The organism is Streptomyces sp. NPDC018019 (genome assembly GCF_044327805.1).
Classification (GTDB): domain Bacteria; phylum Actinomycetota; class Actinomycetes; order Streptomycetales; family Streptomycetaceae; genus Streptomyces.
In genome coordinates this window covers 1-57671 of record NZ_JBIRGD010000017.1, presented here as the reverse complement: position 1 = coordinate 57671, position 57671 = coordinate 1, and the positions used below count along the sequence as shown (strand labels likewise).

47 protein-coding genes (1 of these 47 running past the window's edge) are annotated in these 57671 nt (G+C 72.1%); 33 read left to right on the top strand and 14 right to left on the bottom strand.

What is annotated here, in order from left to right:
• Positions 1-1041, top strand: partial view of a cysteine--1-D-myo-inosityl 2-amino-2-deoxy-alpha-D-glucopyranoside ligase gene (mshC, locus tag ACH4FX_RS26295; RefSeq protein ID WP_398482896.1) — the 3' portion only. It extends 189 nt beyond the left edge of the window; only the last 1041 of its 1230 coding nucleotides appear in the window; the start codon falls outside the window, past its left edge; the stop codon is at positions 1039-1041.
• Positions 1042-1270: 229 nt separating this feature from the next.
• Here the strand turns inward: mshC and ACH4FX_RS26290 are convergent, their stop codons facing one another.
• Positions 1271-2452 carry a serine hydrolase domain-containing protein gene (locus ACH4FX_RS26290; RefSeq protein ID WP_398482894.1) on the bottom strand — a complete coding sequence of 394 codons (1182 nt, stop codon included), beginning with the start codon at positions 2450-2452 and terminating at the stop codon, positions 1271-1273.
• A gap of 218 nt (positions 2453-2670) precedes the next feature.
• Positions 2671-3861, bottom strand: coding sequence for a PAC2 family protein (locus tag ACH4FX_RS26285; RefSeq protein WP_398482892.1), 1191 nt, complete (start codon positions 3859-3861; stop codon positions 2671-2673).
• 328 nt (positions 3862-4189) lie between these two features.
• Here ACH4FX_RS26285 and ACH4FX_RS26280 point away from each other — a divergent pair, with 328 nt between their 5' ends.
• The 8 genes from ACH4FX_RS26280 to ACH4FX_RS26245 all read left to right on the top strand — a co-directional run bounded on the left by ACH4FX_RS26280 (position 4190) and on the right by ACH4FX_RS26245 (position 13104).
• On the top strand, positions 4190-5542 hold the full coding sequence (locus tag ACH4FX_RS26280) for an enolase C-terminal domain-like protein (protein WP_398482890.1): 1353 nt from the start codon (positions 4190-4192) through the stop codon (positions 5540-5542).
• Positions 5539-6324 carry an SDR family NAD(P)-dependent oxidoreductase gene (locus tag ACH4FX_RS26275; RefSeq protein WP_398482888.1) on the top strand — a complete coding sequence of 262 codons (786 nt, stop codon included), beginning with the start codon at positions 5539-5541 and terminating at the stop codon, positions 6322-6324. Before ACH4FX_RS26280 ends, ACH4FX_RS26275 begins: the two co-directional genes overlap by 4 nt.
• 72 nt (positions 6325-6396) lie before the next feature.
• Positions 6397-7419, top strand: coding sequence for a sugar ABC transporter substrate-binding protein (locus tag ACH4FX_RS26270; RefSeq protein ID WP_398482886.1), 1023 nt, complete (start codon positions 6397-6399; stop codon positions 7417-7419).
• Positions 7420-7429: 10 nt separating this feature from the next.
• Positions 7430-9094 (top strand): sugar ABC transporter ATP-binding protein, encoded by a 1665-nt coding sequence (locus ACH4FX_RS26265; RefSeq protein ID WP_398482884.1) that lies wholly within the window; start codon positions 7430-7432, stop codon positions 9092-9094.
• Positions 9091-10122: an ABC transporter permease gene (locus tag ACH4FX_RS26260; RefSeq protein WP_398482882.1), complete on the top strand. Its 1032-nt coding sequence runs from the start codon at positions 9091-9093 to the stop codon at positions 10120-10122. The genes ACH4FX_RS26265 and ACH4FX_RS26260 overlap by 4 nt, the downstream gene beginning before the upstream one ends.
• A 13-nt stretch (positions 10123-10135) precedes the next feature.
• On the top strand, positions 10136-11152 hold the full coding sequence (locus ACH4FX_RS26255) for an aldo/keto reductase (protein WP_398482880.1): 1017 nt from the start codon (positions 10136-10138) through the stop codon (positions 11150-11152).
• Between the two features lie 128 nt (positions 11153-11280).
• Entirely contained in the window at positions 11281-12147 is an 867-nt protein-coding gene (locus ACH4FX_RS26250) for an amidohydrolase family protein (protein ID WP_398482878.1), read from the top strand.
• Between the two features lie 210 nt (positions 12148-12357).
• A complete protein-coding gene (locus ACH4FX_RS26245) occupies positions 12358-13104 on the top strand; it encodes an SDR family NAD(P)-dependent oxidoreductase (protein ID WP_398482876.1) in 747 nt (248 codons plus the stop codon).
• A 115-nt stretch (positions 13105-13219) separates the two neighbouring features.
• Here the strand turns inward: ACH4FX_RS26245 and ACH4FX_RS26240 are convergent, their stop codons facing one another.
• From ACH4FX_RS26240 to ACH4FX_RS26230, 3 genes are all read right to left on the bottom strand, one after another.
• A complete protein-coding gene (locus ACH4FX_RS26240; protein ID WP_398482874.1) occupies positions 13220-13891 on the bottom strand; it encodes a FadR/GntR family transcriptional regulator in 672 nt (223 codons plus the stop codon).
• Between the two features lie 182 nt (positions 13892-14073).
• Complete coding sequence (locus tag ACH4FX_RS26235) at positions 14074-15414, bottom strand: amidohydrolase (protein ID WP_398482872.1); 1341 nt, start codon at positions 15412-15414, stop codon at positions 14074-14076.
• Entirely contained in the window at positions 15411-16166 is a 756-nt protein-coding gene (locus ACH4FX_RS26230; RefSeq protein ID WP_398482871.1) for a nucleoside phosphorylase, read from the bottom strand. The genes ACH4FX_RS26235 and ACH4FX_RS26230 overlap by 4 nt, the downstream gene beginning before the upstream one ends.
• A 320-nt stretch (positions 16167-16486) precedes the next feature.
• On the opposite strand from ACH4FX_RS26230, the gene ACH4FX_RS26225 reads away from it, so the two are divergent.
• Complete coding sequence (locus ACH4FX_RS26225; protein ID WP_398482869.1) at positions 16487-17980, top strand: GMC family oxidoreductase; 1494 nt, start codon at positions 16487-16489, stop codon at positions 17978-17980.
• Between the two features lie 75 nt (positions 17981-18055).
• On the opposite strand, the gene ACH4FX_RS26220 is transcribed toward ACH4FX_RS26225, so the two are convergent.
• The 4 genes from ACH4FX_RS26220 to ACH4FX_RS26205 all read right to left on the bottom strand — a co-directional run bounded on the left by ACH4FX_RS26220 (position 18056) and on the right by ACH4FX_RS26205 (position 23052).
• The gene (locus tag ACH4FX_RS26220; RefSeq protein WP_398482867.1) at positions 18056-19666 is read right to left on the bottom strand and encodes an FAD-dependent oxidoreductase; all 1611 of its coding nucleotides are present in this window, start codon (positions 19664-19666) and stop codon (positions 18056-18058) included.
• 12 nt (positions 19667-19678) lie between these two features.
• Positions 19679-21220 (bottom strand): glycerol kinase GlpK, encoded by a 1542-nt coding sequence (gene glpK, locus ACH4FX_RS26215; protein ID WP_398482865.1) that lies wholly within the window; start codon positions 21218-21220, stop codon positions 19679-19681.
• Between the two features lie 42 nt (positions 21221-21262).
• Entirely contained in the window at positions 21263-22051 is a 789-nt protein-coding gene (locus ACH4FX_RS26210; protein ID WP_398482863.1) for an MIP/aquaporin family protein, read from the bottom strand.
• Between the two features lie 227 nt (positions 22052-22278).
• Entirely contained in the window at positions 22279-23052 is a 774-nt protein-coding gene (locus tag ACH4FX_RS26205; RefSeq protein WP_398482861.1) for an IclR family transcriptional regulator, read from the bottom strand.
• Between the two features lie 353 nt (positions 23053-23405).
• Between ACH4FX_RS26205 and metH the strand changes: the two genes are divergently transcribed.
• The 4 genes from metH (at position 23406) to ACH4FX_RS26185 (ending at position 31511) form a co-directional block, all read left to right on the top strand.
• Positions 23406-26915 carry a methionine synthase gene (gene metH, locus ACH4FX_RS26200; protein WP_398482859.1) on the top strand — a complete coding sequence of 1170 codons (3510 nt, stop codon included), beginning with the start codon at positions 23406-23408 and terminating at the stop codon, positions 26913-26915.
• A 160-nt stretch (positions 26916-27075) separates the two neighbouring features.
• Positions 27076-27777 (top strand): HAD family hydrolase, encoded by a 702-nt coding sequence (locus tag ACH4FX_RS26195; protein ID WP_398482857.1) that lies wholly within the window; start codon positions 27076-27078, stop codon positions 27775-27777.
• A 375-nt stretch (positions 27778-28152) separates the two neighbouring features.
• Positions 28153-29763 carry an ABC transporter substrate-binding protein gene (locus tag ACH4FX_RS26190; RefSeq protein WP_398482855.1) on the top strand — a complete coding sequence of 537 codons (1611 nt, stop codon included), beginning with the start codon at positions 28153-28155 and terminating at the stop codon, positions 29761-29763.
• Positions 29764-29924: 161 nt separating this feature from the next.
• Positions 29925-31511, top strand: a complete 1587-nt coding sequence (locus tag ACH4FX_RS26185; RefSeq protein ID WP_398482853.1) for an ABC transporter substrate-binding protein — start codon at positions 29925-29927, stop codon at positions 31509-31511.
• 124 nt (positions 31512-31635) lie between these two features.
• Here the strand turns inward: ACH4FX_RS26185 and ACH4FX_RS26180 are convergent, their stop codons facing one another.
• Both ACH4FX_RS26180 and ACH4FX_RS26175 read right to left on the bottom strand, forming a co-directional pair.
• Entirely contained in the window at positions 31636-32307 is a 672-nt protein-coding gene (locus ACH4FX_RS26180; protein WP_003981597.1) for a response regulator transcription factor, read from the bottom strand.
• 13 nt (positions 32308-32320) lie between these two features.
• The gene (locus ACH4FX_RS26175; RefSeq protein ID WP_398483126.1) at positions 32321-33433 is read right to left on the bottom strand and encodes a RecB family exonuclease; all 1113 of its coding nucleotides are present in this window, start codon (positions 33431-33433) and stop codon (positions 32321-32323) included.
• Between the two features lie 368 nt (positions 33434-33801).
• Between ACH4FX_RS26175 and ACH4FX_RS26170 the strand changes: the two genes are divergently transcribed.
• The 3 genes from ACH4FX_RS26170 to ACH4FX_RS26160 all read left to right on the top strand — a co-directional run bounded on the left by ACH4FX_RS26170 (position 33802) and on the right by ACH4FX_RS26160 (position 37286).
• Entirely contained in the window at positions 33802-35112 is a 1311-nt protein-coding gene (locus ACH4FX_RS26170; protein ID WP_398482851.1) for a site-2 protease family protein, read from the top strand.
• Positions 35113-35545: 433 nt separating this feature from the next.
• Positions 35546-36454, top strand: coding sequence for a tRNA (adenine-N1)-methyltransferase (locus ACH4FX_RS26165; protein ID WP_398347413.1), 909 nt, complete (start codon positions 35546-35548; stop codon positions 36452-36454).
• A gap of 253 nt (positions 36455-36707) precedes the next feature.
• Positions 36708-37286: a hypothetical protein gene (locus ACH4FX_RS26160; RefSeq protein WP_398482849.1), complete on the top strand. Its 579-nt coding sequence runs from the start codon at positions 36708-36710 to the stop codon at positions 37284-37286.
• A 15-nt stretch (positions 37287-37301) separates the two neighbouring features.
• On the opposite strand, the gene ACH4FX_RS26155 is transcribed toward ACH4FX_RS26160, so the two are convergent.
• Complete coding sequence (locus ACH4FX_RS26155; RefSeq protein ID WP_398482847.1) at positions 37302-37589, bottom strand: ferredoxin; 288 nt, start codon at positions 37587-37589, stop codon at positions 37302-37304.
• Between the two features lie 241 nt (positions 37590-37830).
• Here ACH4FX_RS26155 and arc point away from each other — a divergent pair, with 241 nt between their 5' ends.
• The 5 genes from arc (at position 37831) to prcA (ending at position 43897) form a co-directional block, all read left to right on the top strand.
• Positions 37831-39597, top strand: coding sequence for a proteasome ATPase (arc, locus tag ACH4FX_RS26150; RefSeq protein WP_398482845.1), 1767 nt, complete (start codon positions 37831-37833; stop codon positions 39595-39597).
• Between the two features lie 277 nt (positions 39598-39874).
• The gene (gene dop / locus ACH4FX_RS26145; RefSeq protein ID WP_398482843.1) at positions 39875-41386 is read left to right on the top strand and encodes a depupylase/deamidase Dop; all 1512 of its coding nucleotides are present in this window, start codon (positions 39875-39877) and stop codon (positions 41384-41386) included.
• Between the two features lie 177 nt (positions 41387-41563).
• Complete coding sequence (locus tag ACH4FX_RS26140; protein ID WP_003981605.1) at positions 41564-41782, top strand: ubiquitin-like protein Pup; 219 nt, start codon at positions 41564-41566, stop codon at positions 41780-41782.
• A gap of 395 nt (positions 41783-42177) precedes the next feature.
• Positions 42178-43023 (top strand): proteasome subunit beta, encoded by an 846-nt coding sequence (gene prcB, locus ACH4FX_RS26135; protein ID WP_398482841.1) that lies wholly within the window; start codon positions 42178-42180, stop codon positions 43021-43023.
• A 64-nt stretch (positions 43024-43087) separates the two neighbouring features.
• Complete coding sequence (gene prcA, locus ACH4FX_RS26130) at positions 43088-43897, top strand: proteasome subunit alpha (protein ID WP_398482839.1); 810 nt, start codon at positions 43088-43090, stop codon at positions 43895-43897.
• 252 nt (positions 43898-44149) lie between these two features.
• Here the strand turns inward: prcA and ACH4FX_RS26125 are convergent, their stop codons facing one another.
• Complete coding sequence (locus ACH4FX_RS26125; RefSeq protein ID WP_398482838.1) at positions 44150-45196, bottom strand: LacI family DNA-binding transcriptional regulator; 1047 nt, start codon at positions 45194-45196, stop codon at positions 44150-44152.
• 126 nt (positions 45197-45322) lie between these two features.
• Here ACH4FX_RS26125 and ACH4FX_RS26120 point away from each other — a divergent pair, with 126 nt between their 5' ends.
• The 10 genes from ACH4FX_RS26120 (at position 45323) to tatC (ending at position 53819) form a co-directional block, all read left to right on the top strand.
• On the top strand, positions 45323-46591 hold the full coding sequence (locus ACH4FX_RS26120; RefSeq protein ID WP_398482836.1) for an MFS transporter: 1269 nt from the start codon (positions 45323-45325) through the stop codon (positions 46589-46591).
• Between the two features lie 9 nt (positions 46592-46600).
• A complete protein-coding gene (pafA, locus tag ACH4FX_RS26115) occupies positions 46601-47962 on the top strand; it encodes a Pup--protein ligase (protein WP_398482834.1) in 1362 nt (453 codons plus the stop codon).
• 172 nt (positions 47963-48134) lie between these two features.
• On the top strand, positions 48135-49127 hold the full coding sequence (locus tag ACH4FX_RS26110) for an FKBP-type peptidyl-prolyl cis-trans isomerase (protein ID WP_398482832.1): 993 nt from the start codon (positions 48135-48137) through the stop codon (positions 49125-49127).
• A 57-nt stretch (positions 49128-49184) separates the two neighbouring features.
• On the top strand, positions 49185-49559 hold the full coding sequence (locus ACH4FX_RS26105) for an FKBP-type peptidyl-prolyl cis-trans isomerase (protein ID WP_398482830.1): 375 nt from the start codon (positions 49185-49187) through the stop codon (positions 49557-49559).
• A 184-nt stretch (positions 49560-49743) separates the two neighbouring features.
• On the top strand, positions 49744-50733 hold the full coding sequence (locus ACH4FX_RS26100; RefSeq protein ID WP_398482828.1) for a helix-turn-helix transcriptional regulator: 990 nt from the start codon (positions 49744-49746) through the stop codon (positions 50731-50733).
• A 21-nt stretch (positions 50734-50754) separates the two neighbouring features.
• Positions 50755-51705, top strand: a complete 951-nt coding sequence (locus tag ACH4FX_RS26095) for a helix-turn-helix transcriptional regulator (protein ID WP_398482827.1) — start codon at positions 50755-50757, stop codon at positions 51703-51705.
• A gap of 25 nt (positions 51706-51730) precedes the next feature.
• Positions 51731-51991 carry a hypothetical protein gene (locus ACH4FX_RS26090; protein ID WP_398482825.1) on the top strand — a complete coding sequence of 87 codons (261 nt, stop codon included), beginning with the start codon at positions 51731-51733 and terminating at the stop codon, positions 51989-51991.
• Positions 51992-52084: 93 nt separating this feature from the next.
• Positions 52085-52288: a hypothetical protein gene (locus ACH4FX_RS26085; RefSeq protein ID WP_398482823.1), complete on the top strand. Its 204-nt coding sequence runs from the start codon at positions 52085-52087 to the stop codon at positions 52286-52288.
• A 207-nt stretch (positions 52289-52495) separates the two neighbouring features.
• On the top strand, positions 52496-52783 hold the full coding sequence (gene tatA, locus ACH4FX_RS26080; RefSeq protein ID WP_398482821.1) for a Sec-independent protein translocase subunit TatA: 288 nt from the start codon (positions 52496-52498) through the stop codon (positions 52781-52783).
• 112 nt (positions 52784-52895) lie between these two features.
• Positions 52896-53819, top strand: coding sequence for a twin-arginine translocase subunit TatC (gene tatC / locus ACH4FX_RS26075; RefSeq protein WP_398482819.1), 924 nt, complete (start codon positions 52896-52898; stop codon positions 53817-53819).
• A 110-nt stretch (positions 53820-53929) separates the two neighbouring features.
• On the opposite strand, the gene ACH4FX_RS26070 is transcribed toward tatC, so the two are convergent.
• Entirely contained in the window at positions 53930-54256 is a 327-nt protein-coding gene (locus ACH4FX_RS26070; RefSeq protein WP_398482817.1) for a hypothetical protein, read from the bottom strand.
• A gap of 319 nt (positions 54257-54575) precedes the next feature.
• Between ACH4FX_RS26070 and ACH4FX_RS26065 the strand changes: the two genes are divergently transcribed.
• Positions 54576-57395 (top strand): DEAD/DEAH box helicase, encoded by a 2820-nt coding sequence (locus ACH4FX_RS26065; RefSeq protein ID WP_398482815.1) that lies wholly within the window; start codon positions 54576-54578, stop codon positions 57393-57395.
• The last annotated feature ends 276 nt before the right edge of the window (positions 57396-57671 follow it).

Here is a 57671-nt window from a genome sequence, read left to right as displayed (position 1 = left end):
CTGGTCCAGCGCGTGTGGCTCGACACGAAGCGCCAGGTGCACTACGTGCAGAACGTCACCGACGTCGACGACCCCCTCCTGGAGCGGGCCCAGGCCACCGGCGACGACTGGACCGCCCTCGCCGAGCGCGAGACCGCCCTCTTCCGCGAGGACATGACGGCCCTGCGGATGCTCCCGCCGCGCGAGTACGTCGGCGCCGTCGAGGCCATACCGTGGATCGTTCCGATGGTCGAGCGGCTGCGCGACAACGGCGCGGCCTACGAGCTCGAAGGCGACGTCTACTTCTCCGTCGAGGCCGACCGGCACTTCGGCGAGGTCTCCCGGCTGGACGCCGAGGCGATGCGGGTGCTGTCCGCCGAGCGCGGCGGCGACCCGGAGCGCCCCGGCAAGAAGAACCCGCTCGACCCGATGCTGTGGATGGCCGCCCGCGACGGCGAGCCCAGCTGGGACGGCGGCTCGCTCGGCCGCGGCCGGCCGGGCTGGCACATCGAGTGCGTCGCCATCGCCCTGCAGTACCTGGGCATGGGCTTCGACGTCCAGGGCGGCGGCTCCGACCTCGCCTTCCCGCACCACGAGATGGGCGCCTCGCACGCCCAGGCCCTGACCGGCGAGCACCCCTTCGCCAAGGCGTACGTGCACGCCGGCATGGTCGGCCTGAACGGCGAGAAGATGTCCAAGTCCAAGGGCAATCTCGTCTTCGTCTCCAAGGTGCGCCGCGACGGCACGGACCCGGCGGCCATCCGCCTGGCCCTGCTCGCGCACCACTACCGCGCCGACTGGGAGTGGACCGACGCGGTCCTGGAGGAGGCCGTCCAGCGGCTGGCGCGCTGGCGTGCCGCGGTCTCCCGCCCGGACGGCCCGCCCGCCGAGGCGCTGCTGGAGGAGATCCGTACGGCGCTGGCCGACGACCTGGACTCGCCCGCCGCGCTTGCCGCGGTCGACCGCTGGGCCGCCGTGCAGGAGGCCGACGGCGGCAGCGACGAGGGCGCACCCGGCCTCGTCTCGCGCGCGGTGGACGCGCTGCTCGGCGTGGCGCTGTAGCCGGTAGAGCGAATAACCGGCAGCGCTGTAGCCAGTGGTGCTCCAACAGGCAGCGCTGTAACCAGTACTGCCGTCATCGCATGGCGGGCCCGCGTCCGCGGCTGCCCACTCACCCCGGGGCGTTCCCTCTCGCGAGGGAGCGCCCCGCCCGTACGGCCACGGCAGCACGAACGTCGGCCGCCGCACCGCCCCGGACCTCGAAATCCCGGGCAGACCGGTAGTGGCCCCTTCAGCGGTTGCCCGGCGCGAAGGCGGCCCGTACGAGGCGCTCGGCGACCGGATTCATCGTCTCGCCCTTCGCGTCGACCGCGTTGACGGAGTACACCAGGGTCCGCGACAGGTCCGGGGTGGCCGCGATGAACGTGTTGTAGCCGGGCCGGCCGCCGCTCTTGCCCCAGACGACGCGTCCGTCGCCGGCGTCGTAACGCTGGAGCCCCGCGCTCAGCTTGGCGCCCTTGACGGCCGGCACGGTGAGCATCTCCTTCTCCAGCAGCGGGCGCGGCACGAGTTCGCCCCGGAACAGCGCGAAGAGGAACTTCTCCAGATCGGCGGTGGTGGAGATCATGTTTCCCGCCGCCCACCGGTCGGACATGTTCCACTCGGTCGCGTCCACCACCTCGCCGCTCGCCAGCCGCTGGTACCCCCGGTGGTGCGGGCCGTGGATCCGCGGGTCGGCCCCGCGGGGGAACGAGGTGTGCGTCATGCCGGCCGGCCGGAAGATCCGGACCGCCGCCTGGTGCTCGTACGTGTCGCCGGTGACCTTCTCGATCAGCATGCCGAGCACGGTGTAGTCGATGTTGCTGTAGCGCTGCTTCTTGCCCGGCCCCTCACCGTCCCCGCGATAGGGCCCCTTGGCGACGGACGCCGCGACGACGGCCTGCGGGGTGAGGGTGCGGAAACGATTCGCGTACCCCTCGGCGTTCTCCGGCCCGAGGGACGCGCCCGGTTGCAGGCCGCTGGTGAAAGTGAGCAACTGCCGTACGGTGACGGGCTTGTCGAAGGACTTCGGCAGCAGGCCGGGCAGGTAGTGCTGGACCGTGCCGTCCAGGTCGATCTCCTTCTCGGCGGCGAGCTGGAGCACGATGGCCGCGGTGACCGTCTTGGTGGTCGAACCCGCGCGGAACCGCGCGTTCTCCAGGGGCCCGCGCCTGCTGCACAGGTCGCGTACCCCGGCGCTGCCGTGCCAACTGCCCCGTCCGCCCACACGCACCAGCGCGGCGGTGGTGTCCCGGTCGGGCAGCCCGCGGAGCGCCTGCCGGAGCGCCGCGGTGTCGGGGCCGTCCTGCTGTCGGGACGCCGCCGGGTACGCGGCGGACGCCCCGGCCGGTGCGGAGGCCGCGGCCACCGGTCCCACGGCGGTCCCGGTGACGAGGGCGGCGATCAGGGCGGCGGTACACAGGCGTGTGCGCAAGGGCGCTCCCAAGGAAGTGCGAGCCGGGGCTCGTCCGTACGAGGACGAAGATCAGCTTTCCGCACGCGGGCACGCCGGAGATCGCCGACGAGGAGGAACCGGCGCCTGCCCCGCCACTAGGGGACGACCCGGGGACGGCTCGGGGACGGCCCGATGACAGCCCAGGGATGGCCAGGGGCCGGCCAGGGGACGTCCCGGAGACCGCCCCCTGGCAGCGGTCAGTTCTCGGAGTCGTCCGCCGGGCCGTCCTCCGGCTCCGTGACGTCCGGCTTCGCGGAGTCCGTGCCCTTGGCTTGCCTGCCCTGCGGCCCCGGGCCCCCGGCCTCCGGGTTCCCGGACTGCGAGTCCCCGTCCTCCGGATTCTTCGACTCGGAGCCCTTGGCCTCCGGGCTCCGGGACTCCGCCGGACCGCCGGGCTCACGTTCCCGGTTCGGCTCCTTGGGCTCCTTGGAGGCCGGCTTCGGCGGGCGGGTGCGGCCGCTCGTCGTGTCGCGCAGGTACGAGCCGTCGCGGCCGTCGGCCACCCCGCCCTCGGTGGCCAGCCCCGGCCCGGCCTGCGGGTCCCGGCGGCGCAGATAGCGCTCGAACTCGCGGGCGATGGCCTCGCCCGACGCCTCCGGCAGATCGGCGGTGTCCCGCGCCTCCTCCAGCGACTGGACGTACTCGGCGACCTCGCTGTCCTCGGCCGCCAGCTGGTCCACGCCCAGCTGCCAGGCGCGCGCGTCCTCGCTCAGCTCGCCCAGCGGGATGCGCAGGCCGAGCAGGTCCTCCAGGCGGTTCAGGAGCGCCAGGGTGGCCTTCGGGTTCGGCGGCTGCGAGACGTAGTGCGGCACCGCCGCCCACAGGCTCACGGCCGGGACGCCCGCGTGGGTGCACGCCTCCTGGAGGATGCCGACGATCCCGGTCGGGCCCTCGTACCGGGTCTCCTCCAGGTCCAGCGTCCGCGCCAGGTCCGGGTCGGAGGTGACGCCGCTGACCGGCACCGGCCGGGTGTGCGGGGTGTCGCCGAGCAGCGCGCCCAGCACCACCAGCATCTCCACGCCCAACTCGTGCGCGAAGCCCAGGATCTCGTTGCAGAACGAGCGCCAGCGCATGCTGGGCTCGATGCCCCGCACCAGCACCAGGTCGCGCGGCTTGCCCTTGCCGTCGGCATCGGCGATCCGCACGACGGACAGCCGGGTCGTGGGCCACGTGATCTTGCGGACGCCGCCGTCCAGCCAGACGGTCGGACGGTTGACCTGGAAGTCGTAGTAGTCCTCCGCGTCCAGCGCGGCGAACACCTCGCCCTTCCATTCCCGGTCCAGATGCGCGACCGCGGCGGAGGCGGCGTCACCGGCGTCGTTCCAGCCCTCGAACGCGGCCACCATGACCGGGTCGATCAGCTCGGGAACTCCGTCGAGCTCGATCACCCAGCGCCTCCTTCCGACCGGCGCCGCCTCCTCTGGGCGGCCACCGGCAGCAGTTCCATTGCGTGCGCCCCCAGCCTACGGCGTCCGTGGGACCCCGACGCAGCCCCTGTGCACGAACGAGTGTGCATACATCCGACGTGTTCGGATTCCGTCCGCCCCGGCTCCCGGACCGCGCCCCCGGCCGGCCCCGCCCGGTCCGGCGTCCGGCTTTCGCCATCGCGGCGCAACTCCCGTGCGCCCCCTGGACGCTGGCGCGGCAGCGGCGCTATACATCGAAGGTCCGGGAAAGGTCCGATGTCCGTCCGCACCCGTCCCTGGAGGCGTACGCATGGCCGTCACCGACACCGTCACGGACGTCGAGGTCCACGACGTCCGCTTCCCCACCTCGCGGCAGCTCACCGGCTCGGACGCGATGAACCCGGACCCCGACTACTCCGCCGCCTACGTCGTGCTGCGCACCGCGGCCGGTGCCCGGGGCCACGGCCTGTGCTTCACCATCGGCCGCGGCAACGACGTCACGGCCGCCGCGATCCGCGCCCTCGCCCGGCACATGACCGGCCGCCCGGCCCCCGCAACCGCCGCCGACCTGGCCGCCCTGCACCGCGACCTGACCCACGACTCGCAGCTGCGCTGGCTCGGCCCCGAGAAGGGCGTGACGCACATGGCGGCCGGGGCGCTGGTCAACGCCGCCTGGGACCTGGCCGCCCGGCGCGCCGGCCTGCCGGTCTGGGCGTTCCTGTCCGCCATGTCCCCCGAGGAGCTGGTCTCCCTCGTCGACTTCCGCTACCTGTCCGACGCGCTGACCCCGGACGCGGCCCTGGCGATCCTGCGGGCCGCGGAGCCCGGCCGCGCCGAGCGCGCCGCCCGGCTGAAGGCCGAGGGGTACCCGGCGTACACCACCTCGCCCGGCTGGCTCGGCCACGACGACGCCACTCTGGTCCGGCTGGCCGGACAGGCGGTGGCCGACGGCTTCGGGCAGATCAAGCTCAAGGTGGGCGCGGACCTCGACGACGACCTGCGGCGGCTGCGGCTGGTGCGGGCCGCCGTGGGCCCCGCGGTACGCATCGCGGTCGACGCCAACCAGCGCTGGGACGTGGCCGAGGCGGTCCGCTGGATGACCGCGCTCGCGCCGTACCGGCCGTACTGGATCGAGGAGCCGACCAGCCCCGACGACGTGCTCGGGCACGCCGCCGTGCGCGCCGGCCAGCCGGTCAAGGTCGCCACCGGCGAACACGCCGCCAACCGCGTGGTGTTCAAGCAGCTGCTGCAGGCCGGCGCGGTGGACTTCGTGCAGATCGACGCGGCCCGGGTGGCGGGCGTGAACGAGAATGTGGCGATCCTGCTGCTCGCCGCCAAGTACGGGGTGCCGGTCTGCCCGCACGCGGGCGGTGTCGGGCTGTGCGAGCTGGTCCAGCACCTGGCGATGTTCGACTACGTGGCGGTGTCCGGGAGCCGGCAGGACCGGGTGATCGAGTACGTCGATCACCTCCACGAGCACTTCACCGACCCGGCCGTCGTCACGGGCGGCCGCTACCGCGCGCCCGCCGCACCGGGCTTCTCCGCCCGCATGGAACCCGCTTCCGTCGCCGCGTACCGCTTCCCGGACGGGCCGGTGTGGCGGGCGGGGCCCGGCGGCGGCGCGGCCCCGGACCCGACGGCCGGTCAGGAGGCCACGGCATGAGCACCGCCCCAGAGGGACGCGACTTCGCGGGGATGGCGGCGATCGTCACCGGCGGCGCCTCCGGCATCGGCGCCGCCACCGCCGCCCTGCTGCTGCGCCGCGGCGCCCGGGTCGCCGTACTGGACCGCGACCCGGCCGGCGCGCCGCCCGGCACCGTACCGGTCACGGCCGACGTGACCGACGCGGACGCCGTGCGGACGGCGGTCGCCACGGCCGTGGACGCGCTGGGCGGGCTGGACGCCCTCGTCGGCAACGCGGGCATCGGCGCCGTCGGTACGGTCGAGGACAACGACGACGCGGAGTGGCGGCACGTCCTGGACGTCAACGTCCTGGGCCTGGCGCGCACCGCGCGGGCCGCCCTGCCGCACCTGCGGCGCAGCGCCGCGGACCGCCCCGGCCGTGCCTCGATCACCCACACCTGCTCCATCGCCGCCACCGCCGGACTGCCGCAGCGCGCCCTCTACAGCGCCAGCAAGGGCGCCGTGCTCTCCCTCACCCTCGCCATGGCCGCCGACCACGTCCGCGAGGGCATCCGCGTCAACTGCGTCAGTCCCGGCACGGCCGACACCCCGTGGATCGGGCGGCTGCTGGACCGGGCGCCGGACCCGGCGGCCGAGCGCGCCGCGCTCGACGCCCGGCAGCCGATGGGCCGGATGGTCACCGCCGACGAGGTCGCCGCCGCCATCGCGCACCTGGCCTCCCCGGCCGCCTCCGGCATCACCGGCACCGCGCTCGCGGTCGACGGCGGCATGCAGGGCCTGCGGCTGCGCCCCGCCACCTGAAGTCCGGGGGCCGGGAGCCGTACGGGACGGGCCGCGCAGCACAGCCGTAGACCTCGACCTAGGGACGGGACCATGAGACTGCGTACGACCGGTGCGGCGCTCTGTGCCGTGCTGCTCGCCGCCGCGCTCGCCGCCTGCAACCGCGGCAGCGATGCCCGGGGGAAGATCGGCATCGACCTGCCGCGCGCGGACACCGACTTCTGGAGCTCCTACCAGGACCACCTGGAAAAGGAGCTGGCCGACGGCCGCACCCGGGCGCTGCCGCTGTCCAACTCGCAGAACGACGTGGCCAAGGTCGTCTCCAACGTGGAGGCGCTCACCGCCCAGGGCGCCGGGGCGGTGGTGATCGCCCCGCAGGACACCGGCGCGATCACCGCGGAGCTGCACCGGCTCGCGGACCGGAAGATCCCTGTGGTGAGCGTGGACACCCGGCCCGACGCGGGCCCGGTCTACATGGTCGTACGGGCCGACAACCGCGCGTTCGGGGCGAAGTCCTGCGACTACCTGGGCCGGAAACTGGGCGGCCGGGGCCGCGTCGCGGAACTCCAGGGCGACCTCAGCTCCGTCAACGGCCGGGACCGCTCCGAGGCGTTCGCCGCCTGTATGCGCGCGAAGTACCCGGGGATCACCGTGCACGAGCTGCCCACCGACTGGAAGGGCGAGGTCGCCTCCGCCAAGCTCCAGAGCCTGCTGGCCCAGCACCCGGACACCGACGGCATCTACCTGCAGGCGGGCGGCGCGTTCCTGCGGCCCGTACTGGCCCTCCTCGAACAGCGCGGCCTGCTCAAGCCGGCCGGCACCGCCGGGCACATCACGGTCGTCTCCAACGACGGCATCCCCGAGGAACTCGCCGCCATCCGCGCCGGGACGATCGACGCCACGCTCTCCCAGCCCGCCGACCTGTACGCGAAGTACGCGCTGTACTACGCCCGCGCGGCTCTGGCGGGCCGGACGTTCCGGCCCGGCCCCACCGGCCACGGCTCGAAGATCGTCACGATCCCGAACGGTCTGGAGGACCAGCTGCCGGCCCCGCTCGTCACCCGGGCCAACGTGGACGACTCGACACTGTGGGCCAACCGGCTCGCGGGGAAGTAGGGCGGCGGCCATGCCGAACGGGACCGGTGACGTCCAGGGACACGACACGGCGGAACCACCCGCCATAGAGGCCGAGGGCATCGTCAAGCGCTACGGGCCGACCGTCGCCCTCGACGGCGCCGACCTGACCGTGCGGCGCGGCGAGGCGCACGCCCTCGTCGGCCGCAACGGCGCCGGGAAGTCCACCCTGGTGTCCGTGCTCACCGGCCTGACCCGGCCGGACGCCGGACGGGTCGCCTTCGACGGCGTACCGGCGCCCCGCTGGGGCGACACCGCCGCCTGGCGGCGCACGGCCGCCTGCGTCCACCAGAAGCCGATGACGGTCCCCGGACTGACCGTCGCGGAGAACCTCCACCTCAACCGGTTCCCGGACGGGCGGGTGATCCGGTGGCGGGCGCTGCGCGCGCGGACCGCCGCGCTGCTGGCCGAGTACGGCGTGGACATCGACCCCACGGCCCGGGTCGGGGACCTCGGCGTCGAGCAGCGGCAGTTCGTCGAGATCGCCCGCGCGCTGTCCTGCGGCGCCCGGCTGATCATCCTGGACGAGCCCACCGCCCGGCTCGACGCGGGCGGCATCGCCCGCCTGTTCGCCAAACTGCGGGCCCTGCGCGCGACCGGCGCCGCGTTCCTGTACATCTCCCACCACCTGCACGAGGTGTACGACCTGTGCGACACCGTCACCGTCCTGCGCGACGCCCGTCCGGTGCTCACCGCGCCGGTGGCCGGGCTGGGCGAGCACGACCTGGTGGCGGCGATGACGGGGGAGCGGGCGGCGCGGTCCGGCCCGGCACGCCCCGCCCGGCGGCCGGCCGGCGACGTGGTACTGCGCACCGAAGGCCTGGCGCTGCGCGGGGTGTTCGCGCCGCTGGACCTGACCGTACGGGCGGGCGAGGTGGTGGGGCTGGCCGGGGCGGCGGCGAGCGGCGGCACCGCCATCGGCGAGACGCTGGCCGGGGTGCGGGCGCCGGACGGCGGGCGCGTCGAGGTGCGGGGACGGGCGGTACGGACCGGCAGCGTGCGGCACGCGATCGAGGCGGGCATCGGCTACGTACCGGAGGACCGGCACCGGGACGGGCTGGTCCCGGGCCGCAGCGTCGCCGACAACGCGACGCTGGCCGTCACCGACCGGCTCGGTCCGCTGGGCACCGTGCTGCCCTCCCGTACCCGCGCGTTCGCCCGGCGCATGATCGGTGCCCTGGACATCCGGACCACCGGGCCCGGCCAGCCGGTGTCCGGCCTCTCCGGCGGCAACCAGCAGAAGGTCGTCGTCGCCCGGGCCCTGGCCCGCGAGCCCGCCGTACTGGTCGCCGTCCGGCCCACCAACGGGGTGGACGTGAAGTCCAAGGACGCGCTGCTGGGCGTCCTGCGGGAGGTGGCGGCGGCCGGCAGCGGCGTACTGATCGTCTCCGACGAGCTGGCCGACCTGCGGGTCTGCGACCGGGTACTGGCGGTGTTCCGGGGGCGGGTCGTCGCCCGGTTCGCGCGCGGGTGGCGGGAGCGGGAGCTGGTGGCGGCCATGGAGGGGGTGGGCGTCGAGGGCGGCGCGGAGGCCGTGGGGGACGCCGGCGGCTCGTACGGCGCGCACCACTCGTCCGCCACCTCCGGCCCGTCCGCCCCGCCTGACCCGCCCGGCCCGTCCGCCCCGCCCGGCACGGAAGGAGAGCCCCGGCCATGACCGACACCGCACAGCAGCGGCCCACCGGCCGGGCGGACGCGCTCGCCGCCGTCCGCCCGCGCCCCGCCCTCGCCCGCTGGCGCGACGTCTCCCTGGTGCCGGTGATCCTCGTCCTCGGCGTCACCGGCTTCATCGTCTCGCCCGCCTTCCTGACCCGGGACAACCTGGTCGGCGTCGTCCAGCAGTCCACCGAACTCGGCCTGCTGGTGCTCGGCGAGGCGCTGATCCTGATCAGCGGGCGGATGGACCTGTCGCTGGAGTCCACCATCGGCCTGGCACCGGTGCTCGCCCTGTGGCTGGTGATGCCCGCGCACGGCGGGCGCTTCGCCGGCCTGGAACTGCTGCCGGAGTGGACGGCCGTACCGCTCTGCCTGGCCGTGGGCGCCGCGGTCGGCGCGGCCAACGGGTTCCTGATGCTCAAGCTGCGCGTCAACGGCTTCATCGCCACCCTCGGCATGCTGACCATGCTGCGCGGCCTCCAGCTCGGCATCTCCGGGGGCCGGTCGATCGGCGACGTGCCGGAGTCCTTCGCCTACCTGGGCCGGACCGCCTGGCTCGGCGTGCCGGCCGCCGTCTGGATCTGCCTGGTGCTGTTCGCGCTCGGCGGCGCGGCCCTCGGCTACCTGCGGCACGGCCGCGCGCTGTACGCGATCGGCGGCAACCCGGAGGCCGCCCGCACGGCCGGTATCCGGGTGGACCGGATCACCTGGGCGGTGCTCGCCGTCGGCGGCCTGCTCGCCGCCTTCGCGGGCATCCTCTACACCGGCCACTACGGCGCCGTCTCCGCGAGCCAGGGCAACGGCTGGATCTTCCAGGTCTTCGCCGCCGCCGTCATCGGCGGCATCAGCCTCAAGGGCGGCCGCGGCACGCTCTTCGGAGCGCTCACCGGCGTCCTGACCCTCCAGCTCGTCATCAACGTCATGACGCTGGGCGGGGTGCCGCCGCTGTGGACCCAGTTCCTCAACGGCCTGATCATCATCGTCGCCCTGGTCATCTCCCGGTTCACCGGCGGCGAGCAGCAGGACTGAGGAGGCGGACGCGATGCCGTATGTACCGCGCGGGGCACGGCGGTTGGGCCGTACGGGCGTGACCGTGCCGCCCCTCGGCCTGGGCTGCGCGCCCCTCGGCAACCTGTACCGGCCCCTCCCCGAGGACCGCGCCCGGCAGACCGTGCACGCCGCCTTCGACACCGGCGCGCGCCACTTCGACACCGCGCCGCACTACGGGCTCGGACTGTCCGAGGAGCGCCTGGGCCGGGCGCTGGCCGGACGCGACCGCGCCGCGTACACCCTGTCCACCAAGGTCGGACGGCGGCTGCGGCCCCTCGCGCCCGGCGAGGCGGTGGACGGTCAGGGCTTCACCGCGACCCCCGCGCGCGCCCGCGTGTGGGACCTGTCCCGCGACGGCATCCGCCGCACGCTCGACGCGTCCCTGACGCGCCTGGGCGTCTCCGCCGTGGACATCGTCTACCTGCACGATGTCGAGAACCGCCTCCCCGAGGTGTATGCGACCGGCTTCCCCGCCCTCGCCGAACTGCGCGCTGAGGGGGTGGTGGGCGCCATCGGCTTCGGACTGAACCGCAGCGACGTGGCGGCCCGCTTCGTCGCCGACCTCGATGTGGACGTGGTGCTGTGCGCCGGGCGCTGGACCCTCCTCGACCGCAGTGCCTTCGACGGTCTGCTGCCGGTCTGCGCGCGGCGCGGTACGGCGGTCGTCGTCGGCGGTGTCTACAACTCCGGGCTGCTGGCCGACCCGGCGCCCGGCGCCCCGTACGACTACGCGCCGGCGCCGGCCGCGCTGGTCGAGCGGGCGCGGCGGCTCGCGTCCGTGTGCGCGGAGTTCGGCGTGCCGCTCAAGGCCGCCGCGCTGCGCTTCCCCTTCGGCCATCCCGCCGTGGCGGGCGTCCTGGTGGGCGCCGCGTCACCGGAGGAGGCCCGCGAGAACGCCGGACTGTTCACGTACGACATCCCGGACGCCCTGTGGCACGCGCTCACCGAGCGCGGCCTGCTCGACCCCGACCTGCCACTCCCGACCGCCGCCCCGGACGCCGACCCGTGACCGACCCCCGAAAGCCCACCCGTAACCGTCTCCGGAAACCCACCTGTGACCGACTCCGGGAACCTACCTGTGACCGCCCCCGGAAGCCCACCCGTGACCACCGCCTCGGACCAGCTCGGAGCCCGCCCGTGACCGACCCCGCACACCCTCCCCGAAGCCCATCCGCGCCGCCCCGCATCGACGCCCACCACCACCTCTGGGACCTGACCCGGCGCCCGCAGCCGTGGATGGACGGCGCCTGGGCCGACCCCATCCGCCGTACCTACACCCTCGACGACCTGGCACCGCACCTCGCCGCCCACGGCATCCACGGCACCGTCCTCATCCAGTCCTCGGCCTCCCGCGCCGAGACCGCCGAACTGCTCGAAGTCGCGGCCGGCTCGCCCGCCGTCCGGGGCGTCATCGGGTGGGCCGACCTCACCGACCCCGGGCTGCCCGACGTCCTGGCCGCGATGCCACCGCTCCTGGTGGGCCTGCGCCACCAGGTCCAGGACGAACCCGACCCGGACTGGCCGGCCCGTCCGGCCGTACGGCGTGGCCTGGCCGCCGTCGCGGACGCCGGCCTCGCCTACGACCTCCTGATCACCCCGCCCCAACTGCCCGCCGCGCTCGCCGCCGTCCGGGCCCTCCCCGCCCTCACCTTCGTCCTCGACCACGCCGCCAAGCCCGGTATCGCGGCCCGCGCCTGGCAGCCCTGGGCCGACGATCTGGCCGCCCTCGCCCGGCAGCCCAACACCGTCTGCAAACTCTCCGGCCTGGTCACCGAGGCCGCCCGGCCGGCCTGGCGGCCCGCCGACATCACCCCGTACGCCCGCCACGCCCTGGACACCTTCGGCCCGCACCGCGTCCTCTTCGGCTCCGACTGGCCGGTATGCACCCTGGCCGCCCCATACAACAAGGTCATCGAACTCGCCGAAACGGCCACCGCCCACCTCACCCCGCCCGAACGGGCAGCGGTCTTCGGCGGGAACGCGGCGCGGGTGTACGGCTTGTAGCGGCCGGCCCGGGGGGAAAGCGGTCGCGGTGCCGGGCGGCGGGGTGATCGTCTGGTGAAGGGCCCCGGGCCGTGTGGTCTGATGCCCCGTCCGGATTCCGCCAGCCTCCGTGGGTGGCGCGCACGAGTATCGAGTCATGTCGCTGCGGGCGACAGATCCATGCATCTCGGTACATCGCGCGACAGGCGCGACGGCAACGGAGGGGCGGACATGATGAGCGCACAGCTCGACGGCAAGGTGGCGCTGGTGACCGGTGGGAGCCGGGGGATCGGGGAGGCCGTTGTGGTGCGGCTCGCCGAGGAGGGGGCCGATGTGGCCTTCACCTACCGTCGTGAGGAGGCGCGGGCGGCCCTGGTGGCGGAGCGCGTCGAGAAGCTGGGGCGCCAGGCCTGGACGGTGCGGGCCGACAGTGCGGACGCGGCGGCGGTACGGGCGTCCGTGGCCGGGACCGTGGAGCGGTTCGGGCGGCTGGACATCCTCGTCAACAACGCGGGCCTCGGCGTTCTCGGGCCGATCGAGGGGATCTCCGAGGAGGACGTGGACCGCGTGCTGGCCGTCAACGTCCGCGCGCCGTTCCTCGCCGCGCAGGCCGCCGCCGGGCGGATGGCCGACGGCGGGCGCATCATCAGCATCGGCAGGTGCATGGCCGAGCGCGTCGCCTTCCCCGGCGGCAGCCTGTACGCGACGAGCAAGGCCGCGCTCACCGGCCTGACCAAGACCCTGGCCAGGGAACTGGGCTCGCGCGGCATCACGGCCAACCTCGTCCACCCGGGCCCGGTCGACACCGACATGAACCCGGCCGACGGCGACAGCGCGGCCATGCAGGCGCAGTTGACGTCGCTCGGGTCCTACGGGCGGCCGGCGGACATCGCGGCGACCGTGGCGCACCTGGCGGGGGAGGGCGGCCGGTATGTGACGGGCGCATCGATCGCGGTGGATGGCGGGTTCGCCGTCTGACGCATCCGAGGTGTCCGAGGCGTCCGATGCGTCCGACCTGTCCGAGGCGTCCGGTGCGCCGGGCACCTCCGGCGAGGGGTCGGGGCCGCCGGCTCGCGGTCCTCCGCCCCGGCCCTCACAGCGTCGAGCGCAGCCACTGCTCCACGCTCGCGATGTGCACCGTCGCCCAGGCCCGCGCCGCCTCCGCGTCCCGGTCGCGGAGGGCGGCGAGGATCGCCCGGTGTTCGGTGAGGGTGCGGCTCACCGCGTCCTTCTGCGTCAGGCCGCGCCAGACGCGGGCCCGGGTCGTGGGGCCGGACAGGCCGTCGAGCAGCGAGCACAGCACCGCGTTGCCGGAGGCGGCCACGATCCGCCGGTGGAACTCCAGGTCGCAGGCGACCAGCTCCTCCACCGCCGGGTGCGGGCCGAGCGCGTCCAACTGCCGCGCCAGATCGTCCAGTTCGGTGGCGCCGATGTGGTCGGCCGCCATCGCGGTGGCGGCCGGTTCCAGTATCCGGCGCACCGCCAGGAACTCCAGGACCGTGTCGTCGCGGTGGAAGTCCACCACGAAGCTCAGCGCTTCGAGGAGCAGCTGCGGGTCCAGGCTGGTGACGTAGGTGCCGTCGCCCTGCCGTACGTCCAGGATGCGGATCAGTGACAGGGCGCGCACCGCCTCGCGCAGCGAGTTGCGGGACAGGCCCAGGTCCGCGGCGAGTTCGCTCTCTCTGGGCAGCCGGTCGCCGGGCCGCAGCGCGCCGGAGACGATCATCGCCTTGATCTTCTCTATGGCCTCGTCCGTGACCGCCATGCCCGGCCTCCCCGCTCGCGCCCGTCCGCCGGATGCCCGCAGACATCCGATGTCTGCGCCATTATGGCCACGGAACCACGGCGCCGGGAGGGCGGGCGGCGGGTGCCCCGGACCCCGTCGACAGGTCAACTCCCGGCCTGGATACGGAGTTTGTGCACCCGGGCCGGGAGTTCTCGCCGTACTCAAACGGCCCGGACGAGCGCCTCCACAGCACCGGCCGCAGCCGTCCCGTCCAGCGTCGTCAGCCGGCGGTCCCGCATCAGCACCCGGCCGTCGACGACCGTGTCCCGCACATCACCGGCCCGCGCCGAGTACGCCAGCATCGACCACGGGTCGTGCCGCGGCGTCAGGTGCGCACCGCTCAGGCCGAGCACCGCCAGGTCCGCGCGCTTGCCCACCTCCAGCGACCCGAGCTGCCCGCCCAGTCCCAGGGCCCGCGCGCCGTCGATCGTCGCCATGCGTACGGCCTGCTCGGCGCCGACCGCCGTGGGGTCGCCGCCCGCCTTGTGGACCAGCGCCGCCATGCCCAGCGCCCCCACCATGTCCAGGGAGTTGGAGCTGACCGCGCCGTCCGTGCCCAGCCCGACCCGCACGCCCTGCCGCAGCAGCTCCGGGACCCGGGCGATGCCGCAGCCCAGCTTGAGGTTGGAGACCGGGCAGTGCGCGACGCCCGTCCCGGTCCGGGCCAGCGCCGCTATCTCGGTGTCGGTCAGCTCGACCGCGTGCGCGAGCAGCGTGTCCGGGCCCAGCAGGCCCAGCGACTCCAGCAGTTCGACGGGCCGCTTGCCGTACCGCTCGCGCACCGTCGCCACCTCGGCGGCGTTCTCCGCCGCGTGCAGGTGCAGCAGCGCGCCGTGCTCCCGGGCCAGCGCCGCGATGTCCGTCAGCTGCGCGGCGTCCAGCGTGTAGACGCTGTGCGCGAAGACCACCGGCCGGGTGCCGGGGGAGGGGCGGCGGCCGTCGAGGTGGCGGCGCGCCCAGTCCATGCGGTTCCCGTACGGCATCCGGTCCGGCGGCCCCGGCACGTCCATGAACGTCGGGCCGGACAGCAGCCGCCAGCCCATGTCCCGCGCGGCCCGCTCGGCCGCCTCGTGGAACCAGTACATGTCCAGGGCGGTGGTCACCCCGCCCCGTACGCTCTCCGCCACGGCCAGCCGCAGGCCGGCGGTCACCGCCTCCGGGGACAGCAGCTCGTTCTCCCGGGGCACCACCCGCCCCAGGAAGCCCTGGAGGTCCAGGTCGTCGGCGTGGCCGCGCAGCAGCGTCATCGCCAGGTGGGTGTGGGTGTTGATCAGCCCGGGCAGGACCAGGCAGCCGGTGGCGTCGATCTCCTCGGCCGCGCGGTACGCGGCGCGCAGCCCGGCGGCCGGGCCCACCGCCACGATCTCCCCGTCCCGTACGGCCACCGCGCCGTCGGACAGCACGGTGCCCGTGTCGTCGACGGTGAGCACCGTCCCGCCGTGCACCAGCAGATCGGCCGCCTCCGGGGCGCCCGCCGCCTCCGTGTTCCGTACCGCGCTCACCGGTCCTCCTCCGCCAGCGTCCGCAGGGCCTCCAGCGCGACGACGGCGCCGCGCGCCACGCCCTCCGCGACCACGTCCCGGTGCGGGTCGTACCCGCCGGTGGCCGCCTCGTCGGCCAGTTCGTCCGCGTTCACCCCGTCGATCACCAGCACCGCGCCGGCCACCAGTCCGCGCAGACCGGCCGTCACGAACAGCGCGGACACCTCCATCTCGATCGCCGCCACGCCCGCCGCGGTGTACGCCGCGACCGGCAGCGGCAGCAGGCCCGGCTGGAACGCCGCGCGCGTCCACACCACCCCGCGGTGGTGCGGCGCCCCGGTCTCCGCCGCCGCCCGTTGCAGGGCCAGCACCGCCTCCGGCGCGGCCACGGCCGGGTACTCCGGCGGCACCAGCTGCTGCGTCACCCCGTCGTCGCGCACCGCCGCCTCGGCGATCACCAGGTCGCCGTCGCCGATCCCGGGCCGCACCGCTCCCGCCGTACCGAAGCGCACGAAGGTCCGTACACCCGCGTCGGCCAGCTCCTGGAACAGCAGCACCGCCCCGGGCGCGCCCACACCGTGCGACGCGACGACCACCGGCACGCCCTGCCGGCTGCCGGTGAACGTCCGGTACTCGCGGTGGTACGCGATCTCCTTCGCATCGTCCAGCAGCTCGGCGACGGCCGCCGCGCGGGCCGGGTCGCCGACCACGACGGCCTGCGGCGGCAGCCCGCCGCGCGGCAAACGGGCGATCGGGGACAGATCTGGGGACACGGGGCGGCTCCAGTGGCTCGGACGGACGGCCCGGAAGACGGGACGGCGATCGCCCCCAACCTACGGGCCCGGTGCCGCCCGCCCGCAACGCGGTCCCGGCCGGGGACCCGGCACACTCACGCGGCGTGGATGCGGGTGGCGAGGAGGGCGGCCACCGCCGGCGCCAGGTCCGACGGCGGCGGCCGGTTCCAGGTGCCGCCCGCCCTCGGGCCCACGGCCCCGGCGCCATCCGTCCGGCACGTGTCCGATCTCCGCCCGGCGGGTACCTCAGGGAGCCGGAAGCGCGGAGCCAGGATCAGAGGGAGGCGGAAACGCAGGTCATGGACGCATGGGACGTGATCGTCGTCGGTGCGGGCTCGGCAGGCGGCGTACTGGCCGCCCGGCTGACCGAGGACCCCGCCCGGTCCGTACTGCTGCTGGAGGCCGGGCCCGACTACGGCAGCTCGCCCGGCGGCCTGCCCGACGACGTGGCCACCAGCCCCGCCGCCACCCACAGCCACGACTGGGGGTACGCCAGCGAGCCGGGCGTACTCGGCCGGTCCGTCGGGCTGCCGCGCGGCAAGCTCGTGGGCGGCTCCTCGGCGATCAACTCCGCGATCGCGCTGCGCGGGCACCCGGACGACTACGACGCCTGGGCCGCCCAGGGCAACGAGGGCTGGTCGTTCGCCGACTTCCTGCCCAGCCTGCGCCGCGTCGAACGCGACCTGGACCTCGGCCCGCCCTGGCACGGCACGGACGGCCCGGTACCCGTACGGCGGTACGGACCGGACGAGACCAACCGGTGGCAGCGCGCCTTCCACGACGCCTGCACCGCCCTCGGCCACCCGTCCGTGGCCGACCACAACGCCCCCGGCGCGCGCGGTGTGGGGCCGGTCCCGGTCAACCGGGTCGGCGGCGTCCGGCAGAGCACCGCCCTGACCTACCTCGCCCGGGCCCGCGAGCGGGCCAACCTCACCGTGCGCGGCGATGTCCTCGTGGACCGGGTCGCCCTGCGCGACGGCCGCGCGGTGGGCGTCCAACTGGCCGATCCGGCGCGTACGGTACTGCCCGCCCGGCGCGTGGTGCTCGCCGCCGGTGCCTACGGCAGCCCGCCGATCCTGCTGCGCTCCGGCCTCGGCCCGGCCGCCCACCTGCGCGACCTCGGCATCCCTGTGGTGGCCGACCTGCCCGGTGTGGGGGAGAACCTGCGGGACCACCCCGCCGTCACCCTCCGGTACGCCACGGACGCCCCGCCGCCCGGCCCCCGCGACCCGGTCCTGCAAACCTTCCTGACCTGCGGCCTCGGCTGCGGGGACGGCCCGGTCGAGCTCCAGGTCTTCCCCTCGGGGCCCGAGACGGACGAGGACGGCCGTACGGTGCTCACCTTCTGGGTCGCCCTGCTGCGGCCGCGATCCCGCGGGCGGCTCTGGCTGCGCTCGGCCGACCCCCGGGACGCCCCGCACATCGACGTCGGCTTCCTGCGCGACCCGCGGGACGGACCGCGCCTGGTGACGGGCATGCGCCTGGCCCGCGCCCTCGCCCGTACCGCGCCGCTGTCCGGCCTGCTGGACGGGGAGCGCGCGCCGGGCCCCGCGGTCACCAGCGACGAACAGCTGGCGGAAGCGCTGCGGCAAACGGTCAGCGGCTACCAGCACGCCGCCGGGACCTGCCGCATGGGACCGGCGACGGACCCCGGCGCCGTGGTCTCCGCCACCGGCGCCGTGTACGGCGTCGAGGCCCTGCACGTCATCGATGCCTCCGTCATGCCGACGCTGCCCGCGGCCAACACCAACCTCACGGCCATGGCCCTCGCCGAGCACTGCCTGCGGGGTTGACGGCCGCGGACACGCCGGAGGGCGGCTCCCCCGGGAAGGGGGGCCGCCCTCGCGACGACAGCGGGTGACCGGGCGTCAGCCGCGCTGCTCCAGTATCGCCTTGGCCCGCGCCCGGACGTCTTCCGTGTCCAGACCGCGGATGGTCAGCGTGGTGCGGCGGCGCAGCACGTCGTCCACCGTCTCCGCCCACTCGTGGTCCCGGGCGTAGACGACCTGGGCCCAGATCTCGGGCGCGTCCGGGTGGATGCGCTCGGCGAGGGCCGGGTCCTCGTTGGCCAGGCGCGCGATGTCGAAGGACAGCGAGCCGTAGTGGGTGGCCAGGTGGCGGGCGGTCTCCGGCGCCATGCGCGGGCCGGGGGCCGAACCGTCCACCAGCAGCCGGTGGGCCACCGCGTTCGGGTTGGCGATGCCCGGCAGCGGCAGCTTCTTCGGCAGCCGCGAGATCGGCTCCATGTCCTCGGCCAGCGGGTGGCCGGGCAGCGCCGCCAGCTTGTTCATGACCGTACGGCCGATGTGGCGGAACGTCGTCCACTTGCCGCCGGCGACGGACAGCATGCCGCCCGCGCCCTCGGTGACGACGGTCTCGCGCTTGGCCTTGGAGGTGTCGCCGGGGCCGCCCGGCAGCACCCGCAGACCCGCGAAGGAGTACGTGATCAGGTCACGCGAGAGCTGCTGGTCGCGGACGGAGAACGCCGCCTCGTCCAGGATCTGCGCGGTGTCCTTCTCGGTGACCCGGACGTCCGCCGGGTCGCCCTCGTACTCCTCGTCGGTCGTACCGAGCAGCAGCATGTCCTCCCAGGGGAGGGCGAAGGTGATGCGGTACTTGTCGATCGGGGTGGCCAGCGCCGCCTTCCAGGGGGAGGTGCGCTTGAGGACCAGGTGCGCGCCCTTGGACAGGCGGATGGAGGGCGCCGCGTTCGGGTTCTCCATCTTGCGCAGGTGGTCGACCCACGGGCCGGTCGCGTTCAGGACCAGGCGCGCGTCGACACCGAACTCGGTGCCGTCGGTGCCGTCCTTCAGCTCGGCGCCGGTGACCCGGCCCTGCGTGAAGCGCAGACCGGTGACCTCGGCGTGATTGAGGACGGTGGCGCCCGCGGCGACCGCCGCGCGGACCGTCATCAGGGCCATCCGCGCGTCGTTCATCTGGTCGTCGCCGTACACGGCCACGGCCTTCAGGTTGTCGGTGCGCAGCTCCGGCACGTCCCGCTGGGCCTTGGCCGGGCTGATGACGTGGCCGACGCCGTCGCCGAAGGCGGACAGCGCCGAGTACGCGAAGACGCCCGCGCCCAGCTTGGCCGCGCCGTGCGGGCCGCCCTTGTAGACCGGCAGGTAGAAGGTGAGCGGGTTGGCGAGGTGGGGGGCCACCTCACGCGAGACCGCCCGGCGCTCGAAGTGGTTCTCCGCCACCAGCTTGACCGCGCCGGTCTGCAGGTAGCGCAGACCGCCGTGCAGCAGCTTGGAGGAGGCGGAGGAGGTGGCGCCGGCGAAGTCGCCGGCGTCCACCAGCGCAACCCGCAGCCCCGACTGCGCGGCGTGCCAGGCGGTGGAGATGCCCAGGATGCCGCCGCCGATCACCAGGAGGTCGTACGTCGCCTTGGAAAGCCGCTCCCGAGTCTCGGCGCGGCTCGGGTTCGAACCGTCGGCCGGGTGCGTCCCGAGGGCCGGGACGCTCTGCAGGGTGCTCATGATTACTCCTCGTCAGCTCTCGTCGTCGATCCAGCCCATGGTCCGCTCGACGGCCTTGAGCCAGTTCTTGTACTCGCGGTCGCGGGTGTCCGCGTCCATGCGGGGGGTCCACTCGGCGGCCCGGCGCCAGTTGGCGCGCAGCGCGTCGGTGTCCGGCCAGAAGCCGACGGCCAGACCGGCGGCGTAGGCGGCGCCGAGGCAGGTCGTCTCGGCCACCATCGGACGCACCACGGGGGCGTCCAGGAAGTCCGAGATGGTCTGCATCAGCAGGTTGTTGGAGGTCATACCGCCGTCGACCTTCAGCGCGGTCAGGTCGACGCCGGAGTCCTTGGTCATGGCGTCGGTGATCTCGCGGGTCTGCCAGGCGGTGGCTTCGAGGACGGCGCGGGCGATGTGCGCCTTGGTGACGTAGCGGGTCAGGCCCGCGATCACACCGCGCGCGTCGGAGCGCCAGTAGGGGGCGAACAGGCCGGAGAAGGCCGGGACGAAGTACGCGCCGCCGTTGTCCTCGACGGTGGACGCCAGCGTCTCGATCTCGGCGGCCGAGTTGATCAGGCCCATCTGGTCGCGCATCCACTGCACCAGCGAACCGGTGACGGCGATCGAGCCCTCCAGGGCGTACACCGGCTTCTCGTCGCCGATGCGGTAGCCGACCGTGGTCAGCAGCCCGTTGTAGGAGTTGACGGGCTCGTCACCGGTGTTCATCAGCATGAAGGTGCCGGTGCCGTACGTGGACTTGGCCTCGCCCTTGTCGTAACAGGTCTGGCCGAACAGGGCCGCCTGCTGGTCGCCCAGTGCCGAGGCGACCGGCACGCCGGCCAGCGCGCCCGCGGCGGCGGTGCCGTACACCTCGGCCGAGGAGCGAATCTCCGGCAGCACCGCCGCCGGGATGTCGATGGAGTGCAGGATCTTCTCGTCCCACTCCAGCCTGCGCAGGTTCATCAGCAGGGTGCGCGAGGCGTTGGTGACGTCGGTGACATGCACACCGCCCTCGGTGCCGCCGGTCAGGTTCCAGATGACCCAGGAGTCCATGGTGCCGAAGAGGATGTCGCCGGCCTCGGCGCGCTCGCGCAGGCCCTCGACGTTGTCCAGCAGCCAGCGGATCTTCGGGCCGGCGAAGTACGAGGCCAGCGGCAGGCCGGTCTCGCGGCGGAAGCGGTCCTTGCCGACGTTGCGGCCCAGCTCGCGGCAGAGGCCGTCGGTGCGGGTGTCCTGCCAGACGATGGCGTTGTGGACCGGCTCACCGGTGTTCTTGTCCCACATCAGCGTGGTCTCGCGCTGATTGGTGATGCCGATGGCCTTGACGTCCTTGGCGGTGATGCCCGCCTTCTCGACGGCGCCGGCCACGACCTGCTGGACGTTCTCCCAGATCTCCTTGGCGTCGTGCTCGACCCACCCCGGCTTGGGGAAGATCTGTTCGTGCTCCTTCTGGTCGACCGAGACGATGCGGCCGTCCTTGTCGAACACGATGCAGCGGCTGGACGTGGTGCCCTGGTCGATGGCCGCGATGAACGGGCCGTGGCCGTGCGAGGCGGTGCTGTGGTTGTCGCTCATTGGTGTCTGTGCTCCAAAGATCTTCTGTGCGGGCGGCGCGGCTCAGGCGAACGCGAGGTTGTAGATACCACCGGCGATCGCGCCGCCGATCAGCGGACCGGCGACCGGGATCCAGGCGTATCCCCAGTCCGATCCGCCCTTGTTCGGCAGCGGAAGCAGCGAGTGGACGATACGCGGACCGAGGTCGCGAACCGGGTTGATCGCGTAGCCGGTCGGGCCGCCCAGCGACAGACCGATGCCGACGACCACGAAAGCGGTCAGCAGCGCACCGATGACGCCGACGCCCTTGCCGTCGTCGCTGAGGCCCTGCGTGAGGATCGCCAGCACGAGCACGATGGTGGCGATGACCTCCGTGGTCAGGTTCTGCACCGCGTTGCGGATCTCGGGGCCGGTGGAGAAGACACCGAGAACCGGGCCGGCCTTGGGAGCCGCCGCCTGGTCGACCATGCCTTCCTGGCCGCTCTGCCCGCCCACGATCTCCGGGTCGGTCAGATGGGCCTTGAAGTGGCCGTAGTACGTGAGCCACACGAGTACCGCACCGATCATGGCGCCGAGCAGCTGGCCGGCGAAGTACACCGGCACATCGCCCCACGGCGTGCCGCCCTTGACGGCCAGTCCCACGGTGACCGCCGGGTTCAGGTGGGCGCCGGACTTGGTCGCGATGTACGCGCCGGTCAGTACGGCGAAGCCCCACCCGAAGGCGATGGCCACCCATCCCGCGTTGTACGCCTTAGAGCGCTTGAGCGTGACGGCGGCACAGACGCCACCGCCCAGCAGGATCAGAACAGCGGTACCGATGGTCTCGCTGATGAAGATGTCGGAGCTGGACACCCGCGACTCCTTTGTCCTTCGTCCAGGGGAAGGCGGACCCCGGGTCCCTCCGGTGGTCCGCGCCCTCCGAGAGGGCGTTGGTCGGCCTCCGGCACTGCCCACCATAACGAATATTGTCGTTTGGTGTTCGACAATGCCGACCGACGAACGGCAGTTTTCTTCACACCCAGCACCCCGTCAAGGGTTCTGTGACTGAAAACTTAGGTGAACATATGGGGCGAAAGGGGTCAGAATCGCCCTGCGCCGAGGTCCCGCGAGACCGCTCGTGCGCAATCCCTCACAGCAGCGACGATTTCCGGCCGCAGCTCACCCGGCTCGCCGTCCCGGCAGACCCGTTCCACCGCACCCGTGACCCCCACCGCGCCCACCGGCATCCGGCGCCGGTCGTGGATGGGCGCGGCCACCGACGCCACGCCCTCCCAGGTCTCCTCCACGTCCGCCGCCCAGCCCCGGGCCCGCGTGAGGTCCAGCACGCCCTCCAGGCCGTCCAGGGCGGTCACCGTACGCGGCGTGAACGCCTGCCGCTCGGCCTCCGCCGCCTCGCTGTGCGCCACCGGGTCGTACGCCGCCAGCACCTTGCCCAGCGCCGTGCTGTGCAGCGGGTGCATCGCGCCGACCTCCAGGACCTGGCGGCTGTCGTCGGGCCGGAAGACGTGGTGCACGATCAGGACGCCCTGCTGGTGCAGCACGCCCAGGTAGACGCTCTCGCCGCTGGAGCGCGCCAGGTCGTCCGTCCACACCAGGGCGCGGGCGCGCAGCTCGTGCACGTCCAGGTAGCTGTTGCCGAGCCGCAGCAGCTCCGCGCCCAGCTGGTAGCGGCCGGACGCCGGGTCCTGCTCGACGAAGCCCTCCTGCTGGAGGGTGCGCAGGATGCCGTGCGCGGTGCCCTTGGCCAGGCCCAGCGCGGAGGAGATGTCGGAGAGGCCCAGCCGCCGCTCACCGCCGGCCAGCAGCCGCAGCATCGCGGCGGCACGCTCCAGCGACTGGATGTTCCGTGCCATCGGGCAAACCTCCGGGGTGAAGCGGTGGGGAGCGGGTGACGTACCGCGGTGTGCAGCGGTGCCGAGCAGCCCGGGGAAGCGGTTCGGCAATGCTGAACGATATAGGTGAATGCCGACCCTGGGGCAGTCGGCCGAGCCTGTCAATGATCTTGACCAAGTCCGGCCGCGCCCCGGTTCCGGCCCGGCTCCCTCCCGTGCGCCCCGGGCCCCGGCTCCGCTCCGGGCCGGGCCGCGCGGGCGTCCACGCCGTGGGACGGCCGGGCCCGGGACGGCGCCGCCCGCTACCCTGACCGGGTGCGCCTTCTACCGGAAGACGCAAAGCCGACAGCCGTCGCAACCAGGGGAGCACCTCCATGGCCTCGTACATGCCATCGTCCACGAGCACATCCCGTACCACGGCCCTGCGCGAGGCCCTCGCCTCCCGCGTCGTGGTGGCCGACGGGGCGATGGGCACGATGCTCCAGGCGCAGGACCCGTCGATGGAGGACTTCCAGCAGCTGGAGGGCTGCAACGAGATCCTGAACATCACCCGTCCGGACATCGTCCGCTCGGTCCACGAAGCGTACTTCGCGGTCGGCGTCGACTGCGTCGAGACCAACACCTTCGGCGCCAACCACGCCGCGCTCGCCGAGTACGACATCCCCGAACGGGTCTTCGAACTGTCCGAATCCGGCGCCCGCATCGCCCGCGAAGTCGCCGACGAGTTCACCGCCGCCACCGGACAGCAGCGCTGGGTGCTCGGCTCCATGGGCCCCGGCACCAAACTGCCCACCCTCGGCCACGTCGACTACGTGACCCTGCGCGACGCCTACCAGAAGAACGCCGAGGGCATGATCGCCGGTGGCGCCGACGCGCTGCTCGTCGAGACCACCCAGGACCTGCTCCAGACCAAGGCCGCCGTCCTCGGCGCCCGCCGCGCCCTGGCCGCCACCGGCACCGATCTGCCGGTCATCTGCTCGGTGACGGTGGAGACCACCGGCACCATGCTGCTCGGCTCGGAGATCGGCGCCGCGCTGACCGCGCTGGAACCGCTGGGCATCGACATGATCGGCCTGAACTGCGCCACCGGCCCCGCCGAGATGAGCGAGCACCTGCGCTACCTCGCGCGCAACGCCCGCGTACCGCTGTCGTGCATGCCCAACGCCGGCCTGCCCGTTCTCGGCAAGGACGGCGCGCACTACCCGCTGACCCCGGGAGAGCTGGCCGACGCCCAGGAGACCTTCGTCGGCGAGTACGGGCTCTCGCTCGTCGGCGGCTGCTGCGGCACCACCCCCGAGCACCTGCGCCAGGTCGTCGAGCGGGTACGGGGCACGGCCCCCACCGGGCGCGACCCGCGCCCCGAGCCGGGCGCCGCCTCGCTCTACCAGACCGTCCCGTTCCGCCAGGACACCTCCTACCTGGCCATCGGCGAGCGCACCAACGCCAACGGCTCCAAGAAGTTCCGCGAGGCCATGCTGGAAGGCCGCTGGGACGACTGCGTGGAGATGGCCCGCGACCAGATCCGCGAGGGCGCGCACATGCTCGACCTGTGCGTGGACTACGTGGGCCGGGACGGCGTCGCCGACATGCGCGAACTGGCCGGCCGCTTCGCCACCGCCTCCACCCTGCCCATCGTGCTGGACTCCACCGAGGTGGACGTCATCCGGGCGGGCCTGGAGAAGCTGGGCGGGCGCGCGGTCATCAACTCCGTCAACTACGAGGACGGCGACGGGCCGGAGTCCCGCTTCGCCAAGGTCACCGAGCTCGCCGCCGAGCACGGCGCCGCGCTGATCGCGCTGACCATCGACGAGGAGGGCCAGGCCCGCACCCCCGAGAAGAAGGTCGAGATCGCCGAGCGGCTCATCGCCGACCTCACCGGCAACTGGGGGATCCGCGAGTCCGACATCCTCATCGACACCCTGACCTTCACCATCTGCACGGGGCAGGAGGAGTCCCGCAAGGACGGCATCGCCACCATCGAGGCCATCCGGGAGCTGAAGCGCCGTCACCCGGACGTGCAGACCACGCTGGGCCTGTCGAACATCTCCTTCGGCCTGAACCCGGCCGCGCGCATCCTGCTGAACTCCGTCTTCCTGGACGAGTGCGTCAAGGCCGGGCTGGACTCCGCCATCGTGCACGCGTCGAAGATCCTGCCCATCGCGCGGTTCGAGGAGGAGCAGGTCACCACGGCGCTGGACCTCATCTACGACCGCCGCAGCGAGGGCTACGACCCGCTGCAGAAGCTGATGGCGCTCTTCGAGGGGGCCACCGCCAAGTCGCTGAAGGCCGGCAAGGCCGAGGAACTGCTCGCGCTGCCCCTGGAGGAGCGGCTGCGGCGCCGCATCATCGACGGCGAGAAGAACGGCCTGGAGGCCGACCTGGACGCGGCCCTCGCCGAGCGCCCCGCCCTGGACATCGTCAACGAGACGCTGCTGGAGGGCATGAAGGTCGTCGGCGAACTGTTCGGCTCCGGTCAGATGCAGCTGCCGTTCGTGCTCCAGTCCGCCGAGGTCATGAAGTCCGCGGTGGCCTATCTGGAGCCGCACATGGAGAAGTCCGACGCCGAGGGCAAGGGCACCATCGTGCTGGCGACCGTCCGCGGCGACGTGCACGACATCGGCAAGAACCTCGTCGACATCATCCTGTCGAACAACGGCTACAACGTCGTCAACCTCGGCATCAAGCAGCCCGTCTCGGCCATCCTGGAGGCCGCCGAGGAACACCGCGCCGACGTCATCGGCATGTCCGGACTCCTGGTCAAATCCACGGTGATCATGAAGGAGAACCTGGAGGAGCTCAACCAGCGCAAGATGGCGGCCGACTTCCCCGTCATCCTCGGCGGCGCCGCCCTGACCCGCGCCTACGTCGAGCAGGACCTGCACGAGATCTACGAGGGCGAGGTCCGCTACGCCCGCGACGCCTTCGAGGGCCTGCGCCTGATGGACGCCCTGATCGCCGTCAAGCGCGGCGTGCCCGGCGCCAGCCTGCCCGAACTCAAGCAGCGCCGCGTCCCCAAGCGCGACGTGCAGATCGCCGAGCCGGAGCCGTCGGAGGGCACCGTCCGCTCCGACGTGGCCACCGACAACCCCGTCCCCACCCCGCCCTTCTGGGGCACCCGCGTCGTCAAGGGCATCCAGCTCGCCGACTACGCCTCCTGGCTGGACGAGGGCGCCCTGTTCAAAGGGCAGTGGGGCCTCAAGCAGGCCCGTACGGGTGACGGCCCCTCGTACGAGGAACTCGCCGAGACCGAGGGGCGGCCCCGGCTGCGCGGCTGGCTGGACAAGCTCCAGACCGAGAACCTCCTGGAAGCCGCCGTCGTCCACGGGTACTTCCCCTGCTACTCCAAGGGCGACGACCTGATCCTGCTCAACGAGGACGGCACCGAGCGCACCCGCTTCACCTTCCCGCGCCAGCGCCGCGGCCGGCGCCTGTGCCTGGCCGACTTCTTCCGCCCGGAGGAGTCCGGCGAGCGGGACGTGGTCGGCCTCCAGGTCGTCACCGTCGGCTCGAAGATCGGCGAGGCCACCGCGGAACTGTTCGCCTCCGACTCCTACCGCGACTACCTGGAGCTGCACGGCCTGTCCGTCCAGCTCGCCGAGGCGCTCGCCGAGTACTGGCACGCCCGGGTCCGCGCCGAGCTGGGCTTCGGCGGCGAGGACCCGGCCGACGTCGAGGACATGTTCGCGCTGAAGTACCGCGGCGCCCGCTTCTCGCTGGGCTACGGCGCCTGCCCCGACCTGGAGGACCGCGCCAAGATCGCCGACCTGCTGCGGCCGGAGCGGATCGGCGTCCAGCTCTCGGAGGAGTTCCAGCTGCACCCCGAGCAGTCCACCGACGCGATCGTCATCCACCACCCGGAGGCCAAGTACTTCAACGCACGGTGACGCCGGGGCCCGCGGAGCCCCGGATGCCGCCGACGGCAACGCGGGTCACCCCGCACGGCCGTACACTGGTCGGTCCGGTAGTGGCCGGTCGTCCTCCCCGCGCGGGAGGGCGGCCGGCCCTTTCGTCCCTCCGGGGACGTTCGACTACGGAGGTGCACGGATGACCAGCAGCATCCCCGCGGTAGGCACACGCACGGCCGACGGCGCCGTCCTCCAGGCCGTCTTCCTCGACCTGGACGGCACCCTCGTCGACACCGAGGGCTTCTGGTGGGAGGCGGAGGCCACGGTCTTCGCCGAGCTGGGCCACGTCCTGGACGACCACCACCGCCAGGTCGTCGTCGGCGGGCCGATGACGCGCAGCGCCGCGTACCTGATCGACGTGACCGGCGCCGACATCGGCCTGGACGAGCTGACGGTGCTGCTCAACGCCCGGTTCGCGGAGCGGATCGCCCGCGGCGTGCCGCTGATGCCCGGCGCCCGCCGGCTGCTGGCCGAGCTGGCCGCGCACGGCGTGCCCACCGCCCTGGTCTCCGCCTCGCACCGCACCGTCATCGACCGGATGCTGCCCTCGCTCGGCCCGGAGCACTTCCACCTGACGCTGGCCGGCGACGACCTGCCCCGTACGAAGCCCCACCCGGACCCGTACCTGACCGCCGCCGCCCGGCTCGGTGTGGACCCGCGGCGGTGCGCGGTGGTGGAGGACACCGTCACCGGTGTGACGGCCGGGGAGGCGGCCGGCTGCCGGGTCGTCGCGGTGCCGTCGGTGACCCCGATCGGCCCCGGCACCGGCCGTACCGTCGTCGGATCGCTCGAAGAAGTCGATCTCCCATTTCTGCGGTCCCTCATCACGGACGGCCGGTGACGCGTACACCGAGCGTGCCCGGCGAAAACGCCGGGAAAACTGTCAGCAGCGGGCCGCTCATTTTCCGTGACGAATGCACTGGCTGAATTCGCCCGCACGATCGGCCCAATCCGGAAGTGACGTTTCTCACGCGCAGACCCGTCGACAGCCTGGTGCGCGACCGTTCCAGGGGTGCTTTCTCCCGGTTTTCATGGGGGTAAGTGTCCGGATTGGTGGAGGCACGTACGAATCGTTCCGGCGTCCGGATATCGGTTACCTGGCGGCCGTTATCCGGGCGTGATATCCGTTCAACTTGGTTGTGTCCCGGACGCCCTGGCCGTTCCTACTAATGTCATCGCGAGCAACACCTCTGCGCTGATAAGGAACCTGCCGACGATGAATCGCAAGACCTTGGTGCTGCCGGCCCTGGCCGGTCTGCTCGTCCCCGCGCTGGCCGCGTGCGGCAGCTCGGACGGCTCTGGCGAGGGCGGCAATCCGATCAAGGTCGGGACCACCGCCCAACTGGAGGCCACCAAGGACGCGCCCGCCCCGCTCGACCCCGCGCAGGCGTACGACGTCGACGCGTGGAACGTGCTGCGCGGAACCCTGCAGACGCTGATGCGCCTGCCGCGGACCGGCACCGCGCCGGTGCCCGAGGCCGCCGAGTCCTGCGGCTTCCGGGACACCCAGAACGAGCAGTACCGCTGCAAACTCCGCGACGGCCTGAAGTTCACCAACGGGCACGCCCTCACGGCCAAGGACGTGAAGTACTCCATCGACCGGATGCTGGCCATCAAGTACGACCGCGGCCCCATCTCCCTGGTGGACAACGTCGACAAGGTGGAGACGCCCAGCGAATCCGAGGTGGTCTTCCACCTGAAGAAGCCGGACGCCACCTTCCCGCAGAAGCTCGCCACCCCGGCCGCCGCCATCGTCGACAGCGAGGTCTATCCGAAGAAGGGCCTTCTCAAGGGCTTCGAGGTGACCGGCTCCGGCCCGTACACCGTCAAGGTCGAGCACAGCGGACAGCGCGTCAGCAAAGCCGTCTTCACCAAGAATCCCGACTACAAGGGCGGGATCGAGGTGAAGAACTCCACCGTCGAGATGAAGTTCTTCGACAACTCCGAAGGCATGGAGAAGGCCCTCCGCAAGGGCGACATCGACCTGATGAACCGCAGCCTGGCGCCCGACCAGGTCAAGGGCCTGGAGAACGCCCGGAACGAGCACGTCACCCTGACGGCGGTACCCGGCTCCGAGATCCGCTACCTCGCCTTCAACACCGACGACCCGTCGGTCTCCGACAAGGCCGTCCGGCAGGCCATCGCCCAGCTGGTCAACCGCTCCGCGCTGGTACGCGACGTGTACGCCTACACCGGTGACCCGCTGTACTCCCTGGTCCCCAAGGGCCTCACCGGCCACATCAACTCGTTCTTCACCAAGTACGGCAACCCGAGCGTCCCCGCCGCCCGCAAGATCCTCCAGCAGGCGCACATCACCACCCCGGTGAAGCTCACCCTCACCTACACCACGGCGCACTACGGCTCCAGCACCGTCAAGGAGTTCGAGGAGCTCAAGAGCCAGCTCGACAAGAGCGGCCTGTTCGACGTCACCATCAAGGGCGTCGGCAACTGGCAGCAGTTCCGCAAGGAGCAGTCCGAGGGCAAGTACGCCGCCTACGGTATGGGCTGGTTCGCCGACCTCCCCGACGCGGACAACTACATCGCGCCGTTCATCGGCAAGGGGAACTTCCTCAACTCCCCGTACCGCAACAACAAGATCGAGACCCAGCTGATCCCCGGCACCCGGCAGCAGACCGACCGGAACTCCGCCGCCGAGCAGTTCAAGCAGGCCCAGGACATCATCGCGGACGAGGTGCCCGTCCTGCCGCTGTGGCAGGGCAAGCAGTACGTCGCCGCCCGCGACGACATCACCGGCGCCGAGTGGGCCCTGAACTCCTCCTCGGCCCTGCAGATCTGGGAGCTCGCCCGCGGAGTGAGCAGCAACTGACGACGACCTCCGGCCGGCGCCCCGCGCGCCGGCCGGCTGCCGCACCCGACGGCGCGCACCACCACGACCGATGACGGCACACCGCCGGTACCACCGACACCGGCATCCCGCCGGCGCGGATCACAACGCTTCACCGCCATACGACTGTGAGGAACACGCACGTGAGGAAACGCGACCAGTGGCTGGCCGCACCGCTGGGGGCAGGGCTCGTCGCCGCCCTGCTCAGCGGCTGCGGATCCGGTGAGGGCGAGGGTGCCGGGACCGGGGAACCCGTGGTGATGGGCATGACCGACAAGGTCGTCTCCACCGACCCCGCGGCCGGCTACGACCCGGTCTCCTGGCTGCTGTTCAACAACGTCTTCCAGTCGTTGCTGAGTTTCCCCAAGGGCAGCACGTCCCCCGAACCGGAGGCCGCCGAGTCCTGCGGCTTCGTCGAGGGCGGCAGCACCGTCTACAAGTGCACCCTCCAGGACGGCCTGAAGTTCAGCAACGGCCACCCGCTGACCTCCGAGGACGTCAAGTTCTCCTTCGACCGGATCAAGCGCATCAACGACAAGCGCGGCCCGGCCGTGATGTTCGCCGCCGTCGACAAGATCGAGGCCCCGGACGCCAAGACCGTCGTCTTCCGCCTCAAGGCCCCCGACGCGACCTTCCCCATGAAGATCGCCTCCGGTGCCGGCTCCATCGTCGACCACCGCGAGTACCCGGCCGACAAGCTGCGCACCGACAACAAGGCCGCCGGCTCCGGCGTCTACACCCTGGAGGACTACGACTCCGAGGAAGCGGTCTTCGGCGTCAACAGCTCCTACAAGGGCCCCGCCCGGCTCAAGAACTCCGGCATGACCATGAAGTTCTTCAACAGCGAGGACAAGCTGAAGAAGGCGGTCCAGGACGGCTCCATCGACCTCGCCTACCGCGGCCTGGCCATGAAGGACATCGCCTCGCTGGAGCAGGGGGCCGAGAGCCGGAAGCACGGCATCCAGGTCGTCGAGGGCACCAGCGCCGAGGTCATGCACCTCGTCTTCAACATGCACGACCCGGTCGTCGGCAAGCTCGGCGTCCGCAAGGCCATCGCCCACCTCCTGGACCGCTCCACGCTGGTCCGGGACGTCTACAAGCGGACCGCCACCCCGCTGTACTCGATCGTCCCCGCGGGCATCACCGGCCACAACACGGCCTTCTTCGCCAACTACGGCGACCGGCCGCAGCCCGACAAGGCCGCCGCCGCCCTGCGCGAGGCCGGCTACACCAACAAGAAGGTGCCGCTCACCCTCTGGGCCACCCCCGTCCGCTACGGCCCCGGCACCGTCCCGGCCTTCCAGGAGATCGCCCAGCAGCTCAACGCCAGCGGCCTCTTCGACGCCAAGGTCAAGAGCGTGCCCATCGACGAGTTCGAGAAGGGCGTCGAGGCCGGGAAGTACGGCGTGTACGTCAAGGGCTGGGTCCCGGACTACCCGGACCCGGACAACTTCACCCAGCCGTTCTTCGGCAAGGACAACGTCCTCAACAACAACTACGACGCCAAGCGCATCACCGCCAAGCTGCTGCCCGGCACCGCCGGCCAGCCCGACCGGCAGGCCACCAAGGCCGCCTTCCGCGAGATGCAGGACATCGTCGCCGAGGACCTGCCCGTCATACCGGTGTGGCAGGGCAAGCAGTACGCCGTCGCCCGCGACAACATCGCCGGTCTCCAGTGGACGCTGGACGCCTCCACGGTCTTCCGCTTCTGGGAGATCAGCAAGGGCTGACGCCCCTCGCGCACACGCCCCGGCCCGCCGCCGCTCCTGGAGAGCGGGACGGGCCGGGGCGTCGCCGTCTGCGGGGGGCCACCGGGCGCCGGGGCGTGGCCGTGGGCGAGATGGACTACTGGGCCTACTGGGCGCCGGGGCGCACCAGCCCGCTCTCGTACGCGTACACCGCGGCCTGCACCCGGTCGCGCAGCCCCAGCTTCGTCAGCACGTGGCCGACGTGCGTCTTGACCGTCGTCTCGCTCACGAACAGGTCCGCGGCGATCTCCGCGTTCGACAGGCCACGCGCCACCAGCTTCAGCACCTCCACCTCACGCTCCGTGAGGGTGTGCAGCGTGTCCGGCACCGGCTCCTCACCGGACGGCAGGTGACCCGCGTACTTGTCCAGCAGCCGGCGCGTGATGCTCGGCGCCAGCATCGCCTCGCCCGCCGCGACCACCCGGATCGCCTGCACCAGCTCCTGGGCCGGCGCGTCCTTCAGCAGGAAGCCGCTGGCCCCCGCGCGCAGCGCCTCGACCACGTACTCGTCCAGGTCGAACGTGGTCAGCACCAGCACCTTCGCCGGACCGTCCTTCGCCGGGCCGGTGATCTGCCGGGTCGCCTCGACCCCGTCCATCCGCGGCATCCGGATGTCCATCAGCACCACGTCGGGCTGCAACGCCCGCACCTGCTCCAGTGCCTGCAGGCCGTCACCGGCCTCGCCGACGACCGCGAGATCCTGCTCGGCCTCCAGAATCATCCGGAAGCCGGTACGCAGCAGCGGCTGGTCGTCGACCAGCAGGACGCGGATTGCCACAGGAACTCCTTCGTTAGACCAGGTCCATTCTGCCCTGCCCGTCCCCGGACGCCGCCACAGGGAGCGTCCCCGCCGGGCCCGGGACCGGCAGCGGATACGGCGGGGGAGTGCCGCCGAATTCCGGGCACACCGCCTGGTGGTCGCACCAGCCGCACAGCTTCGTACGGCGCGGACGCCAGTCGCCGGTCGCGGTCGCCCGCTGGATGGCGTCCCACAGCGCCAGCAGCTTGCGCTCCACGCCCAGCAGATCCGCCTCGGTCGGGTCGTACGTCAGCACGTCGCCGCTGCCCAGGTACACCAGCTGGAGCCGGCGCGGCACCAGGCCGCGCAGCCGCCACATCACCAGCGCGTAGAACTTCATCTGGAACAGCGGGCCGTCGGCGTACTCAGGGCGGGGCGCCTTGCCGGTCTTGTAGTCGACGAGCCGCACCTCGCCCGTCGGCGCCACGTCCACCCGGTCGATGAAGCCGCGCAGCCGCAGGCCCGAGTCCAGCACCGTCTCCACGTACAGCTCGCGGTCGGCGGGCTCCAGGCGCGTCGGGTCCTCCAGCGTGAACCACCGCTCCACCAGCGCCTCGGCGTCCGCCAGCCATGCGGCCAGCCGCTCGCCCGCCGGATCGTCCGCGAACAGCCCGGCCAGCTCCGGCCGCTTCGCCAGCAGCTTCTCCCACTCGCCCGGCACCATCGCCCGCGCGCCGACCGCCGTACGCTCCGCGGCCGGGGCGTCGAACAGCCGCTCCAGCACCGCATGCACCACCGTTCCGCGCGTGGCCGCGGCGCTCGGCTTCTCCGGCAGCTTGTCGATCACACGGAAGCGGTACAGCAACGGACACTGCATGAAGTCCCCCGCCCGCGACGGCGAGAGCGAGACGGGACGGGCGGCGGGGGAGGGGGAGCCCGGAGCGCCGGACTGGGGGGTGCCGCTGGGCGTGGTGGTGGTGTCCCGTGTGGTGTGGTCCGGGGTGGGCTCCCGCGTGGAGCTGTCCGGGGCGGTGGCGGGCGGAGGTACGGCTACGGAGGTGCCGTGGGCGCCGCCCGGGATGGGGGCCGGGGCGACGGCCGGAGCAGCCCCGTCGGCCCCGTCGGTCACACCGGCCCCGTCGGTCACACCGGCCCCGTCGGTCACACCGGCTCCCTCGGTCACACCGGCTCCGCCGGTCGGCCCGGCCGCGCAGGCCGCCCCGCCTTCACCGGCCGCCCGGGCCTCGCCGGTCCCGCCGGCCGCCCCGGCTCCGCCGGTGCCGTTCTGCCCGTCGGCCACGCCCGCGGCGTCCGGCCCGGCCTTCTCGGTGCTCGTTCCCATGACACCCGAGCCTACGGCCCGCCACTGACAGCTCCGGCGAGCGAGGGATCACAATGGGAGACCGGGACGGGCGTCGCGAAGCGTTCCGCATACCATCGACGCCAGACCCTTTCGCCCTGCATGATCGACATGCCGTACCGGACCGGAACCGGACGGGCAGGAGCGAAGGCCGCAATCGACGAGGGGACGCCGTGGACGAGAGTGGGAAGTCGCAGGACCCCGAGGAGTCCGCGCACCCCCAACCGCCCAACCCGCCCGGACCGTCCGACCCGGCCCGCGGCACCGGCCGCACGCGGCCGTCCGGGAACCGCCCCTCCAAGCGGCAGCCCCCCAAGACCCCACCGGGCCGGCGCACCGGCGGCGGCATCCTCATGGGCCGCCTCTTCGGCGTACCGGTCTATGTGGCGCCCAGCTGGTTCATCGTCGCCGCGCTGATCACCTGGGTCTTCGGCGGCCAGCTCGAACGGATCCTGCCGGAGCTGGGCGCCGCCCGCTACCTCGTCTCGCTCTTCTTCGCCGTCGCCTTCTACGCGTCCGTGCTGGTGCACGAGCTGGCGCACACCATCGCCGCGCTGCGCTTCAAGCTCCCGGTGCGCCGCATCCAGCTCCAGTTCTTCGGCGGCGTCTCCGAGATCGAGAAGGAGTCCGAGACCCCCGGCCGCGAGTTCGTCCTCGCCTTCGTCGGCCCGCTGCTCTCCCTCGTCCTGGCGGGCGTCTTCTACGGCGGTATGAAGCTGGTCGAGCCCGGCACCGTACCGGGCGTGCTGCTCGCCGGACTGATGATCTCCAACCTCATCGTCGCCGTCTTCAACCTGCTCCCCGGCCTCCCGCTGGACGGCGGCCGGATGCTCCGTGCCGTCGTGTGGAAGATCACCGGCAGGCCGATGACCGGCACCGTCGCCGCCGCCTGGGTCGGCCGCGCGCTCGCCATGACGGTCCTGATCGGCCTGCCGCTGCTCACTCACACCGGCGCCCTGGGCAACGCCCCCACGGACCTCGGCGGCGCCGACTCGATCACCGACGCCCTGCTCGCCGCGATCCTCGCCGCGATCATCTGGACCGGCGCGGGCAACAGCCTGCGCATGGCCCGGCTGCGCGAACGCCTGCCGGACCTCCAGGCCCGTACCCTCACCCGGCGCGCCGTCCCGGTCGAGGCCGACACGCCGCTGTCCGAGGCCCTGCGCCGCGCCAACGACGCGGGCGCCCGCGCCCTGGTCGTCGTGGACCGTCAGGGCCGGCCCACCGCCGTCGTCCGGGAGACCGCCATCGTCGGCGTGCCCGAACACCGCCGCCCCTGGGTCGCCGTCAGCGGCCTGGCCCAGGACCTGAAGGACGGCATGCGGGTCTCCGCGGAGCTCGCGGGCGAGGACCTCCTGGACTACCTGCGCGCCACCCCTGCCACCGAATACCTGGTGGTCGAGGAGACCGGCGAGATCTACGGCGTCCTGTCCACCGCCGACGTGGAGCGCGCCTTCGTCGCCGCCATGGCCCGCCCGTCCTGACCCGGAACCCCCCACGCCGAGGCTTCACCCACCCCACCCCGGGTAAGCCCCCGTCGGGGGAACGATCACGTTCGATTCGCCCTGTAGGTGGCCCGCCGCCCTCCCCGGCCCGCCCCCCGGCCCGGCCCTCCGCCGCCCCGGCTCCGGCCCGCCGCCCCGGCCTGCCCCCAGACCCACCGCCCCGGCCTGCCCCCCAGGCCCGCGGCCTCCGCCCGCCGTCCTCTCTGCCCGGCCCGTCTCGGGCCCCACGTGCTTCCCGCCCGCCGCCCTTGGGTAAGCCCCTGTCGGGGGAACGATCACGTTCGATTCCCCCTGTAGACGGCCTGCGCCCCGCCCCCGCCCCACCCGCCCCCACCCCCGGCCCTCCGCCCCTGGCCCGCCCCCGCTCCTCCTCTTGGTACTGACCGCTCCCCGCGCCCGGTAGGCTGGTCACATGTCCGAACCGACCGGTGCCGCCCGCCGTCGCGGGCCCTTCAAGGTCGGGGACCAGGTCCAGCTCACCGACCCCAAGGGACGCCACTACACGTTCACGCTCGAAGAGGGCAAGAGCTTCCACACCCACAAGGGAGCCTTCCCCCACGACGAGCTGATCGGTGCTCCCGAGGGCAGTGTTGTCCGTACCACCGGGAACGTCGCCTACCTCGCGCTGCGCCCGCTGCTCCCCGACTACGTCCTGTCCATGCCCCGCGGCGCCGCCGTGGTCTACCCCAAGGACGCGGGGCAGATCCTGGCGATGGCCGACATCTTCCCCGGCGCGCGCGTCGTCGAGGCGGGGGTGGGCTCCGGCTCGCTCAGCAGCTTCCTGCTGCGCGCCATCGGCGACCAGGGCATGCTGCACAGCTACGAGCGGCGCGCCGACTTCGCCGAGATCGCCACGCAGAACGTCGAGCGCTACTTCGGCGGTCCGCACCCGGCGTGGACGCTCACCGTCGGTGACCTCCAGGACAACCTCTCCGACACGGACGTCGACCGGGTCATCCTGGACATGCTCGCCCCCTGGGAGTGCCTGGAGGCCGTCTCCAAGGCGCTCGTCCCGGGCGGCATCCTGTGCGCGTACGTGGCGACGACGACGCAGCTGGCCCGCACCGTCGAGGCCATCCGCGAGCACGGCACCTTCAACGAGCCGTCGGCCTGGGAGACCATGGTCCGCACCTGGCACGTCGAGGGCCTCGCCGTCCGCCCCGACCACCGCATGATCGGCCACACCGGCTTCCTGCTGACCGCCCGCCGCCTCGCGGACGGCGTCGAGCCGCCGCTGCGCCGGCGGCGTCCGGCCAAGGGCGCGTACGGCGACGACTACACCGGTCCCGGCAGCTCCAGCGGAGGCGCGGAGCGCGGCTGACCCGCGGCCCGCACGCCGACCGGCCCGCGGTACGCACACCGGCGGAGCCCGGCCGGCGCACCGCTCGCACCACCGGAACCGCACGCACTTTGAACCGTCCGGCGCCGCCGACGAGTTCCCGCCCGCCGGGAACCGCCGGCGGCGCCGCTTCGTTCCAGGGGCGATGCCCCGCCCGAGTGTTCCCCGGCGGCCCGCCCTGTGGAACGATGCTGGGCACTCCCACCGCCACAGCTCTTCACAGGAGTTACCCCGCGTGCAGCTCACGGCAGGCCAGGACCTCCCGCACACCCGCACCCGCGCCCTGCACTGGCTCGCCACCGCCGCCGCCCTCGCGGCGGTCGTCGCGACCGCGTCCTTCGTCCAGCCCCCCGACGCCACGGCCACCGCCGCCCCCGGCGCCCGCGCCGCCGCCGGCCCGGCCCCCGACCCGCGTGCCGCCGCTTATCCGGTCGACTGCGGCCCCAACCGCCTCGACGTGGTCGGCAGCGCCACCGGCGACCTCGACGGCGACGGCAGCCCCGAGACGGTCGCCGTGGTCCGCTGCCACACCGAGACGGGCACGCCGCCCAGCGGCGTCTACGTCCTCGCCGGGCCCCCGGCGGGCAAGGGCGCCCCGCGGGTCGCCGCGACCCTCCTCGCGCCCGCACAGCAGCGCAGCGTCGAGGGCTTCGCCGTACGCGGCGGTGTGATCACCGCAACCCTCCTGGGCTACTCCTCGGACGCGGTGCCGCGCTGCTGCCCGGACGAGCGCAAGCCGACCAAGTGGCAATGGAAAGGCGGGAAGTTCGTCCAGAGCGAACTTCCCGCCTCGTCCGACACCGCGGGTGTGTGATCCGTCACACTGGGTCTACTCCGCGTCCGGGCCGTAGACCTCCACCTGGTCCGCGACGCGGCGCACGTGGATACAGTCGCCCGGGCACTCCTTCGCGGAGTCCCGTACGTCGTTGAGCAGCGGCAGGGGAACGGGGGTGGTGGCCCCCTTCTCCTGCAGCAGCTCGTCGTCGGCGCTCTTCACATAGGCCAGACCGTCGATGTCGAGTTCGAAGACCTCCGGCGCGTACTGCGCACAGATGCCGTCGCCGGTGCAGAGGTCCTGGTCGATCCAGACCTCCAGTGCTTGGTCCTGCGCCGTCATCTCGCCTGCCGTTCCTGCGTACGTGAATCAAATGGGGCCCACCCTGACGGGTGTTGACCGTCTCGACGATACAACCGTCCGCTTTCTGATGTTGTTGGGTGGGTATCCCCCTGAGGTGAGGACGTGCGCAAGGGTGAAGATCGGACACGCCCCGACAGTCTTTTCGATCTAGGGGTTTCAACCTGCACCGGCCCAGGTAGGGTCAGGAAGCGTCCAGCTCCCCTTGGAGGAGGTGAGGACCGTGGCAGCCCACGACGACGACATCAACCGCGGCATCCGGCCGGGGCGGGGGTCTGACGACCCTGCCGGCCAGGTTGCCTATCTCGAGCAGGAGATCGCCGTCCTGCGACGCAAGCTCGCCGACTCTCCGCGTCACACGAGGATTCTCGAAGAGCGGATCGTCGAGCTGCAGACCAACCTGGCCGGCGTTTCGGCACAGAACGAGCGACTCGCCAATACGCTGCGCGAGGCGCGCGACCAGATCGTCGCCCTCAAGGAGGAGGTCGACCGGCTCGCACAGCCGCCGGCCGGCTTCGGCGTCTTCCTGCAGGCGAACGAGGACGGCACGGCCGACATCTTCACCGGAGGCCGAAAACTCCGGGTGAACGTCAGCCCGAGCGTCGACCTCGACGAGCTGCGGCGTGGCCAGGAGGTCATGCTCAACGAGGCGCTCAACGTGGTCGAGGCCATGGAGTACGAGAACGCCGGGGACATCGTCACCCTCAAGGAGATCCTGGAGGACGGCGAGCGCGCCCTGGTCATCGGGCACACCGACGAGGAGCGGGTGGTGAGGCTCGCCGAGCCGCTGCTGGACATCACCATCCGCCCCGGCGACGCCCTGCTCCTGGAACCGCGCTCCGGCTACGTCTACGAGGTCATCCCCAAGAGCGAGGTCGAAGAGCTCGTCCTCGAAGAGGTCCCGGACATCGACTACACGAAGATCGGCGGTCTGGGCGGCCAGATCGAACTGATCCGCGACGCGGTCGAGCTCCCGTACCTCTACCCGGACCTGTTCAAGGAGCACGAACTGCGCCCGCCCAAGGGCGTGTTGCTCTACGGGCCGCCCGGCTGCGGCAAGACGCTCATCGCCAAGGCGGTGGCCAATTCGCTCGCCAAGAAGGTCGCCGAGGTGACCGGCAAGCCCGCGGGGAAGAGTTTCTTCCTCAACATCAAGGGCCCCGAGCTGCTGAACAAGTACGTCGGCGAGACCGAGCGGCACATCCGCCTGGTCTTCCAGCGGGCCCGGGAGAAGGCGAGCGAGGGCACCCCCGTCATCGTCTTCTTCGACGAGATGGACTCCCTCTTCCGCACCCGCGGCTCCGGGGTCAGCTCGGACGTGGAGAACACCATCGTCCCCCAGCTGCTCTCCGAGATCGACGGTGTGGAGGGCCTGGAGAACGTCATCGTCATCGGCGCCTCGAACCGCGAGGACATGATCGACCCGGCGATCCTGCGCCCCGGCCGGCTGGACGTCAAGATCAAGATCGAGCGTCCGGACGCCGAGGCCGCCAAGGACATCTTCTCGAAGTACCTCACGGAGAACCTCCCGCTGCACGCCGACGACCTCGGCGAGCACGGCGGCTCCCGCAAGGCCGCGGTCGGCGCGATGATCCAGTCGGTCGTCGAGCAGATGTACGCGGAGTCCGAGGAGAACCGCTTCCTGGAGGTCACCTACGCCAATGGTGACAAGGAAGTCCTCTACTTCAAGGACTTCAACTCCGGCGCGATGATCGAAAACATCGTGGGCCGCGCCAAGAAGATGGCCATCAAGGCATTCCTCGAACACAACCAGAAGGGCCTTCGCGTCTCCCACCTGCTCCAGGCGTGCGTGGACGAGTTCAAGGAGAACGAGGACCTGCCCAACACCACCAACCCGGACGACTGGGCCCGCATCTCCGGCAAGAAGGGCGAGCGGATCGTTTACATCCGCACCCTGGTCACCGGCAAGCAGGGCGCGGACACCGGCCGCTCCATCGACACGGTGGCGAATACCGGCCAATACCTGTAACACCGCTGACCGGCTGCGGATGTCCTGCACGGGGCGTCCGCAGCCGGACGCTTTTCCGGGGCTACGGGGGTGATCCCCCGGAACGCAGCGACTCAGCAGGTAAGAACCGGACTGGAGCAATGACTGTAATGATCTCCCCAGCGCCGCAAAGGCGTTCTAGGCTCTTCGGTACCGCCGCGTCACGCACTGCGGAAGCGGGGGCCGCACACGGACCGGAAGCGCAGCGGTACTTGAGCGCCGACCCCATCCGGGGGCGCCGCCGGGCAAGGAGGGCCGCATGACCGTACGGCGAGTAATGGGAATCGAGACGGAGTACGGGATCTCCGTCCCCGGCCACCCGAACGCCAATGCCATGCTCACCTCGTCCCAGGTCGTCAACGCCTACGCGGCGGCGATGCACCGGGCGCGACGCGCCCGCTGGGACTTCGAGGAGGAGAACCCGCTGCGGGACGCCCGAGGCTTCGACCTCGCCCGCGAGAACGCCGACGCCAGCCAGCTCACCGACGAGGACATCGGGCTGGCCAACGTGATCCTCACCAACGGGGCACGCCTGTACGTCGACCACGCGCACCCGGAGTACAGCTCGCCGGAGGTCACCAACCCGCGCGACGCGGTGCTCTGGGACAAGGCCGGCGAGCGCATCATGGCCGAGGCCGCCGAGCGCGCGGCCCAGGTCCCCGGCGCCCAGCCCATCCACCTGTACAAGAACAACACCGACAACAAGGGCGCCTCGTACGGCACGCACGAGAACTACCTGATGAAGCGGGAGACCCCGTTCTCGGACATCGTGCGCCACCTGACGCCCTTCTTCGTCTCCCGCCAGGTCTACGCCGGCGCCGGCCGCGTCGGCATCGGCCAGGACGGCCACGAGCACGGCTTCCAGATCAGCCAGCGCGCCGATTACTTCGAGGTCGAGGTCGGTCTGGAGACCACGCTCAAGCGCCCCATCATCAACACCCGCGACGAGCCGCACTCGGACGCCGAGAAGTACCGCCGGCTGCACGTGATCATCGGGGACGCGAACCTCTCCGAGATCTCCACGTACCTCAAGCTGGGCACCACCGCACTGGTCCTGTCCATGATCGAGGACGGCTTCATCGCCGTGGATCTCGCCGTCGACCAGCCCGTACGCACCCTTCACCAGGTCTCCCACGACCCGACGCTGCGCCGGCTGATCACGCTGCGCAGCGGCCGGACGCTGACCGCCGTACAACTCCAGATGGAGTACTTCGAGCTGGCGCGCAAGTACGTGGAGGACCGGCTCGGCGCGGACGCCGACGAGCAGACCAAGGACGTCCTGGCCCGCTGGGAGGACGTTCTGGGGCGCCTGGAGCACGACCCGATGAGCCTGTCCGGCGAGCTGGACTGGGTGGCCAAGCGGGAGCTGATGGAGGGCTACCGGCGCCGGGACGGCGTGGACTGGGACGCGCCCCGGCTCCACCTGGTCGACCTCCAGTACGCCGACGTACGGCCCGACAAGGGCCTCTACAACCGCCTGGCGGCCCGCGGCAAGATGCAGCGGCTGCTGACGGACGCCGAGGTCGCGCGGGCGGCGCAGGCGCCCCCGGAGGACACCCGGGCGTACTTCCGCGGCCGGTGCCTGGAGCAGTACGCGGACGACGTGGCGGCCGCCTCCTGGGACTCGGTGATCTTCGATCTGCCGGGCCGTGACTCTCTGCAACGGGTGCCGACGCTGGAGCCGCTGCGCGGCACCCGCAACCACGTGAAAGAGCTGCTCGACCGGTGCCGTACGGCCGAGGACCTGGTGCGGGTCCTCTCCGGAGGGTGACCGGGGGCCCGATCGGGCACCCGATCCGGGGCTAAAGGTTGCCCGGGCGGGAATCATCGGGGTGACTCCCGGACGTTGCACGAAGACGACCAAGAACAGGGCCGATGTCAGACCTTGCTTGTAGGGTCTGATCTTGACAGTCACATCGAGCGGGGCGAACCGAGCGGGGTGAGGGACATGGCGACCAAGGACACCGGCGGCGGACAGCAGAAGGCGACGCGTTCGACCGAAGAGGTCGAGGAGCAGTCGCAGGACGCACAGGCCGCGGACGATCTCAAGGAACGGCAGGAGAAGCTGTCGGACGACGTCGATTCGGTGCTGGACGAGATCGACGACGTGCTGGAGGAGAACGCCGAGGACTTCGTGCGGAGCTTCGTGCAAAAAGGCGGACAGTAACGGCGGGCCGGTTTCCGTCGGCGGCCGCTGCGGCAGCCGCGGGCGCGGTGGCCCCCCGGCCGCGGGCGCCGGCGACGGGAACCGGTGCGACGGATGCCGACTCCGGTCCCGGGAGCGTGCGGCCGCGCCGGCTGCCGCGCGCTCCCGGCGTCGTTCGAGCGCGCTCGGTGAGCGTGTGCGCACAGGCCGTCCCGGGCGTCGGCCGCGAGCGCGGGGCCGTGGGGGAGACGGGCTGCCTCAGTCGTCACCCGTCGGTTTCCGCGTGCATGTGGATCATGACGCCAGGACAGGTAAGGTCCGGGACGTACTGTCTTCAGCTGCAACGCAGCGCTGGGCCAATTCAAGGATCGGCCGGACGCTTTGGCGCGGACGGCCGGATATCTGGAAGGAAACGTGTGGAAGCCAACACTCGTAGCACCGGGCGTCTACCAGCCGCCTTCCTGACGCCCGGGTCCTCGTCGTTCATGGACTTCCTCGGGGAGCACTCGCCGGAGCTGCTGCCGGGCCGGCGGCAGCAGCTGCCCGTGCAGGGCACCGTCGAGGCGCCGCACGGCACGACGATCGTGTCCGCGTCCTTCCCCGGCGGCGTGGTGCTGGCCGGCGACCGCCGCGCGACGATGGGCAACGTCATCGCGCAGCGCGACATGCAGAAGGTCTTCCCCGCCGACGAGTACTCGGCCGTCGGCGTCGCCGGCACGGCCGGTCTCGCAATCGAGATGGTCAAGCTCTTCCAGCTGGAGCTGGAGCACTTCGAGAAGGTCGAGGGCGCCCAACTCTCCCTGGAGGGCAAGGCCAACCGCCTGTCGACGATGATCCGCAGCAACCTCGGGATGGCCATGCAGGGCCTGGCCGTGGTGCCGCTGTTCGCCGGCTGGGACGTGGACCGCGAGAAGGGCCGCATCTTCTCGTACGACGTGACCGGCGGGCGTTCGGAGGAGCACGGCTTCGCGGCGACGGGCTCCGGCTCGGTCTTCGCGCGCGGCGCCCTGAAGAAGCTCTACCGCGACGACCTCACGGAGAACCAGACCGCCACGGCCGTCGTCCAGGCGCTGTACGACGCCGCCGACGACGACTCGGCGACCGGCGGCCCCGACCTGGCCCGTCGCATCTACCCGATCGTCACGGTGATCACCGACGAGGGCTTCCGGCGGTACACCGAGGCCGAGGTGTCGGAGATCGCCCGCGCCATCCACGAGCGGCGGCTCGAAGAGCCCGAGGGCCCGCGCGCCGCGCTGCTCTGAGGGCGGGGAGTCCGCCATGCATGCGCCACTGAGAGAGTCATTGACAGAAAGGGACGGATAGCCGGTGTCGACGCCGTTCTATGTCTCACCCCAGCAGGCCATGGCCGACCGCGCCGAATACGCCCGCAAGGGCATCGCGCGCGGCCGCAGCGTCGTGGTGCTGCAGTATGCCGACGGCGTGGTCTTCGTCGCCGAGAACCCGTCCCGCGCCCTGCACAAGGTCAGCGAGATCTACGACCGCATCGCCTTCGCGGCGGTCGGCAAGTACAACGAGTTCGAGAACCTGCGCATCGGCGGCGTGCGCTACGCCGACCTGCGCGGCTATACCTACGACCGCGCGGACGTGACCGCGCGCGGCCTCGCCAATGTCTACGCCCAGACCCTCGGCACGATCTTCTCCAGCGCCGCCGAGAAGCCGTACGAGGTCGAGCTGATCGTCGCCGAGGTGGGCAACGCCCCCGAGGACGACCAGATCTACCGCTTGCCGCATGACGGTTCGATCGTGGACGAGCACGGTTCGGTCGCGGTGGGCGGCAACGCCGATCAGATCAGCAGCTACCTCGATCAGCGGCACCGTGACGGCATGACGCTGGGCGAAGCGCTGAAGCTGGCCGTCGAGTCGCTCTCGCGCGACAACAACGGCGGTGAACGCACCCTGACCGCCGAGCAGTTGGAGGTCGCCACCCTCGACCGCACGCGTCCGCAGCAGCGGAAGTTCAAGCGGATCCTGGGCCGGCAGCTCTCCCGGCTGCTGGAGGAGAACGGCGCCGCGGTGACCGGGGAGGGCTCCCAGGGGGCCGCGGACGAGTCGTCGGACGCGTCGGACTCCGAGGGCACTTCCGGTTCCGAGGGCGGCTCGGGCTCCGGCTCGTAGCCCCGGCCGGCCGCGGCGTACGGCAGGTGCCGGACGCGCCGCCGGCCGAGCAGCACATGGGCACTTGCGCGCCCCGGCGGGTGGACGACCCGCCGGGGCGCGCCGCGTTGTGGCGGGCGGCCGGTCCCGGGCCTCTACGGCCGTGCGCCGGGCTCGTACCGCAGCGCCGGGGCCATACGGCCGCGCCGAGGCCCGTACGTCCGCGCCGGATTCCGTACCCCCGTGCCGGGCCCGTCCGCCCACCCTCGCGCCCTACGGCGCCGCCGCCGTCGAGCCCCGTACGACCAGCTCCACCGGCAGGGTCACCGGCGCGGGCGTACGGCCGTCCAGCGCGGCCATCAGAGCGCGCATCCCGGCGGCGCCGATATCCTCCGCGGGCAGCCGGACGGTGGTCAGTTCCGGCTCCACGGCCCTGGCCAGCGCCAGGTCGTCGAGGCCGGTGACGGAGAGGTCCTCGGGCACCCGCAGGCCCAGGCGGCGGGCGGCCTTGCAGGCCCCGGCCGCCACCAGGTCGTCGTCGCACAGCAGGGCGGTCGGGCGCGGGCCCGGCCGGGTCAGGGCCGCGTGCGCGGCGTGCAGGCCGGCGTCCACGCTGAGCGCCGCGGGCTCGGTCCGGACGTCGGCGTCCGCGACGCCGCGCAGCGCCTCGGCGAGGGCCGCGGACCGCACGTGGAAGGTCCAGGAGTCCACGTCGGCGGCGAGGTGGGCGATGCGGCGGTGGCCGAGTCCGAGCAGATGCGCGGCCAGGCGCCGGACGCCGTCGGCGATGTCGGGGTTGACGGTCGCGGTGGCGCCGGGGTCGTCCGGGTCGCTGTCGAGCATGACCAGCGGCAGATCCTCGCCGCGCATGGCGGTCAGCGCGCCGGCGGCCATGGAGGAGGCGATCACGCCGTCCAGCGAGGCGCGCGCCGAGGCGAACGGGTCGCGGGCCGGGCCGATGCCTTCCGGGGAGGGGTACAGGACGACGCCGAAGTCGTGGTCGGCGGCGACGCGGGCCGCTCCGGTGTAGACGCGGGCGAAGTACTCGGTGGTCAGGGCGGGCACGACGAGCAGCGCGGTACGGGTGCGGCCCAGGCGGAGGCTGCGGGCGGCGAGGTTGGGGCGGTAGCCCAGGTCGCGCGCGGCGGCGCGGACGGACTCGGCCTTGTGCGGCGAGACCCGGCCGCGCCATTTGTCGCCCAGGACGAGGGAGACGGCGGCCTGCGAGACCCCGGCGGCGCGGGCGACGTCCCGGCTGGTGACACGGGGGCCGGCGACGGTGCCGCGGCGTGCGGGGATGGGCGGCTCGGGGGCGGTCACCGGGGTTCGGGCTCCTCGCGTCGGTCGTCGCGGTATGGACCCGCGGGTTGGGGACATGATACGTATGACGCCGCACGTTATACGTAACACTCATCACCGGCCGCGCGCCGGACGGAAGGGGCGGGCATGGGCGCTGGATACGCGCAGCTGCTCGGTACCCGGCACGCGGCCCGGCTGCTGGCCGGGACGCTGGTCGGCAGGCTGCCGAACGCGACCGGGCCGCTGGCCGTGGTGCTCTTCACCCGTGCCGAGGGCGGCGGCTACGTCCTCGCGGGCGTGCTGTCCGCCGTGTATGGGGTGAGCAACGCGATCGGGCAGCCGCTGCTGGGGCGGGCGGTGGACGTGTACGGGCAGCCGCGCGTGATGCTGCCCTCGGCGGTGGTCTCCGCCCTGGGCATGGTGCTGCTGGCGGCCGTCGGCCTGGACCCGCTGCCGGTGGCGTACGCCGCCATGGTGGTCGCCGGGTTCTTCACGCCGCCGTTGGAGGGCGGGCTGCGCGCGCTGTGGCCGGGGGTGCTCAAGCGCGAGGACCGGGTGCACGCCGCGTACGCGCTGGACGCGGTGGCCCAGGAAGTGCTGTTCGCCGTGGGCCCGTTGCTGGTGACGACGTGCGTGGCGCTCTGGTCGGAGCGGTGGGCGCTGCTGGTGATCAACGCGATCGGGGTGCTCGGCGCGCTCTCCGTGGTGGCCTCCCCGCCCTCCCGGCAGTGGCGCAGCGCGCCGCGCGAGGCGCACTGGCTGGGGGCGCTGCGGTCGGCCGGGATGCTGGTGCTGATCGCCTCGTTCTTCTTCGTGGGGCTGGCGCTGGGGTCGATCGCGGTGGCGGCGGTCGCGTACGCCGACGAGCACGGCGGCGGCATGGTCTCCAGCTATCTGCTGTCCGCGCTCGGCGTCGGCGCCCTCGCGGGCGGGGTGGTGTACGGGGCGCGGCAGTGGCCGGGGCACCCGGAGAACCGGCTGCGGCTGCTGGTGGCCCTGCTGGCGCTGGGGTACCTGCCGCTGGCGCTGGCGCCGGGTGTGGCGGGCATGACGCTGCTGACGGGCGTGGCCGGGGTCTTCCTGGCGCCCGCGCTGGCGTGCGCGTTCGTGGTGGTGGACCGGCACGCGCCGCGGGGGACGGTCACCGAGGCGTTCTCCTGGCTGGTGACGACGTTCGGGGTCGGCTCCGCGGTGGGCATGACGGTGGTCGGGCCCGCCGTGGAGTGGGGCGGTCCGGCCGCGGGGTTCGCCGTGGCGGGCGGGGGCGGGGTGGCCGCGCTGCTCGTCCTGGTGTCGACAAAGCGCTTTCTTTCCCCTGGTGGGCGCGCCCTCGTGAGCGGGCCTGTGCAGGTCACGGCGGAAACTGATCGAAACGAGGCCGTCCAACCCGGTTTCAGAGCAGGCCATCAGGCGTAATGTTCAGTCATGGACCGCCGCATTTTCGGGCTGGAGAACGAGTACGGCGTCACGTGCACGTTCAGGGGACAGCGCCGACTGTCTCCTGACGAAGTGGCGCGGTACCTCTTCCGCCGTGTCGTGTCATGGGGCCGCAGCAGCAATGTCTTCCTGCGGAACGGCGCCCGCCTGTACCTGGACGTGGGATCGCATCCGGAATACGCAACCCCCGAGTGCGACAACGTGACCGAGCTGGTCACCCACGACAAGGCCGGCGAGCGCATTCTCGAAGGACTGCTGGTCGACGCCGAGCGCCGCCTGCACGAGGAGGGAATCGCGGGCGACGTCTATCTCTTCAAGAACAACACCGATTCGGCCGGAAACTCCTATGGTTGCCACGAAAACTATCTCGTGGCCCGGCACGGGGAGTTCTCCCGGCTCGCGGACATTCTCATTCCCTTCCTGGTCACCCGTCAGCTGCTGTGCGGCGCGGGCAAGGTCCTGCAGACGCCGCGCGGGGCCGTCTACTGCGTGAGCCAGCGCGCCGAGCACATCTGGGAGGGCGTCTCCTCGGCGACCACCCGCTCCCGTCCGATCATCAACACCCGCGACGAGCCGCACGCCGACGCGGAGCGCTACCGCCGGCTGCACGTCATCGTCGGCGACTCCAACATGTCCGAGACGACCATGCTGTTGAAGGTCGGGGCCACCGATCTCGTGCTGCGCATGATCGAGGCGGGCACGGTCATGCGCGACCTGACCCTGGAGAACCCGATCCGGGCCATCCGGGAAGTCAGCCACGACATAACCGGCCAGCGCAAGGTGCGGCTGGCCAGCGGACGGGAGGCGTCGGCGCTGGAGGTCCAGCAGGAGTACTACGAAAAGGCGGTGGACTTCTGCGAACGGCGCGGTATCCGTACGGGCATGGTCGAGCGGGTCCTGGAATTGTGGGGCCGTACGCTCGAAGCCGTACGGGAACAGGATCTCGACCGCATCGACACCGAGATCGACTGGGTGATGAAGTACAAGCTCATCGAGCGCTACCGCACCAAGAACAACATCACCATGTCGCATCCGCGGGTGGCGCAGATAGACCTCGCGTATCACGACATCCACCGCCGCCGGGGTCTTTACTACCTGCTGGAGCGCAAGGGCCAGGCCGCCCGCATCTGCAACGACTTGAAGATCTTCGAGGGCAAGTCGGTGCCGCCGCAGACCACCCGGGCGCGGCTGCGCGGTGATTTCATCCGCCGCGCGCAGGAACAGCGCCGGGATTTCACGGTGGACTGGGTGCACCTGAAGCTCAACGACCAGGCGCAGCGCACGGTGCTGTGCAAGGACCCGTTCCGTTCCGTGGACGACCGGGTGGAGAAGCTGATCGCCGGGATGTGAGTCCGGTGTGTCACCGGATTCGGTGACGGCCGGACGTGGCTGTGCCGGGAGCGCCCGCGCTCCCGGCACATCGCTGTATTGGGCCGTTGTGTTGCGCAGGGAAATGCACCCGGGGTCAGGTCGTAGAGTGACGGGCATTGCCCACCCACCCCACGACCCCGAGTTGGACTCCATGAACTTCACGAAGAACACCCGCCGCGCCGCCGCCGCGGCGCTGACCGTGCCCCTCCTGCTGTTCACCGCCGCCTGTGGGTCCGAGGACGGCAAGGGCTCGTCGGCCGCCGCGGTCGCCAAGGTGGAGGGGAAGCCCGGGGAGCAGCCCAAGATCACCGTACCGAAGGACGCCAAGGCGTCCGACGAGGTGGTCACCAAGACGCTGAACGAGGGCAACGGCGCCGCGGTCAAGAAGGGCGACTACGTCCGGCTGGACTTCGCCGCGCAGGCGATGAAGACCGGCCAGAACCTCGGCAGCACCTGGGCCCAGCAGCAGGGTTCGGACGCCAAGGCGCCGCGGACGCAGGTCGTCGGTCAGGTCAGCGACCAGCCGACCCAGCAGCAGCTGCCGCCGAAGGTGATGGCGGCGGTCGCGGGCCAGAAGGTCGGCAGCCGCTTCGAGGTCGAGGGCACCGCCAAGGCGCTGGTCGGCGAGAACCTGAACCCGCAGTCCGGCATCAAGCCGGAGGACGGCCTGGTGTGGGTCGTGGACGTGGTCGCCGCGGGCAAGGCCGACAAGAAGGGCAAGGCCGAGGGCGAGCAGGCGGCGCCGGAGGAGGGCATGCCCGAGGTGAAGTCGGAGGGCGAGAAGGCCGCGACGATCACCATCCCCAAGGGGGAGAAGGCGCCCACCGAGCTGAAGGAGCAGGTGCTCGTCAAGGGCAAGGGCCCCAAGGTCAAGGCCGGTGACGGACTGATCGCGCAGTACACGGGGGTGAAGTGGGAGGACGGCAAGAAGTTCGACTCCTCCTGGGACCACGGCGGGGCCACCGCCTTCCAGATCGGCACCGGCGCCGTCGTCAAGGGCTGGGACCAGGCGCTGGTCGGCAAGAACGTCGGTGACCGGGTGGAGATCGTGATTCCGCCGAAGCTCGGTTACGGCGCGAACCCGCAGAGCGAGCTGGCGAAGAACACCCTCGTCTTCAGCGTGGACATCGTCGGCACCGTCTGACCATGATCTGCCAGACTGGGCCCGTAGCTGTGCAGATTCTTTCGTAGGAGCACTTTCGTGAACATCGACAAGCCCGAGATCGACTTCCCCGAGGGCCCGGTCCCCGATGACCTGGAGATCGTGGACCTGTGGGAAGGGGACGGGGCGGTCGCCAAGGCCGGGGACTTCGTCAAGGTCCACTATGTCGGGGTCGCCTACAGCTCCGGCGAGGAGTTCGACGCCAGCTGGAACCGCGGCAAGCCGCTGGAGTTCCAGCTCGGTGCCGGCCAGGTCATCCCCGGCTGGGACCGGGGCGTCCAGGGCATGAAGGTCGGCGGCCGCCGCCGACTGACCATCCCGCCGCACCTGGCGTACGGCGACCACGGCGCGGGCGGCGGCCGCATCGCGCCCGGCGAGACGCTGATCTTCGTCTGTGACCTGATCTCCGTCTGAGACCGGCGACGCCCGGCCGTGGCACAGCGGCGGCCGTCGCACTCCGAGGGCCCGTACCGTCCGGTACGGGCCCTCGGCCGTCGCCGCCCGGACCCCCGCCCCCAGCTCTCCGGGCCCTCGGCTTTGCCGCAGGTCCCCGGAGCGGTACGGTCATCGGTCGGGAGTCCGACAAGAAGGGGCGTCGATGGCCATTGCCAAGGCCGAGCGGCTGATGAATCTGGCGCTGTGCCTTCTGGGTACCCGTCGCCCGCTGACCAAGCGCGAACTGCGGTCCTCCATCGAGGCGTACGTGGAGACGTTCGGCACCGGGGACGGCGGCACGGGCAACGACGACTCCTTCAACCGGATGTTCGAGCGCGACAAGGACGACCTGCGCGAACTGGGCCTGGTCATCGAGACCGTCGAAGCACTGGACGGCGAGACCGGCTACCTCGCACGCCGGGACAGCAACCGGCTGCCCCCGATCACCCTGGACGCGGCCGAGGCCGCCGCGCTGGGCCTGGCCGCCAAGATCTGGCAGCAGGCCCGGCTGGCCGGCGCCGCCAGCGGCGCCCTGCAGAAGCTGCGCGCCGCCGGCATGCCCTTCGAGGACGACGGCAGCTTCGAGGCCCGGCAGCCGCACAGCGCCCTGGAGCCCCGCATCCCCGCCCACGAGGCCGCCTTCGAGCCCCTGATGCTCGCCTGCCGCGACCGCCGGCCCGTGGTCTTCGACTACCGCAGGTCCAACGCCGCCCGCCCCGAGCAGCGGCAGGTGGAACCGTGGATATTGGAGTGCTGGCGCGGCCACTGGTACCTGGCCGGCTGGGACCGCGGACGGCAGGCCGAACGCGTCTTCCGGCTCTCCCGTATCACCGGCAAGGTCCGCTCCCGGCAGGGCAAGTTCACCGCCGAGGTGCCCGACCACGTCACCGTCCGCGAGACGGTCGAGAGCTGGGCGGGCGAGACCGCCACCGGCACCGCCCGCATCAGACTCCGCGCCGACCACGGCTACCCGCTGCGCGCCCGCGCGCTGAGCGTCCGTGAGCTGGGCGACGGCTGGGACGAACTGGAGATCCCGTACGGGCACGGACTCGACGCCTGGCTGGTGGAGTTCGGCCCCGACGTGGTGGTGCTGGACCCCGCCGAACTGCGGGCCGACGTCGTGGACCGGCTGCGCGCCGTGGCCAAGGGCTGAAAAGGACGGGACGCACACTCCATGGCTACGAACGCGATCGACCAGACCCGGCGCATGCTGTCGCTGGTGACATACCTGCGCGAGCGCCCCGGTGCCCGGGTCTCCGACGTCGCCCGCGCCTTCGGCATCTCCGAGGACGAGCTGATCGCCGACCTCGACGTACTGCCCATGTGCGGTACGAGCTTCCGCGGCGGCGACCTCCTGGACATCGACACCGACGGCGACCGCATCTGGTGGCACAACCCCGACGACGTCGCCGAACCGCTGCGGCTGGCCGCCGACGAGGCGACCGCGCTGCTGGTCGCGGCCCGCGCCGTGGCCACCCTGCCCGGCCTGCGCGAGGGCGACCGGCAGGCCCTGCTGCGCGCCACCGCCAAGCTGGAGGCCGCGGCGGGCGAGGCGGCCGGCGCCAGCTCCCGGGTCTCGGTCACCTTCGAGTCCGAGGGCGGCGTCTTCGCGGACGTCGACCGGGCCATCGCCGAGCGGCGCCGACTGTGGCTGCGGTACTACTCGCCCGCGCGCGACGAGCTCACCGAGCGCGAGGTGGACCCGATCCGGCTGTTCGCGGTGGGCCACACCTACGTCGAGGCGTGGTGCCGGCTCTCCGAGGCGCGCCGTACCTTCCGGCTCGACCGGGTCGCCGAGATCAAGCTGCTGGACGCCCCCGCCGACCCGCCGCCCGTCGAACTGCGCGACCTGTCCGAGGGACTGGTGCAGCCGGCCGCCGAGGACCCCGAGGTCGTCATCGAGGTGGGCCCCGGCGGCCGCTGGGTGGCCGAGTACTACCCGCACGACAGCGCCGAGGAACTGCCCGACGGCGGCCTGCGCATCACGCTGCGCACCCCCGACCCCGCGTCGCTGCGGCGGCTCGCGCTGCGCCTGGGCCGGGACGGCCGGATCGTCTCGCCGCAGGCCCTGGCGGACAGCGCGCGGCAGGCGGCCCGGCAGGCCCTCGCGGCGTACGGCGAGTAGGCGCGCGGAAGGGCGGGCGGCAACGATGACGACGACCACGGCGGGCGCGATGACCACGACCCTGACCGGCCCGGTGCTCTTCAAAGCGGCGTGCCCCGACTGCCGAGGCCGCTTCGAGCTGGCCTCCGACGCCCTCCGCCTGGCCATCGGCGCCAGCAGCCGCACCACCTTCTACTCCTTCACCTGCCCCGACTGCGGCAGCGCGGTCCGCAAACCCGCGGGGGAGCGGATCATCGAACTGCTCACGGGGGGTGGGGTGCGGACGTTGCGGGTGTATGGCGGGTGATCGCCCCGAGCCCGGCCCGCCTCCGAAGGCTCTTAGTATGTCCCACTTTTCGTGGGATCCGTCACGTTCGCGCCCCCCGATAGGCTTCGCCCCATGCTCTGGCCCATGATCGCCATCGTCCTCGGATTCCTCGGCCTCGCCGTGCTCGGGGTCCTCGCCATCCGCGTCTTCGTGGAGGTACGGCGGCTGGCCCGCCAGGTGGGGGAGACCTCGCAGCGCATCCAGCGGGCCGCCCAGGACCTGGAGCGCGCGGCGACACCCCTTGCCGCACGGGCCCACGAATCCCTGCGGGACTGATACCGCACCCTGCTGCTACGGGTGTGCGGGCGGTACGCTGCTGTTCGCAGTCCCGGCCGCGAGGCGGCGGAGGAAACCCACGGTATGCACGCCCATTGCCGCCCGTTCACCGCCGAACGTTACGATCGCTGTCAGCACTAGCACGCCCGTCCGACCCCCACGGCAGGCACCGAAGTAGACGCCGACCCGGCGAGAAGGTAGTCGCACATGCTCAGCAACCTCAGGGCCCCCGAGATCATTCTGATCCTCGTCGTCATTGTGCTGCTGTTCGGCGCGAAGAAGCTCCCGGACATGGCACGTTCGCTCGGCAAGTCGGCCCGCATCCTCAAGAGCGAGGCCAAGGCGATGAAGAAGGACGGCGGCGAGGGCGAGGCCCCCGGCAAGGACGCCTCCTCCGCCGACTCCCAGGCCGCGCCGCGGACGATTCAGGCAGCCCCGGGCGACGTGAGCAGCTCGCGCCCCGTCGCCGAGCCGAACCGCACCACCCAGAGCTGACCGGAGCCGACCAGCCCGGCCGGCCAGGTCGGCCGGCGGCGGCCGATGCACGAGACGAGGACGTGGGTTGCTCAAGTCTGCCCGCAAACAGCAGAGGGATCCCGAGGGGCGGATGCCGCTCGCGGAGCATCTGCGTGAGCTGCGCAACCGACTGCTGAAGTCGGTCCTGGCGATCGGCGTGGTCACCGTCGTGGCCATGCTGTACTACAAGGACATCGCCCAGTTCATCACAGGCCCGGTCATCGATTCCGTCGGCTGTCCGCGCGGTACGCCCGCGGGCACCCCGTCGCCGGGTCACCCCTGCGCGGAGGTCACGGCGCAGGGCATGCTGGCACCCTTCACCATCCTGCTCAAGGTGTCGCTCACCACGGGCGTCGTGGTCGCCAGCCCCGTGTGGCTCTACCAGCTCTGGGCGTTCCTCGCGCCCGGACTGCACAACAACGAGAAGAAGTACGCGCTCAGCTTCGTGGGTGCGGGTGTTCCGCTGTTCCTCGGCGGCGCCTACCTCGCGTATGCGGTGCTGCCGACCACGGCCGCCGCGCTGGTCGGTCTGACGCCCGACAACTGGTCCAACCTCTTCCCCGCGGACGAGTTCCTGGACATCGTCACGCGGATGGTCGTCGTCTTCGGCCTGGGCTTCGAGCTGCCGCTGCTGCTGGTCCTGCTGAACTTCGGCGGCGTGATCACTGGGCGGCGGGTGCTGAGCTGGTGGCGCTTCATGGTGCTGGGCATCACCGTCTTCGCCGCGATCGCCACGCCCACCGGCGACCCGCTGACCATGGGTCTGGTGGCCGCCCCGATCGTGATCCTGTACTTCGGCGCCGTGGCCATCTGCCTGCTCAACGACCGCCGTCGCGGGCGTGCCAACCCCGACCGGGACCTGAGCGACGACGAGGCGTCCGAGCTGGACTTGACGCCCGAGAGCATCAGCAGCTCCGAGCCCGTGTCCGGCAGCCGGATGCTGCCGGGCCAGGCCAACGGCGACGGGCATGGCGACGGGGCGCCGCGGCGTAATGGGTACGACGACGCGACATAACTTCTCACCTGGTCCGCCAAGGGTCTGATAAGCGCACGAGAAGGAGCCCGGCAGCCATGGCTGCCGGGCTCCTTCTCGTTGCGGGGGCATCACGGCCGCAGCCGCCCAGATCAGCAGCTCTTGCGGCTTCCGAAATTGGTCGGCTTGTTGTAGAAGACCTTGGAGCCCGAGCCCTTCGCCTTGACAGGTATGCAGGTCTCGAAGAGGGACGTGGGGCCGGTCTTCACCCAGAACGACTGAGCGCTGTTACAGGTGTTGCTGTAGTAGACGGTCCAGGTGATGGAGCCATCGCCGTAGGAGTAGTTGAAGCAGCCGACGCTGCCCCGGTGAACGGCCTGGGCGCCGGTGGTCGCGGCCATGGCGGGGCCGGCGTTGGCCAGGCCGATGACGGACGCCAGTCCCACCGCGATGCCTGCGGTGCGCTTTCCGAAACGCATACTGTCTCCTCGTTCGCTGGTCGGGGAGCGCGCGGCCGGACTGCTCCCGCGTCCCCGTGATCAACTCAGGAGCCTAGAAAAACGAAGATCGTCGATAACAGACGGTTTACGGCCATATACGGAAACGAATCGAACAGAGATCTTGCGGGCGGATGGCAGGCCCCTCCGCGGGAAGGTGTGGCGCACCGACGGGACGGGGCCCATGGTGGTATCGCGGCCGCAGAAGCGGGTGGGACGCCCGGTGCCGGGGAGCCCCCGGTAAAGCCCGTCCATAATGATCGGCTCGTTGTCAGAGGTGGCCGGTAGGCTCGTAAGCACGATGACCGAGGACATGTCCCCTGCTGAGCGCTACGCCGCCGCCAAACTGCGGGCGGCGGAGCAGGCCACCGCACTCGCCCCTTTCCGTGAGATGTACGACTTCGCGCTGGATCCGTTCCAGATCGAGGCGTGTCGGGCCCTGGAGGCCGGTAAGGGCGTGCTGGTCGCGGCCCCGACCGGATCCGGCAAGACGATCGTGGGCGAGTTCGCCGTCCACCTGGCCCTGGAGCAGGGCCGCAAATGCTTCTACACGACGCCGATCAAGGCGCTCTCCAACCAGAAGTACCAGGACCTGGTGCGGCGCCACGGCGCGGACCGGGTCGGGCTGCTGACCGGTGACAACAGTGTCAACTCCGAGGCGCCGGTGGTCGTGATGACCACCGAGGTGCTGCGGAACATGCTGTACGCGGGCTCGCAGTCGCTGTCCGGGCTCGGCTATGTGGTCATGGACGAGGTGCACTACCTGTCCGACCGCTTCCGGGGCGCCGTCTGGGAAGAGGTGATCATCCACCTGCCCGAGTCCGTCACCCTGGTCTCGCTGTCCGCGACGGTCTCGAACGCGGAGGAGTTCGGTTCCTGGCTGGACACCGTCCGCGGTGACACGGAAGTGATCGTCTCCGAGCACCGCCCGGTGCCGCTGTGGCAGCACGTGCTCGCCGGCCGCCGGATGTACGACCTCTTCGAGGAGCGCGAGGGCAAGGGGAAGGGCAAGGCCGGCCGCCGTGAGGTCAACCCGGACCTGGAGCGGCTGGCCCGGATGGAGAACAGCCGCCCGACGTTCGGCCGGGACAAGCGCCGCGGCCGCAACCTGCGGGAGGCGGACCGCGAGCGCGAGCGGCGCCAGCGCAGCCGTATCTGGACGCCCGGCCGGGCCGAGGTGATCGACCGGCTGGACCAGGAGGGCCTGCTGCCGGCGATCACGTTCATCTTCAGCCGGGCCGGGTGCGAGTCCGCCGTCCAGCAGTGCCTGTATTCCGGGCTGCGGCTCAACGACCAGGAGGGCCGGGCCCGGGTCCGCGCCATCGTGGAGGAGCGGACGGCCGGTATCCCGGACGAGGACCTGCACGTCCTGGGCTATTACGAGTGGCTGGAGGGGCTGGAGCGGGGCATCGCCGCGCACCACGCGGGCATGCTGCCGACCTTCAAGGAGGTCGTGGAGGAGCTGTTCCTGAAGGGGCTGGTCAAGGCGGTCTTCGCGACGGAGACGCTGGCGCTGGGCATCAACATGCCCGCCCGTTCCGTCGTCCTGGAGAAGCTGGTCAAGTGGAACGGCGAGCAGCACGCCGACATCACCCCGGGCGAGTACACCCAGCTCACCGGCCGCGCCGGCCGCCGCGGCATCGACGTCGAGGGCCATGCGGTGGTGCTGTGGCAGCGCGGCATGGACCCGGGCGCCCTGGCGGGCCTCGCCGGTACGCGTACGTATCCGCTGCGCTCGTCCTTCAAGCCGTCGTACAACATGGCGGTCAACCTGGTCTCGCAGTTCGGGCGGCACCGTTCGCGCGAGCTGCTGGAGATGTCGTTCGCGCAGTTCCAGGCGGACAAGTCGGTGGTGGGCATCTCGCGCCAGGTGCAGAAGAACGAGGAGGGCCTGGCCGGTTACAAGGAGTCCATGACCTGCCACCTCGGCGACTTCGAGGAGTACTCGCGGCTGCGCCGGGAGCTGAAGGACCGGGAGACGGAGCTGGCCAAGCAGGGCGCGGCGCAGCGCCGGGCCGCGGCCGCCGCGGCGCTGGAGAAGCTCCGGCCGGGTGACGTGATCCACGTACCGACGGGCAAGTACGCGGGGCTGGCGCTGGTGCTGGACCCGGGCATGCCATCCGGGCGGACCAACGGCCACCGCGGTTACGACGCGTACGACGGCCCCCGGCCGCTGGTGCTGACCGCCGAGCGGCAGGTCAAGCGGCTGGCGTCGATCGACTTCCCGGTGCCGGTGGCGGCGCTGGACAGGATGCGCATCCCGAAGTCCTTCAACGCGCGCAGCCCGCAGTCGCGCCGCGACCTGGCGTCCGCGCTGCGTACGAAGGCCGGGCACATCGCGCCGGAGCGGCACCGCAAGCAGCGGTCGGCGGCGGCCGACGACCGGGAGATCGCGCGGCTGCGTACGGAGATCCGGGCGCACCCCTGCCACGGCTGCGACGAGCGCGAGGACCACGCGCGCTGGGCCGAGCGCTACCACCGGCTGCTGCGCGACACCCGTCAGCTGGAGCGCCGTATCGAAGGCCGGACGAACACCATCGCGCGCACCTTCGACCGGATCTGCGGTCTGCTGACCGAACTTGACTACCTGGAAGGTGACACGGTCACGGACCAGGGCCGACGGCTGGCGCGGCTCTACGGCGAACTGGACCTCCTCGCCAGCGAATGCCTGCGCGCCGGCGTCTGGGACGGGCTGGGCCCGGCCGAACTGGCCGCCTGCGCCTCGGCGTTGGTCTACGAGGCCCGCCAGGCGGACGACGCGGTGGCGCCGAAGCTGCCGTCGGGCAAGGCCCGGGACGCGCTCGGCGAGATGGTGCGGATCTGGGGCCGGCTGGACGCCCTGGAGGAGGACCACAAGATCAACCAGGCCGAGGGCGTCGGCCAGCGCGAGCCGGACCTCGGCTTCGCGTGGGCCGCGTACCGGTGGGCTTCCGGGTTCGGCCTGGACGAGGTGCTGCGCGAGGCGGAGATGCCGGCCGGTGACTTCGTGCGCTGGTGCAAGCAGCTGATCGACATCCTCGGCCAGATCGCCGCCGCCGCGCCGCCGGAGGTCGCCCGGAACGCGCGCAAGGCCGTGGACGCGGTCCTGCGGGGTGTGGTGGCGTACTCGTCCGTGGGGTGAGGCCCGCGGCGGGGCGCGGATGCGGTGGTACGGCTGGGGCGGTGCGGCAGACTGCCGGCCCCGTACGTCCGCGCTCCCGCCCGGCCGTACGCCCGGCCCCGTCGCCCGGCCGCACGTCCCGCGGCGACGCCCTGCCCCCGTCGCCCGGCCGCACACCCAGCGGGGGGCCCCCCCCCCCCCCCCCCCGGGGGGGGGCCCCCCCGGCGCCCCCCCCGCGCGGCGGGGGGGGGGGGCCGGGGAAGTGAAAGAAAAACAACAAAAAAAAAAAAACCAAAA

Bases quoted from the DNA above. Each gene is read 5' to 3' on its own strand.
- ACH4FX_RS26280 (WP_398482890.1), top strand. From the start codon at position 4,190: ATGGCCGTCACCGACACCGTCACGGACGTCGAGGTCCACGACGTCCGC.
- ACH4FX_RS26275 (WP_398482888.1), top strand. From the start codon at position 5,539: ATGAGCACCGCCCCAGAGGGACGCGACTTCGCGGGGATGGCGGCGATC.
- ACH4FX_RS26270 (WP_398482886.1), top strand. From the start codon at position 6,397: ATGAGACTGCGTACGACCGGTGCGGCGCTCTGTGCCGTGCTGCTCGCC.
- ACH4FX_RS26265 (WP_398482884.1), top strand. From the start codon at position 7,430: ATGCCGAACGGGACCGGTGACGTCCAGGGACACGACACGGCGGAACCA.
- ACH4FX_RS26260 (WP_398482882.1), top strand. From the start codon at position 9,091: ATGACCGACACCGCACAGCAGCGGCCCACCGGCCGGGCGGACGCGCTC.
- ACH4FX_RS26255 (WP_398482880.1), top strand. From the start codon at position 10,136: ATGCCGTATGTACCGCGCGGGGCACGGCGGTTGGGCCGTACGGGCGTG.
- ACH4FX_RS26245 (WP_398482876.1), top strand. From the start codon at position 12,358: ATGATGAGCGCACAGCTCGACGGCAAGGTGGCGCTGGTGACCGGTGGG.
- ACH4FX_RS26240 (WP_398482874.1), bottom strand. From the start codon at position 13,891: ATGGCGGTCACGGACGAGGCCATAGAGAAGATCAAGGCGATGATCGTC.
- ACH4FX_RS26225 (WP_398482869.1), top strand. From the start codon at position 16,487: ATGGACGCATGGGACGTGATCGTCGTCGGTGCGGGCTCGGCAGGCGGC.
- ACH4FX_RS26220 (WP_398482867.1), bottom strand. From the start codon at position 19,666: ATGAGCACCCTGCAGAGCGTCCCGGCCCTCGGGACGCACCCGGCCGAC.
- glpK (WP_398482865.1), bottom strand. From the start codon at position 21,220: ATGAGCGACAACCACAGCACCGCCTCGCACGGCCACGGCCCGTTCATC.
- ACH4FX_RS26205 (WP_398482861.1), bottom strand. From the start codon at position 23,052: ATGGCACGGAACATCCAGTCGCTGGAGCGTGCCGCCGCGATGCTGCGG.
- metH (WP_398482859.1), top strand. From the start codon at position 23,406: ATGGCCTCGTACATGCCATCGTCCACGAGCACATCCCGTACCACGGCC.
- ACH4FX_RS26195 (WP_398482857.1), top strand. From the start codon at position 27,076: ATGACCAGCAGCATCCCCGCGGTAGGCACACGCACGGCCGACGGCGCC.
- ACH4FX_RS26190 (WP_398482855.1), top strand. From the start codon at position 28,153: ATGAATCGCAAGACCTTGGTGCTGCCGGCCCTGGCCGGTCTGCTCGTC.
- ACH4FX_RS26165 (WP_398347413.1), top strand. From the start codon at position 35,546: ATGTCCGAACCGACCGGTGCCGCCCGCCGTCGCGGGCCCTTCAAGGTC.
- ACH4FX_RS26155 (WP_398482847.1), bottom strand. From the start codon at position 37,589: ATGACGGCGCAGGACCAAGCACTGGAGGTCTGGATCGACCAGGACCTC.
- dop (WP_398482843.1), top strand. From the start codon at position 39,875: ATGACCGTACGGCGAGTAATGGGAATCGAGACGGAGTACGGGATCTCC.
- ACH4FX_RS26140 (WP_003981605.1), top strand. From the start codon at position 41,564: ATGGCGACCAAGGACACCGGCGGCGGACAGCAGAAGGCGACGCGTTCG.
- ACH4FX_RS26120 (WP_398482836.1), top strand. From the start codon at position 45,323: ATGGGCGCTGGATACGCGCAGCTGCTCGGTACCCGGCACGCGGCCCGG.
- pafA (WP_398482834.1), top strand. From the start codon at position 46,601: ATGGACCGCCGCATTTTCGGGCTGGAGAACGAGTACGGCGTCACGTGC.
- ACH4FX_RS26110 (WP_398482832.1), top strand. From the start codon at position 48,135: ATGAACTTCACGAAGAACACCCGCCGCGCCGCCGCCGCGGCGCTGACC.
- ACH4FX_RS26100 (WP_398482828.1), top strand. From the start codon at position 49,744: ATGGCCATTGCCAAGGCCGAGCGGCTGATGAATCTGGCGCTGTGCCTT.
- ACH4FX_RS26095 (WP_398482827.1), top strand. From the start codon at position 50,755: ATGGCTACGAACGCGATCGACCAGACCCGGCGCATGCTGTCGCTGGTG.
- ACH4FX_RS26090 (WP_398482825.1), top strand. From the start codon at position 51,731: ATGACGACGACCACGGCGGGCGCGATGACCACGACCCTGACCGGCCCG.
- ACH4FX_RS26085 (WP_398482823.1), top strand. From the start codon at position 52,085: ATGCTCTGGCCCATGATCGCCATCGTCCTCGGATTCCTCGGCCTCGCC.
- tatA (WP_398482821.1), top strand. From the start codon at position 52,496: ATGCTCAGCAACCTCAGGGCCCCCGAGATCATTCTGATCCTCGTCGTC.
- tatC (WP_398482819.1), top strand. From the start codon at position 52,896: ATGCCGCTCGCGGAGCATCTGCGTGAGCTGCGCAACCGACTGCTGAAG.
- ACH4FX_RS26070 (WP_398482817.1), bottom strand. From the start codon at position 54,256: ATGCGTTTCGGAAAGCGCACCGCAGGCATCGCGGTGGGACTGGCGTCC.
- ACH4FX_RS26065 (WP_398482815.1), top strand. From the start codon at position 54,576: ATGACCGAGGACATGTCCCCTGCTGAGCGCTACGCCGCCGCCAAACTG.